Origin of the sequence: Archaeoglobus neptunius (assembly GCF_016757965.1) — an archaeon.
Taxonomy (GTDB): domain Archaea; phylum Halobacteriota; class Archaeoglobi; order Archaeoglobales; family Archaeoglobaceae; genus Archaeoglobus; species Archaeoglobus neptunius.
Genome location: NZ_JAEKIW010000003.1, coordinates 108550 through 162547 on the forward strand (window position 1 = coordinate 108550; position 53998 = coordinate 162547).

A 53998-nucleotide genomic window follows, 5' to 3' on the forward strand; every position below is an offset into this window, starting at 1 on the left:
CAGCCTTCGGAGTTTCATAACACCACTCCCGGTTATGTGAGCAAGGCCGTGGACACTGCAATACTTCACGATTTCAAGAACCTCCATGTAAATTCTGGTGGGGGTTAAAAGCTCTTCTCCGATAGTTTTCCCGTTAAATTTGTCTGTATAGCTTATTCCGCTCTGCTCGATAACCTTTCTTGCCAGTGTAAGTCCATTGCTGTGTATACCACTGCTCGGTATTGCCACAATAACATCTCCGGGCAAAATTTTTTGCCCTGTGATTATACTGTCTTTCTCCACGATACCAATCGCCGTTCCGGCCAAGTCAAACCCCCTCACTATTTCAGGCAGTGTGGCCGTTTCACCACCAAGCAGAGTTATATTCGCAATTCTGCACCCCTCTTCAAGCCCTTTGGCTATCTCCGCCATAATCCACTCATCTGGCTTTTCTATCGCTATGTAGTCCACCATGGCAAGGGGTTCAGCAGCTATGGCGAGCAAATCATTAACGTTCATTGCCACACAGTCAATTCCTATTGTGTCAAACTTCCTCATGGCCTCTGCAACGAGAATCTTGCTACCTACTCCGTCAGTTGTGATTGCAATGCCAAAATCTCCACAGTCAATAACCCCTGCATAATGAGACGTCAGTATGGGCTGCCCGAAACCCCTTCTCACGAATTTCACAACTCTTGCAAGAGATCTGATTGCTTTTTCCTCCTCCTTGACATCAACTCCTGCCTTCGCATAATCGAACTTTGGCATGAATCAACTCAGAAACTCTTTTTAAAATATTGCCTATCCTCTATGTGGATCTTGAAGAGGTTGTTGAACTTATGGAGAGGGAGGCAAAGAAAAGGGGGGCAGCAGTTTACACTCTTAAAAGTAATATTAAAACGCCTTTTCAGCATCTTGTCGCAGCCTTGCTGAGTTCAAGAACGAGAGACGAGGCTACGGTTCAGGCCGTCCAGAAGTTGTTTTCGAAAGTTAAGACGCCTGAAGATATCGCCAAAATGGATGAGGACGAGATTGCCGACCTAATAAAGAGTGTTGGATTTTACAGGGTTAAGGCAAAAAGACTGAAGGAGCTGGCAAAAAGGCTGATTGAAGATTACAACTCAGAGGTGCCACTCGAGTTCGATGAGCTTGTTAAGTTACCCGGAATTGGGAGAAAGTCTGCCAACGTCGTACTGGTGTACTCCGGGATTCCCACCATACCCGTCGATACACACGTTCACCGCATTTCAAACAGACTTGGACTTGTCAGGACAGCAAAGCCTGAAGAGACTGAGAAAGAGCTTAAGAAGATTTTTCCAGTTGAGATGTGGAGCAAGGTAAACAGAGCCTTTGTGGGATTTGGCCAGACCGTATGCAGACCCCAGAAGCCCTTATGCAATGAATGCCCTTTGTTGAACATCTGCCCAAGAAAGGGATTAGATGAACAGTGAAATTCTTGTCCTGCTGGTTCCACTGCTTTTCAGCATCCATCAGATCTTCGTCAGACTCGGTAGCGGTGAAACGGACACAATGAGTGGGGTCTACATCAGTCTTCTGGCCTCAACATTAATTTTTCTCCCATCTCTGCTAACTCCGACTTTTGATCCTCAATTCCTCCTCTTCATGATCCTCGCCGGGGTTCTCCATTTCTTCATCGCACGAATGTGCTTTTATCATGCCATTGCCAGAATTGGAGCCAACCTGTCCGCTCCACTATCCGCCACAAGAGTCTTTTTCGCAGCATTTTTGGGGACGTTCCTGGGAGAAACCTTAACCCCGAGAATAGCGCTGATGTCCTTTTTGATTTTTTCAGGAATAGTCCTTCTCTCAAGACCCAGAGGTAAAGCCGATTATGTCGGCATAGCTCTCGGGGTTTTGACAGGATTCTTCACCGCGCTGTCCTCATTTCTAGTTAAGTTTGGTTACAAAGTTGAGTACAACCCCCTGTTCGGTATTTTTGTCGGATTTGCCGTATCCACACTTCTGATGTCTTTGCTTGTGGGCAAAAATCTCTCAAAGCATGGTTTGAGGTGGTACATCGCAGCCGGGATTACTGTAGGATTCGGCCATCTGGTAAGATACACGGTCCTGGTTGATTTGCCTGTGACCGTGGTTGAACCCATAACAAGCGCCTATCCCCTCTTTACCGTTTTACTCACCTTCATTTTCCTCAGAGAAAAAGAGGTTTTCACAATTCCATCCATCGTCGGGACCCTCCTAATTTTGACCGGCATCTATTCCTACTACTTGGGATAAGTTTATATTTATATACCAACTCCCTAAAGCGATGGAGGCGAGAGAGGTACAGGTTTCCCTGAGCAGAGATCTCTCATTTTTCGATATCACTATGATAGGGATTGCAGGAATGATTGGTGCCGGAATCTTTGCCCTCACCGGCATAGCTGCCGGAATAGCCGGACCTGCAATACTTCTTGCCTTCTTCCTGAATGGTATAATCGCAACACTTACAGGTTTAGCTTATGCGGAACTCGGTTCGGCAATACCTCAGGCCGGTGGTGGTTACCTCTGGATTAAAGAGGCTATGGGTGATTATGCTGGTTTTATGGCCGGATGGATTGACTGGGCAGCCCACACGATAGCCTGCGCTCTTTATGCCGTAACTTTCGGTGCATTTTTCGCTGAAATGGTCGTTCACTTTATCGGCATCGCCGCTCCGGCACACCTCCTCTCCAAAATTTCCGCCCTCGCCATGGTTTCTTTTCTGGCTTATGTGAACTACAAAGGAGCCAAAGAGAGCGGCAAGCTTGGCGGAATGGTTACTTTACTGAAGGTGCTGATCCTTGTGGTCTTTGCTTTATTCGGCATATACCGCATGCTCACCTATCCCGACTGGATGGATTCGTACAGGCCCTTCATGCCCACCGGCATTTCAGGTATTCTGGCAGCCATGGGATTGACGTTCATAGCCTTTGAGGGTTTTGAGATAATAGTCCAGAGCGGTGAGGAGGTTAAAGATCCCGAAAGAAACATTCCGAAAGCAATAGTTGTCTCTCTCTGGGTTGCTGTTGGAATATACATCCTAGTTGCATTTTCACTTCTCGGAGCGGTCAAAGCCGATGTGCCGAGCTGGATGTATCTGGGCAGGCTGGCCGAACTGAGCCTGGTTAGGGTGGCCGATACCATAATGCCCCTCGGTGGATGGATGATCCTTGCTGGAGGACTGATCTCAACAGTGAGTGCGATGAATGCAACGATCTACTCCTCATCGAGAGTTGTTTTCGCCCTTAGCAGATCGGGATACCTCACCAGAGCACTGTCTAGAATAAACGAGAAAACACGAACACCCCACTATGCAATATTTTTCAGCTATGTCATAGTTGCGGTAGCCTCTCTTGCCCCTATTGAGACCGTGGCATCTGCAGCCAGCCTTATGTTCCTCTACCTGTTTCTTTCCGTAAATGTAGCCCTTGTGGTTCTGAGATTGAGGAGACCGGACATAAAAAGAACCTTCAGCCTTCCACTAGTTCCAGTTCTCCCTCTCATCGCCATTGTTTTCCAGATAATAATCGCCTACTTCCTGATTTCACAGATAGAACATGGACTGACAGTTTTCCTTATGACTGCAGTGTGGATGTTCTTCGGCTCTCTGGTTTACTATGCATACTCCGAGAAAGAGCTGGAGAAGAGAGAGGAAGAAGAGGTAATGACCGTTTTTAAGGAAATACCGATTGACAAGAAGAAGTTTGTTGTGCTTGTACCCATTGCCAATCCGGTGATAGCCAAGAAACTTGTAAGATTTGCGGAACTGATCGCAAGACAGAGGGATGGAGAGGTTGTTGTCATGAACACGGTTAAACTTCCCATACAAACGCCGATCTCAACTCCAGCGAAGGATGTTAAAAATGCAAAGGAGATGGTGGAAAAATTGATGAACCTCAGTGTTCCGGCAGGTGGTGTGGTTACTGTTAGCCACAATATTGCAGAGGCAATTCTCACTGCAGTCGATGAGTGGAAAGCGGATATGATAGTTATGGGGTGGAGGGGAAGAACATTTCGCAGGGATGTTGTCCTGGGAAGCACGATAGATCCAATTTTGATGAAGGCGAAGTGTGACGTGGTGGTTGTGAGATTCGAGCCCGGAGAGAAGATGCCCGACTTCAAAAGAATTCTCATTCCAACCGTGGGTGGTCCGCATGCAAAGCTCGCATGCGAGATAGCACGGGATATTGCAGCAGAGAGAAAGGCCAAGATCAAACTGCTTTATGTGGGAACCTCGGAAAAAGAGATGGAAAAGGCGGATTTGGTATTCAAAGAGGCTATTAAGGAACTTGAGGGATTGAACGTCGAGACTGAATTTGACGTGAGCAGATCTCCATCGGAAAGAATTGCAAGAGAGGCCGAAAATTTTGACCTCACCATCATAGGCGCTTCCGAAAAAACCTTCCTTCACAACTTCCTTCTTGGCCTATTCCCAGAGAAAGTTGCGAGAAAAACGTCCAGAACTGTTGCAATGACGAGGAAATGGGTGAGAATTATCTGATTTTTTACACCGTCAAAACGCAGTAAATTATAATAGCCATTGAGAGAGTGATTGCTATGCTCCCTGACGTTCAGCTTTTAAAACCTGAAGTGCCAATTGGACTGAGCAGAGTTGGAGCCACCGGTATAAAAAAGCTTGTTGAAGTTCAGAGAGAAGGAAAGAGGCCCATCATACTCATATCATCCTTTGACGTTTTTGTTGACCTTCCCGCTCACCTAAAAGGTGTTAACCTCAGCAGAAACTTCGAGGTTATTGACGAGGTTATAGAAACCCTCACCTCACAGCCAATTGAAAACATTGAGGATCTTGTGGTGGAGGTGGCAAAGAATCTGCTCGACAGACACGAGTACGCAACGAACGCAGAGGCTAAGATGACCGCTGAACTCATAATGCGAAAAAGAACTCCAAAAACGAGGCAGAGAACGCAGGAGGTTGTCAGGATCTTTGGTGAGGCAAAGATATCGAGAAATGGAAAAAAGCTTGTGTTTGTTGGTGTGGAGGTTACGGGGATCACTGCCTGTCCATGTGCCCAAGAACTGGTAAGGGCAAGATCCGCTGAAAGACTTGCAGAGATGGGCTTTGATGATGATGCAATCCAGAGAATACTTGACGCTGTTCCGGTTGCATCCCACAATCAGCGAGGAAGGGCGATGCTGAAAGTTCAGGTAACGGATAGCTTTAAGGTTCCGATTGCAAAGCTCATCGAGATAGCCAAAACGTCTATGAGCTACGAGACCTTCGAAATTCTCAAAAGAGAGGACGAGCTCGAGGTCGTTGAAATGGCACACCGCAATACGAGGTTTGTTGAAGACGGAGTTAGAATTATGGCATGCAATTTGCTCAAAGCTTTCCCTGAAGCTCCTGATAACGTGCTCGCTTTCCTCAGACAGGAGAATGAGGAGAGCATACATCAGCACAATGTTGTGGCCGAGAGATACGCAACTTTTGGAGAGCTAAGAAATGAAATTGGCTCTGCTGGTACTGCTGCTGACAGCCCAAATCCTTGAAGTCTGCCCCAACCCCTACGGGAGCGATGATGCAGAGTATGTGAAATTTTACTGCAACTCCTCCTGTGTTCTTACCGACGGTGAAGGTAAAGTTGAGGCCGGTAAAGGGCTCCATGTTGCCGCCAGGAATCCTGAAGAGTTCGAGAGACATTTTGGTGCGAAAGCCGACATCCAGCTCCCACGTAGCCTGGCCCTTTCGAATCGAGGGGAAGAGATATGTGTAAACGAGGACTGTTTTCGTTATGGACGTGATATCCGAGTTCTCGACGACGGAGTTGTGTATTACCGAACATCGGGTGGGTGGGACTTCAGATACGAGGACTGGACCAATTTCACATGCATAACAGAAAATGTTAAAGGAAGGCTGATAATAACTCCAGCGGACTTCAACCTGGGAGATGGATGGATCGTTGCCTCATACACCTTTTCATCCCCCATAAGACCTGCAAAACTCTATGTTGATGGAAATCCACCCTCCTTACCATGCAGAGAACTAAAAATTTCTCCAGCAGTGTTTCTATCCTCCAGCTCATACAGGCATTTCCATTATAAATTTGCTATAAGGGGTGACAGAGTCGTGATAACAACAGAAAACTGGCAGTTCACGAATAAGGGATACATAGTTGAGTTTGAAAGCAAAAACGTTTCGACAGCACTGCACAATCTACTGAAAAACGACGAAAGATATGCTGGAAAAAATCCTGAATACTGCTCCGAATGGAGATACAGGAAAGGTGAGGGTGGTAGGGCTTTAAATTTCAGGGCAAACTTAACACTTTTTATCCTTCCAGACTGCAATCCGGTACTTGATTTTATCTCCTCTGCAAAAAACCGTCTGTATATCATAGCACCATATATGAATCTGAAATGGTATTCCGATCACGGAATTCTGAATGCAATAAAAAAGGCAAAGGTCAATGGCTCCAGAGTAAGGATTTTTCTGGATGAAAGGTACGCAGATGATAAAACTTTGAAAATTCTGAAAGAGGAAGGGGTTGATATAACATTGCTGAAAAACCTGCACGGCAAGGCGGTGGTTTCAGATGACAGAGTTCTCATCACATCCGCAAACATGAATATGTTTGGACTGAAGCTAAACAGAGAAATTGGAATTATTATAAGCAGCAAAAAAGTTTCAGATTTCGTTGTAAATGACATTGAAAGTGGAAGCGGTACTGTGATACTTCCAGACCTTATCATTTCTCTTACAGCTTTCGTATCCTCTGCAGCTATCTTCATTCGATTCAGAATGAAGGATAAGCTTTAATTATCACCTATAACAAGATAAGGTGAGGTGTCAGGATGGGATTAATGATCGCTCTCAGAAAAAGGTTCGGATTCATACTGAGACTGTTCTTTAAAAAAGATAAAATGAGGATCGGTATTTACGGCCCTCCAAACGCCGGAAAAACAACTCTTGCCAACCGTATTTTAAGAGACTGGACCGGAGATATTATAGGCTCGCCGAGCGACGTTCCGCATGAGACGAGGAGGGCGAGGTTAAGGGAGGGTGTAAAAATCGAGGTTGATGGCAAGTCTCTAACGATAGATATTGTTGACACCCCGGGCCTGGCCACAAAGATAGATTTTCAGGAGTTCCTTAAGTACGGGCTTGAAGAGGAGGAAGCAAGAAGAAGAGCAAAGGAGGCTACGGAGGGCGTTATTGAGGCAATAAAATGGCTTGACGATCTCGATGGTGTGCTGCTGGTTATGGACGCTACCGAAGATCCGTTCACCCAGGTAAACGTGACCATCGTCGGAAACATGGAGGCAAGAAAGCTTCCTCTGCTGATCGTTGCAAATAAAATAGACCTGCCCACAGCCTCACCGGCAAGAATCAAATCTGCATTCCCGCAGCATCCTGTTGTGCCAATTTCAGCGTTGAAGGGCATTAATATAGATTCCCTTTACAAGGCGATGGCCGAGAGGTTTGGCTAAGGTGGTGACGATGGAAGGAGTTCAGATGAATTTAATATCTAAGGATATGCTCGAAAGAATGCCTTCAATGGAGAAACTCAGAATGATTCTTGACAGTGTTAAAGAGGGAAAAATCGTCGTTCTCGAAACAGGACTTACTCCCGAGGAGGAGGCAAAGCTCATCGAAATGACCATGCTGGAAATCGATCATGAAAAATTCATAGGAATCGAAGTAGAATCATATCCTGCGAGGGAGGAGTCATTTCTATCGAAGCTTTTCGGGAAAAGGAAAGGCAGATTGACCGTAATAGGACCGGCAAACAGACTGAAAACTCTTGAAAAACAGGAAGATGTTATTAAAGCTCTTGTTCAGATTTAGTGGTAACCATGCCCCACAGATGTACAAAGTGCGGCAAGCTGTACCCGAGCGGGGACATGAGGATACTCAACGGATGTGAATGCGGAAACAACAAGTTCCTGTACGTTCCTGAGAAGCGGGAGGTTGAACCGGTCGAGGTTGAGCAGGAGATTACGAGAGAACTGACAGAGATGGGGATAGAAACCGTGAGAATTATCTCTCCCGGAAGATATGAGATAAACATCGAGAGACTTCTACAGGGAGAGGGGATAGTTATAGCACTTCAGGAGGATGGCAGATATATCATACACCTGCCATCTTTATTAAAAAAGAGAGGACAGAAAAAGTTTAAATAACTAGATTTTCAGGTTGTTTGAAATGAGGTTATTCGATGCAGAATTTTGGAAGCTTGTATCTGATAAATCTCTTGCTGCCATTTACATAACAGATGAAAATGGAAAGGTTCTTTACGTGAACGACATCGTTGTGAGAGCTACCGGGTACACGAAAGAGGAGATCTACAGAATGGAGAGCATATTTGACCTTTCTCATCCCGAGGACAGGGAGGATCTGATCAGGAGATTTAGGGAAGTTTCAGGAGCCGAGCCTCTGTTCTACGAGTCCCGGTATATAACAAAGGATGGCAGAGAGAGGTGGGTGTGGGGATACACAGTAGCGGTTGAGTTTGCAGGGCAAAAATTCATAATAGGAAACTGGATTGACGTCACCAGAGCCAAGAAGCTTGAACAACGACTTAAGGAAAGTGAAGAATTCTACAAAACCCTCGTAGAAGACTCTCTAACTCCGATATACCTCATACAGGATGGGGTGATGGTTTACGTAAACAGGGCTTTTGAGGATGCAACGGGCTACAGAAGAGAGGAGATAATAGGAAAGAGCCCCTTTTTTATAATCCACCCCGAAGACAGAGAAATTGTACAAAAAAGGTATCTGGAAAGGGAAAAAGGGCTCAGAGAGACCGAAACATATAGCTGGAGAATTATAACCAAAAGCGGGGACGTTAGGTGGGTTACGGCAAGACCGGGTAAGGTAACCTACAGGGGTAAACCTGCAGTTGCTGCCACTGCAATCGATACAACGGAAATTTACCTGCTTACAGAAGAGTTAAAGAGAAGGGGTGAGTATCTGGCTTTCCTGAACAAGGTTATGCGGCACGATATAGCCAACGCAATAACTGCAATCAGAATCTCGATTGAGATGGTCATGGAGTCTCCGGAGCGTGCAAAAAAGATGCTGCCGCTTGCCATGAAAAAGGCAGACTACATCATAAAACTTATCAATGACTCGAGGGAGCTTGAAAAGGCTCTTGAAGAGTTGAAACCAGTTAATCTTGCCGACATCGTAAGAGAACTCCTTGAGGTCTACAGGGATAACGATATATCAGCAAAAATCGAAGATGTTGTGGTTATGGCCAATGAGGGGATCAGAACCGTGATAAACAACATCATTCACAACGCTCTTGTCCACGGCAGATCCGGAGTTAAAGTTGAGGTATGTTCAAATGAGAAAAACGGGATTGTGAGAGTGTCTGATCTCGGAGATGGTATTCCCGACGAATTGAAGGACAAAATCTTTGAGGAAGGGTTCACGACCGGAGAGGGGACGGGTCTGGGACTGTACATCGCCAGAAAAATAGTTGAAATATACGGGGGAAAAATCGAAGTAAAGGATAACGTACCAAAGGGATGCATCTTTGAAATAATAATACCTAAAAATTAAAATGGGAGAGTGAGTGCCTCGGTAGGACACACCTTTGTGCAGGCTCCGCAGTGCACGCACTTCTCAGCTTCAACAATAACTCTCTTCTCACCATTGAATTTCAGTGCCTCGGTAGGACAGATGCTGATGCATGCTCCGCAGTGCACGCACTTCTCATCGTCCTTCTGGACGGCTCCGACCAGCTCAATAACGTCTACTCCCTGGGTTTTCAAAATTTCTTCAACTTCCTTTGCCTTTTCGTCTTCAACCTCTATCAGAATCTCGCCCCTTCTCGCCCCCACAGATGCCCTCAGTATGTTTATGAGAGCACCTGTTTTGAGTGTTGTTCTGGAGAGCACAGGTTCCGTAACAGTTCTCGAATCAAAGTGAAGAACCATTCTCATTTCTATCACCTCGCAAGCAGTCTGCTCAGATCTTCACTTGTAACAATTCCGAGCACATTTCTCTTTGAGTCCACAACTGGAAGTGCCGAGATGCTGTTTTTCTCCATTTTCCTTGCTGCGATCTCAACAGGCTCCTCTGGAAACGTCACCACAACATTTTTTGTCATGACTTCTGAAACTGTGCCTGCCTTCTTCAGAGCGACGGCCTTTGCGACATCCCAGGATGTGACTATTCCTATAAGCTTGCCATCCTTCACGACCGGCAGGTGATTAACGCCCTTTTCAATGATAAGTTTTGCAGCATCCTCTATACCTGTATCAGGTGAGATTGTGAAGGCCTTAACCATCACACTCTTCACGACTCTGATCTCCCTCTGCCTCATAGGTTTGAAGACTTCTTCCCGCGGAATTCTGTCTACAGGACTCGTAAGCAGAAACTCACCTTTCTCTATCTGCCTTTTGAGCTCATTCATTATCCTTTCTGCCATGTAGAAACTCGACAACGGGGACGTTCTCACTTCCTCCCCGTTTATCTCAACCTTTCCGCTTATAAGCTCCTCATAGGTCACCTTTCTTACAACGGGCCTTCCCCTTCTTGCAACTCCGAAATCGAGTATTTTCGTTTCAATTTCACTGTTCCTAACTGCAGTAAACTTTGCCATTTCAGCATCCAGTATCGGAATTGGAATGCCTATACCCACAAATAGAGTGGCACCATATCCCGGGAAGTACGCACCTTTCATGTACTCCGGGTCCATTTCCCTGAGATTTCCTTTCACCATCAGTGTACCGTACGGTGGAGCGTGCTGAGTCCCTTCCCCGATAACGTATCCCTTGGCACCGCACAGGAATATCCTTGTTCCCACCCCAATTGTACGGTATTCCGGATCGTTATTCAGCGGAGAGATCTCTCCTGTTCCGGCAAACGTTACATTCCCGAAGTTCGGGAGAAGTGTTCCCATGTAAGTTCTCAGAATTCTGTTTGAGCTGTTTGTGGCTGCATTATACCTCTGATAGGCATTTCTCGGATTCAGCATTACTGCCTGATTCACGTCATCCAGAGAAATTTCAGTGACAATCTCTTTTCTGGGATAACAGTCCGTTCCGTATGCTGTAGCTCTCAGCTCAACCTCCTTGCCCTCAACAAGCGTCTCGATTACATGCCCTCCTCCGTAGCCCTCTTCAGTTTCGGAAAGCTGGGTTGCTCCGAGATAAGCATCAACGGCAGCGACACCTGTATATGCCTCAACATCGTTAAGCCAGACTCTTTGCATTTTTATCGGAGGATCGGAATGGCCAAAATTGAAAAACGCACCGCTCGAACACATTGCACCAAATGTTCCGGTTGTGACCACATCCACCTCCTTTGCTGCCTGCTCCGGACCAAGTTCAGCAACAATTTCCTTCATTTCCGCCGCTGTGACAACCCTTACATTTCCCTCTCTGATTTTCTGGTTTATCTCCTCTACCGACTTGACCATGCTACTCCTGATGACGTCCAAGTATATAAATGTTTGTAATCTGAAATCAGTGTTAAATTACAAATAGTAATAAAGAAAATGAAAAAATATAATTATTTTTTAATTCCATAGAAATCATACCACCCTCCTCTGCTCCCCGGCTTCAGCTTCTTGTCGCCGATATACCCAGAAAGCACCAGCTTTTTCAGCGTGTTTGGCGGAGCATAGTGCTTCTCTTTCGTCTCTTCGTAGAGATACTCGGCTATGTGCAGCGCTGTATCCAGGCCTATCAGGTCCATCAGCTCAAACGGTCCCATCGGGAAGCCAAAGGCAAGTCTGCACATTTCGTCAATTTCTCTAATTCCGCCAATTCCCATCTCAAAAAGTCTCACCGCTTCAACAAGCCACGAATTGATGAACCTAGTTGTGAAAAATCCCGGACCGTCTCCAGCTTCAATGGGTATCTTTCCAAATTTCCTCGACAGCTCAACGGTCAGGTCAAATGTTTCATCAGAAGTTAAAGCGCCCCTCACTACCTCAATCAGCTTCATCACCGGAGCGGGATTGAACCAGTGCATTCCTATAAACCTGTCCTTCCTATCAACGGCAGTTGCCAGATCGGATATCATTATTCCAGAAGTGTTGGAAGCAATTATCGCTTCCGGCTTGCAGATTTTGTCAAGCTGCGAGAATATTTTCTTTTTCAGATCTGCATTCTCCGTAACAGCCTCGATGATGAAATCTGCATCTTTAAGACTGTCAAGAGACGTTGAAGTCTTTATCCTTGCCATGCACGCCTTTGCATCTTCTTCACTCATTTTTCCTTTCTCAACAAGTCTTTTCAGCCCGAAGGGTCCGGACTCAATCAGTTCCAGTGCTTTTTTCAGAACCTCCTCGCTGATGTCGACCAGTACCACCTCATATCCCGCCTTTGCTGCAACCTGAGCAATTCCATGCCCCATCACTCCAGCACCAACAACTCCAATAACTTTAACGTCTTCCAGTTTCAAATCACCACCTCCTCTGAAATTTCAACTTATTAAAAAATACTTAAGGCTTCTTGTTTTTTTAAAAATTACATTCAGGTCAGGAAAGGATTAAGTATGCAAAACTGAAAATTAACCAATGGACTTCGGCCTACCACTGATTGCAGCTTTTGCAATTGCATTCGCAATAGGATCGAACGACACGAGCAATTCATTCGGAATCTGTGTTGGATGCGGATTGCTCACAATCAGAAGGGCGGTTTACATTCTCTTTATTCTCGTGCTGCTGGGATTTCTGTTTGGCGGGGGCAATGTGATGCAAACAGTTGGCGGAAAAATTGTCGAGCTGAACGGAGTGATCGTTTCCATCTCCCTCATGATATCTTCTGCAGCAATTGTGGTGGCAAATTACCTACGTACACCAGTTTCAAGTCATCAGGCCATAGTTATGAGTCTGATAGGCTCGGCCTTTGCACTGGGGAGGGAAATTGACCTATCAACCGTAACCAAGATAATTTTATCCTGGATAATATCCCCATTTGGTGCCCTTGCAATCTCCATTCTCATTTACTGGATTATGGAGCGCACCCTTTCTGGAAAACCTGCTCTGAAGGTTGAGAGAATTTTGAGGGTGTTTCTGCTGATTGGAGCCTCGGTAATCGGTTTCAATACAGGCGCTAATGAGCTCGCAACAGCCCTAGCTCCAGCAATATGGTTCGGAACTATGAGTGTTCTTGAAGGGGCCGTGGTTGGAGCCACAATGCTATTTTTGGGAGCGTGGTTTATCAGTGCGAGAGTTGCTGAGTCTGTTGGAAAGGGAATTACGGCTCTCGACCCATTTTCCGGTTTTGCTGCACAGTTCGCAGCGGGACTGACAGTTTTACTTTTCACGTACCTTGGTATGCCTGTGTCCACAACATACTGCACCGTGGGCTCGATTACGGGTGTAGGGCTGTACAAGGGATTCAAGGGGGTGAGATTCGCTTTTCTGAAAAGAATAATACTGAGCTGGATCTTCACCCCATTTACCGCATTTTTCATCAGCTTCGCAGTTACAATTGCCGTTTCTCAATTAACCGCCTGAACCTCATTGCATCGTCAAACATGTGGATGTTGTTGAACATCACATAGCCGTCCTTATCTACCATCTCCGCCAGCTTTTCAAGTTCCTCATCCGTATACTTGTGCTTGTAATTAAAACCATGGAGCCTGAAGTAAACAATCTCACCGTAAAGCTGACTGACAACAAACGGATCGACGACATGTACCAAATCCAGCTCCCTGCATGTTTTCTCGATGCTCTCTTCCCTCCATCCTCTCGGTTCAAAACCGAAGATGAAGTCCCTCTCGATGCAGTTAAAGAAGTCGCGCATGTTCTGCATGTTCTCCGCACTGTCCTTGAAGCTTTTTGGCGTCTGAAACAGTATGAATTTCGCTCTCAGAATTTTCGCAATGTTCCTTGTTACCTCCCAGGCTTCAAAAACCTCTCTGATTGGTTTGAAGAAGCCGCAATCTACCGCTTTAATCTTTGCTTTTCTGAAAGTTGGACTGGTTGGGGGATGCGTGATCACCTGCCACGCCTTCACCGTGAACTCGAAGTTTTCGGGGGCCATTTTTCTCCATTTTTCTGCAGTCCTTTCCGATGGGGGTTTGTAAAAGGTTTTTTGAACCTCCACCACTTCGAATGTCTGAAAATACCTGCTCATTCCAGTGGGAAATCCGCAACACCCAACCTTAATGACCATAATGCACATACACACCAATCTTAAAAACATTGTCAACTGATAACCAAAAGATATATATGCTTTGAAATTTATTTGCTCCCATGGATTTTCTCACGAATCCGGACAGATTCATGGAAAGGCAGAAAAGCGGAAGGTTTCTCTTACCGGTTTCCATTGTTGCCATCTCTGCCGTGATATCATCGGCAACATCTTACGTTTTAATCCCGACGGTGGTTGAGGTCCTCAAAAAACAGCTCCAGGGAGCGGGCATTACGGGACAGCAGTTGGAGGCAGCGATTCAGATCACACAGATCAGCATGATTATTTCTCCTTTCATCGTGACTTTCATTGGCTGGCTAGTTATCTCTGCAATTCTGTACGTCATATCCGGGATTCTTGGAGGAAACGGCAGTTTCTCGGACCTCACCAAGCTTGTGGCTTTTAGTTATATACCAGCTATAATCCTCAGCCCTGTGACATCCTATCTGGCAGTTGAGCAGACAAAGTACGCCCTTGCAGGAATTAAGGCCTATGCAATACCAACCGCCATTCTCACCATCTCTGTTGCTGCCTGGCAGGCTGTCTACTGGGCCTTTGCTGTCAAACATGCGAGAGATCTCGAACTCAGAAAGTCTGCAATGGCCAGCAGCATCGTTTTCATTGGCTACCTGTTACTGACTGCGTCCTCTCTGGTTTTCTCAGCTCTTTCAGGGACTCCCTAACCGACTTGTTGAAGGCTATTTCCCCTATTGACTTCATGTGTCTGCAGGCACTGAGTATTGTTTCCAGCGCCAGCCTGTAGTACACACTTCCCTTCATATTGCTCAGCAGTGTTTCTTCCAGCTCCTCAAGGTCTTCAATCGACTCCTCTGAGAGGGAAACATCCGAATTGAAGTAAGCGTTGGACAGCTTTTCGAAAGCCATTTTCAACTTTTCAAAGTACTTTTTCACCTCTTTAAGCTCATCAGACTTCATCTCTACTGCGTATGTGGAGAAATTGTACAGTGCATCTGATATCTCTTCAATCAGCTTTGCCACAGTTCTGATCCCGAGAATTAACCTTAATTCGTTCCATTTTGATGGACTGGAAAACTCCCTCACAAGTCTGTGTTCCTGTCTTACAGCCAGTAGATAAAGTCTGTCAGAATCTTTTTCTAGATTTTCAATATCTCTGAGGGCTTCTCGATCCCTCCTATCAATCCCATCAAGAATGGTCGCTATCATGCTCTGGATGATCTGCGTCATTCTCCGCACTACACCGTATACATCAAAGTCTGTGGACGTGAGGCACTTCAAAACAATCCTGCCTTCACTTGCATCTATAATCTCCATGCCGATTAAATCCTTGACGATTTCGCCCATTCTGCTTACAGCCCTTGCATTTATCTTCCTGTCGGTTATCACAATTTCATCAATTCCCTGAAGGTAAAGGGCATATATGAACCTCCTGACAAACTTCTCATCAAGACTAGGAAGCTTGTCAATCTGAACGCTGGTGATCCTCGCAAATTCTCTGAAACTTTTTGGGTAGAGTGTGATTACGCTGTCCTCAACCTGAAGATAGATATCATCACCCTGCTTCAGTTCGTTCAGCTTCACCCAGTTCTTGGGCAGACTGACCATGTAACTTGAACCGCCTATCAACTGAAGTTTCCTAACCTCCATTGATACATATGCATTTTAAAGGGTTAAAATACGTTTTCCTTTTCAAGTGTCATACTCTTAGTTAAATATAAATGCAGACCAAAACATATAGTATTATATGTATAGGTATTATGAGCTGAAGGAGCTGGAGTCGAGGGCTCCGAAACTTTTTGGAATTCCAACCGGGACGAAGCTTGATGATATGTTTTTCAAGATTGAGAAAGAAGGTGACAGGTACGTTAAAAAACCTCTCGGAGGAATACCGCATCTCGCTGTTATAAACCTCACAGGGGTTCCGGATACGGGTAAGAGTTTGCTGGCAGAGCAGTTCGCAATAACACAGGCAAATGCTGGGTACAAAGTGCTTTACGTTACGGTCGAAAGTCCCGCAAACTTTCTCTATACAGCGATGAAGCAGAGAAGCGAAGCAATGGGAGTTGATTTCAGCAAAGTAGAGAGTAACATAGTCGTCATAGATGCAAGCGAGAGCGATGAACTCAGGGAAAATCCCAAAGCACTCATGGAAACCATGGCATACGCAATCAAGGAGAAAAAAGTTACGAACACCGTCATTGACAGCATTACTGGACTTTACGAGCATAAGGAAGTGATGGCAAGGCAGATCGTAAGGCAGTTTTACAACTTCATGAAAAGGTACCGACAAACCGGTGTTTTTGTATCCCAGAAGAGGTCTGCGCAGGCAAGCGAGACTGCAGAGGCTGCAGGTGGTTTGGCGGTTGCACACATAGTTGACGGAACCATAGTTCTCGACAAAAAGCTGATAGAGTCAAGATGGGACGTGAAACTGTACGGCCTGCCAATTGGCAGCGTTTTGAGGACGATAAGAATAGACGGATGCAGGATAGCCCCTCACGACCCAAGAACCTGGGTTTTTGAAATTAGCGAGATAGGTACGATTGAGATCACAGTCCCGCTTGATGAGTTCATCAGAAAATCCGCTGAAGAGCAGTAGGGGGTGATGGAAATGGGATTTGAAGTTATCGCCAGGCCAAAAGGCGGAAATGTTGACAAAATGGCAGAAAAAGTTTTTTATGAAAGTATAAAACTACTTGGTGGTTTGAGGAGGCTGATCGAGTTCAGAAACCTGACGTGGCTGCCAAGCCTAGCAGAGGCAGCCTATGTTGTCGTCCTCAAAAATGAGACTTTGAAGACCTACGGAGAAATAGCAAGAGAGCTAGGAATAACGGAACAGACGGCAAAGAACATAGTAACTGCAGATGAGGAGGAGGTCATAAAATATCTGGAGGGTGAGCTTGAAGAGAGGCCGAAAGACCACATTGCAGGAGGAATTGCAAAAATGGCCTACAGAAGACTGAAAGAGGAAGGCAAGCTTGATACAGAAGAAATTGAAATCAGGCAGGAAGAGATGAATGTTCTGGACATAGACTGGGCGGTGCATGTTCTGGCGAAAGTCAGGGGGCTCGATTTCCCGGCTAGCAGAGAAGAGCTGGTGGAAAGGCTTGGCGGAATGATCATCAAAGGCAGAAAGATTGAGGACATCCTCGAGATGATTGAGTATCCAGTAAAATCGCCTGCTGAACTCCTGCACAAGATTAAGCTTCAGCTCTGACCAAATATTTTTTTACAGTATCCCCAACAGAGTTTTCGTGGAGATTGTTACATACTCCAAAAATGTTTTTATTCCCCTCACACCAAACTGCCGTAATCGCTGTGCTTACTGCGGATATCGGAGTGATGAGCCAAAACTGATGAGTGAGGGCGAGGTCAGATCTCTGCTTTCAAAAGCTTCCGGGGCAAAAGAGGCTTTGTTCACTTTTGGCGAGAGACCCGATGAGGCGTATCCAGAAATAAGAAGAATGCTAAAGGAGATGGGGTATTCGGATTTTGTTGACTATATTGCTCACATGAACAAAATCGCTGTGAGGACTGGTTTTCTACCTCACACAAACGCTGGAATACTTTCAAAGAATGAGCTGGCAAGATTGAAGGATTTGAATGCCAGCATGGGACTTATGCTTGAGCAGGCGGTGGAGCTGGAGTGTCACAGAGATAGCCCAGGAAAAAAGCCAGAAGTAAGAATAAAGATGATCAGAAACGCTGGAAGACTGGAGATACCATTCACCACCGGAATTCTCGTTGGAATTGGAGAAAGAAAATACGACAGACAGTATTCGCTTGAGGTAATTGCGGACTTACACAGCAATTACGGGCATGTTCAGGAGGTGATAATACAGAATTTCAAACCCAAGAAGGGGACGAGAATGGAGAACAGTTCCCCACCAACAACTGAGGAAATGCTCGAAACTGTAAAGATCGCAAGAGAGATTCTGCCTGAAGACGTGGTGGTACAAATACCACCAAACCTAGTAGACGATATCTATCCCTTTGTAAAGGCCGGAGCCAGAGACGTCGGAGGCATATCAAATGTCACCCATGATTTCATAAACCCTGAATCACCATGGCCAGAAATTGAGAGAATACAGAGCATGCTGAGGGGGGAGTTCGCACTGAAGGAGAGGTTATCACTCTATCCAAAATTCGTAAAGCTTAAATGGTATAGTACCATTCTTGAGCCGCTGATCGAGAAATATGCGGACGCTGATGGTTATGCTCGCCCTTGATGACCTGCTCAAAAATCCCTTCGAAACTTTCAGAATTGCAGATGAGCTTAGAAAGGAGCTAGTGGGCGATACTGTAACCTACGTGGTCAACAGGAACATAAATTTCACCGACATCTGCATAAACAACTGCAAGTTCTGCTCATTCAGAAATAGAAAGAAATACCTCCTCACCCTTGAAGAGATAAAAAAGAAGGTGGAGGAGGCAGTGAAGTTCGGATGTACCGAACTGTGTATTCAGGGTGGTCTGCTTCCACACGCAGATGTTGAATTTTACGTCTCCATTCTTCAGGCTGTTAGGGATGTGGATAAAAAAATACACATCCACGCTTTTTCCCCGATGGAAGTTGTCCATGCTGCAAGAAACAGCGGCATGGACATTGAAGACGTGCTGAAAATCTTCAGGCAGGAAGGTTTGGGTTCCATGCCGGGAACAGCGGCAGAAATTCTTGATGACAAAATCAGAAGCCACATATGTCCTAAAAAGCTGAAAACAGCGGAATGGGTTAGAGTTATAAAAACAGCCCACAGAACCGGAATCCCGACAACGGCCACCATCATGTACGGACATATGGAAAGCTGGAACGAAAGAATCAACCATATTCTGCTGATCAAGAAGATACAACAGGAAACTGGAGGAATTACGGAAATGATACCTCTGCCTTTTATGCATAAAAACAACGAGCTGGGCAGGCAGTACAAAGGTAGCTCCGGATTTGAGGATCTTTTAATGATAGCCATTTCCAGAATACTTCTCTACCCGGATATCAAGAACATTCAGGCCTCTTGGGTTAAGATGGGACCAAAGCTCGCCCAGGCTGCCCTGCATGTTGGTGCTAACGACTTAGGAGGCACGCTCATGGAGGAAAACATCTCAAAATCTGCTGGAGCTACAAGCGGAGAGTTCATGCCTCCTGACGAGCTGAGAGAGCTGATAAAAATCACAGGACGGGTTCCCAAGCAGAGGGATACCCTGTACAACATACTGGATTAGCCTCAGACTCTCCCTTTCATCATGACTCAGCTCGCCCATCAGTCATCATCGGCAATAAAATTATGTGTTTCGGATTTTTAACTTCTTTTCCAGTTAGCCGATCGATATCAAAGACAGGATCTGATAACCTCCGAAGATCGCCGTTGGGATCGCCGCACAGATGAGGGACCTTCTCCCGTCCAGTTCTCTCGCGTTTTTGATGGCAAAGTTCCAAATCAGCAGGCTCCAGATCGTAACGGCGATGTTTAACACGAGGGCAGAGTGCAAGTACCCGGTAGGAATCTGTTTTAGAATTGTCTTTGCGAGAATTCCCGGATCTGCTGTGAGATCTTCAGCACTTACCTTCGGCATGACGACTTTTTCCATGTAATTCAGACTTATCGGAATTGAAATGGCAGAGCCGAACAGAGAGGGTAGAAATCCGTAACCTGTGAACTCGAATGTTCTTTTAAATTCTCCCCTACCGTCGAAGAATGCCGATAATCCGTGCATGATTGCCGCTGTAACAAACCAAACGGCGAAGATGCCAATAACCGAGCTGACGGCGTTAATGTATGCCCCAGCTTCAAAGAACCTTGCAAGATCATCGGGAAGAGCTGTGGATAGTTTCATCACCAGTCTGAACTGGTAGTATGCAGCGAATGCTGCAAGCAGGACAACAATCGTGGCCGGTTTCTTCAGATTCGGCTCCCCCTCTTTCAGCTCCCCAAAGAACCTGTCCGGGTTCGTGATCAGACTCAACATGTCGGTTGATTGTACGTTCCATACTTAACAGTTTCTATGTTTAATTTAACCATAATTTTTTGATAGAGATTGTATATCGTAAGACTTAAATAGACATAGCATACAGGTGGTTGTGAGTAGTAGGCAGGTAAGAGGATGTACGAGGTAAAGGACTGGAATGAGGAAGTTATGAAGTGGCTTGCTGTTGGGCTCTGCCTGGCTATGGTGGGGTTAATGATGACATCAAATGTGGAAATTGCAAACATAGCAGGAGTTGTAGCAGGAGCCTACGCTGGGTATCACGCCGACAGTCAGATAGGGGCGATTGTAGATGGGGCGTATTATGGTCTACTGGCTAGCTCAATACCTATCGCTGCATATGGCGTCATAGTTGCAGCTGGTGTGGCGACAGGTGGTGCAGCGATAGTTGCAGGTGTAGCAATAGCTGCGTGATGAGCATGCCCAGAGGGGAAAAAATTCTCCTAAGTTTTTTACTTTTTCCTGAATATAAAGTATATTCTTTGGCATTGAGAACAAAAAACAAATACGAGAAAGATGGGTTAGTTATCTTAGCCTCGGCATGGATTGTTTTCAAGACATCGTTACTTTTAGGACTAGTACTGCAGTTTTTTGTGTATGTACATCTGAAGGCTATCATCTTTCAAATATTTGCAACACTTGGTATGCTGTCAGCAGTAACAATTACATTTTATTTAAAAATTTACAGAAATTTATGTACAGAAAATTAATTTTATTTACGACCTTTGTGTTTAGCGTAGGCTTTATTTTTGGTTTGTATAGCAATTGGGTACAATCGTCGTATTATATATGTGCTCAAAAATATGATTACGCAAACTTGTCCATTTATAGTATATTACGTAATAATATAAAAGTTATAATTTTTATTGTTGGGGGATGTGCTACCTTTGGTACGACTACGACTATAAATTTACTGCTGAATGGACACGCACTTGGTACAGTAGTCTCCACTTTCTACTCGTGTTTGGGAGCTGGAAGGTTGTCGGCCTTAATCCTCCCCCACGGCATCTTCGAAATCCCAGCCATCATAATAGCCGGGGCTGCTGGCTTTAAAATCCCCTACGAAATCATCCGCTATCTGCTTGGCAAAAAAGAGCGAATTCTAACAAAAGAAGACATCAAAGAATGCCTAACCCTCGCATTAATCTCCATCATCTTAATCGTAATAGCAGCTTGGGTCGAAGCTAACGTCACGCTGAGGATTGCCAAAACGCTGACAAAAGGTATTTGAAGATTTGAGGTGATTTAAAAAACATGGGGAAAGTCATCGAAGCAATATACGAGAAGGGAGTTTTCAGACCCCTCGAAAAGGTAGACCTGCGGGAAGGAGAAAGAGTTAAAATAAGAGTCGAGAGAACGAAGTCGGGAGATCTGCCGGAGTTTATAGATAAGTTGTCGGAAAAATTTAAAGACGTAGAAATCGATCCTCTGGAAGTTTTACTTGAAATGAGGAAGAGACCATGGGACTGACGATAGATTCGTCGGTTTACGTAGATTCAATAGTTCCCAAATATGGGGAGAGGCAAAGGCAAAAGAAATAGCAAGGCTGGCTTCTGGAGTCGAGGTATTCGAACCGAGGGTGCTCGTCGTGGAGCTGGTGGGTGTTTTGAGTAGATTCAAACCGAAAAATGAGGTTAAAGATGTGCTGGACATTACCCGGTTCGTCAATATTATGCCAGAAGACGAAATACTTGAAACTGCTGTCAACATCGCTCTTGACACGCACTGCAGAGCCATAGATGCCTACTTCATAGCAACGGCTAAAGTCACGGACTCGATCTTAATAACGAACGACAGGGTGATGGCGGGCAATGCTAAAAAAGCTGGAATCGAAGCGTACTATTTGATTGAGGAGTTTGACGAGGCGATTGAGAGATTGAAAAAACTGTAGGGCGAGTTTTTCAGGTTCGAGATTTTCGCAGTTAAAACAGTTCGATTGGGTTTAGCATTGTGTTCCATACTCAACAGTTTCCTTATTTAACTTATCCATAATTTTTTGATAGAGAGTGTATATCGTAAGACTTAAATAAGCATAGCACGCAGATTGTGATGAGCAGAAATGAGGTGGGTTAGAGATGCACGAGGTTAAGGACTGGAACGAGGAAGTGATGAAGTGGCTGGCTGTTGGGCTCTGTCTGGCTATGGTTGGATTGGCTGTGGTGCCGGGAGTGGGTGTTGGAGATGCGGCGTACATCATAGACCAGTGGATCCAGAATCATCCGAATAGCGATAAAGTGCCGTACGAGCTGAGGTGGTTGGCCTCAGGAACAGGAGCGTTTGTAGCAGGCAACCTCGCAAACATAGCGATTAGACTTGCCGTAACTGGTGCCGTAGCTGGTCCAGCAGGAGCGATAGCCTCCCTGGTTGTAGGTCTTGCATAATCTGTCATTTTTATTTTTTAGGAGGGCGCAAAGATGAGGGCGAGACGAATAATCCAAGAGGAGCTGTTCAGATTGACTAAGGGAATTATCGTGGTCGCGGTTTCAGGAGCTGCCATTGTGCTCATAGTGAAAAGTATTGGAGTTAAAAAGTTCGGGTTTATCGAAAGTGCTCTCGGTATGAGTATCTGGGGTTTTGTTGGTATGCTGGCCTTTCTAATTGCGTGGGCCGTGGTATATAGAGAAGATATCAAAAAAATACCCAAATTGCTATCAGATAAAGGGAAAAAAGAATGAAGTTAGCTAAACTTCCATTCTGCTTTTCAACCGTAGCGTACATCTTTGGAGTGTTTTTGTCTACAATATACCTTAACAAAAATAAAATCTCTCTCCTGACATTTGGGGAAGATATCCACCTGAATACAGGTATTTTCATTCCAGTAGTTCTTAATAATCTGTACACTGTTTCCTTAACAATTCTCGGCGGGTTTGTGATGGCGACTCTCACAACTCTTGAGCTTGTGTACAATGGAGCGATCATTGGCGGGCTACTTGTGATTCTCCCCGGTAATGTTTTCGTAACCTTCATTTTACCTCATGCAATCTTCGAAATCCCAGCCATAATAATAGCCGGGGCTGCTGGATTCAAGATTCCCTGCGAGGTCATCCGATACCTGATGGGCAGGAAGGAGCAGGTTCTGACCAGACATGATATCAGAGAGTACTTCACCATGGCCCTGATTTCCGTCGTGCTGATGGTGATAGCAGCCTGGATAGAGGCGAACGTGACGCTGAGAATTGCCAGAGAGATGTTGAATTCAACGAGTTAAACGAAATGCCAAAACAGGTTACTTAGTATTGCCATCCGGCATCATTTACAACTCTATCTCAAATCTCTCCTCAGTTATCTCCCTTTCCAGCTTGAAAAGCGTAACTCCGAGTTTGTCGCCAACGTCAACAAGCATGAAGCTCGGAACTCCTGGTCCTCTCCCTCCACCCCACACACCCGTTGCAGACCCGGGATTGAGCAGCACGACCTCACCCCGGTAAACATCCGGGGTGTGGGTGTGACCGGAAATGAGCACTTTAACCTTCATCTTCTTTGCAATATCCAGCAACTGCTCTCTGTTCCCCCTCGGGTAAACCTGATATCCATGGATAACCCCCACCATTCCTCTCACTACCTGATATTCCGGTAGAGGCAGGGAGTCCATGTTCCCCCTAACAACGTAGTACTCATCCGACAGGCTTCTTATGTACTCAAGCACCTTGCCCGAAGTCAGATCGCCCGTGCATATCACTGCGTCATAATCCAAAGTTTTGAAAAGGTGATCAAACTCAGAGGGAATTTTTGATGCTCTCTCGGGAATGTGCGAATCTCCAAAAATGAGTAGTTTCATAGAAGCCACTCAGGAATCTTCTGCTTTGCGATCAAATCCCCGTAACTCTCCCTCTCCCTGATGACCCACCACCTGTCCCCGCTTACAAGAACTTCAGCACATCTCGGTCTGCCGTTGTACTGACTGCTCATCACAAATCCGTAAGCTCCGGTATCGAATATGGCAATCAGGTCACCCATCTCAACCTTTGGAAGCTTTCTGTCTCTCGCCAGAACATCTCCACTCTCACAGATCGGCCCAACAATCGTGTAAGTCTCCTCCGCTCTGTTTTCCATCTTGTTCGCCACGGCAACCCTGTGGAAAGCATTGTACATTGCAGGCCTTATGAGGAGGTTGAAGCCGGCATCAACAGCTACAAAGTGCTTGAAGCCCTTCTTAACGGCATTAACTCTCGTTATCAGGACGGTGGTGTTTCCGACAATGCTTCTTCCCGGCTCAAGCCAGAGCTGAGGATCGGATTTCAACTCCGCCCTTCTCTTCTCGAACTCCGGAAGAATTGCTTCTGCAAAATCACTGGGTGTCGGAGCTCCTTTACCTTCATAGTCTATGCCCAGTCCTCCGCCCAAATCCACGAATTCCAGTTCGACACCTTCCTTCTCTATTTCAACTGCTATATCCATAACCTTGTTTAACGCATGTACGAAAGGAGAAAGGCTCAGGATTTGGCTGCCAATATGACAGTGAATGCCTGCCGGAACGACTCCATCGAGCTTCAGAGCTAGCTTGTAGGCGTCGGCTGCCAGTCCATGAGGTATTCCAAACTTTGATTCTCTCAATCCCGTAGCTATTTTCGGGTGTGTTTTGGGATCGACGTCAGGATTGACTCTAAACGCGATTTCCACCTCTTCTCCGCTCTCCACTGCAGCTTCTGAAATCAACCGCAGCTCATCTATGCTATCAACGCTGAACTTGACCCCCGTCTCAATTCCCATTTCAATTTCTCTTATGCTTTTCGAGTTTCCATTGTACAGTATCTTATCCCTCCTGAATCCGGCTAACAGGGCCAGATACAGCTCACCATCACTAAAAACGTCAGCCCCAAATCCCTGAGCAGATATTATCTTCATCAATGCAATATTGTTGTTCGCTTTGACTGCATACAAAATTCCGGCATTGGGAAATGCTTCTCTATACGCCCTGATATTGCTTTCAAGCTGAGCCTTGGAAGTTATATATACTGGAGTTCCTACCTCACTGACTATTTCAGTAACAGGAACGTTTTCTACAGTAAGAATGCCCTCTTTCTGAGAGAACATGAATAAATTGGGTTCCATGAGTTAAAAAATATTATCTCGAAATTTCAATCTTGAGTCTCTCCGGATTGTATTTCCAGTCTGCTGGCAGCACGCCCTTCTCCTTGTAGTAATTCGAAAGTCTCCAGATTTTTGCTTCTATGAGCTGCAAACCTCTTCTGTTGTGCTTGTCCTTTCTGTGCACCTCAAGATGCTTTCTGAGTTTAAGCGCCTTTTTGATGAGCGATTTCAGATCTTCGGGATATTTTATTTCAACTCCTTTCTCCCTCAGGATTTTCTGGATCTTCTTTCCTGTAATCTGCTTCACTGATGGAATGCCGTACTGGTCCCTCAGTATCATTCCTATCTGACTGGGCTCGTACCCCTCTATGAAGAGCTCCACTACCTTTTTTTCTACCTCGGCAGGCGACATATCCACCCATTCTGGAGGAGAGTCCCTATAAACCCTTTTTGATCCTGATTTGCCCCTTCTTCTCGCATGAATTCTTGCCATGAGCGTCACCTCCTTGCCCTCTCCTCCCGATTGAATATATAACTTGCGTTGCTGATAATTGATTCATTCTGCAATAAAAATGATTGGATTATGAGAACGACTGCTGTATTTCCGAAAATCGAACAAAAAGAGTTATATTTTTGAAAAACAAGTATTTGATTGTAAGGAGGGTGAGAAGTGAGAGATTGCAGGTACAGGAAGTCTTCAGGTGTTGAACTGAGCAGCATAGCTGAAAGGCATCTGGTTTGCTCGCACAATCAATTCATCCAGGAAAATATGAGGCCGAATACGTCAAAAAGGCCAGAACAGGCAGTACAGATGGTTGTTTTACCAAGGGAAAGTTTAAATAAACTATTAATAATTTTTTAAATGGTGGTATCATGGCATCTATCAGTGAGAAGATGGTTGAGGCGTTGAACAGGCAGATAAACGCAGAAATTTACTCTGCCTACCTTTATCTCTCCATGGCAGCATATTTCGAATCGGTGGGTCTGAAAGGTTTTGCCAACTGGATGAGGGTTCAGTGGCAGGAGGAGCTGGCTCATGCAATGAAAATCTACGATTATGTTGCCGAAAGAGGCGGAAGAGTTAGACTTTATGCAATCGAAGAACCCCCATCCGAATGGAATTCGCCCCTTGATGCATTTGAACATGTCTATCAGCACGAAGTCAAGGTTACAGGTATGATAAACGAGCTGGCAGAGCTGGCTATTTCAGAAAAAGATTACGCAACCTACAACATGCTGCAATGGTTTATCGCAGAGCAGGTTGAAGAGGAGGCTTCAGCAAGCGAAATAGTAGAAAAGCTCAGGCTTATAGGCAGTGATGGCAGAGGATTGCTGATGATGGACAGTGAACTTGGACAGAGGCAGTTCACTCCGCCACAGGAGGAAACAAAATGAAATACGCCATCTTTCTTTTCAACGATGATGAGATGTGCATGGTTCATGCATTTCTCTACGTCAGAGAGTTGAATGAGAACGGTGTTGAGGCCAGACTGATTCTCGAGGGTAGGGCCACGAAAGTTCCAAAGATGTACAGAGAGAGTGGATTGATAGGAAGATACTATGAGGAGGCAAAGGAAAAGAGCTGGATAGATTGCGTTTGCAGGGCATGTTCTGTAGCTACGGACTCTCTAAGCTATGCAGAAAAAGAAGGTTTGAGAATATGTGGGGATTTAAACGGACACGTTAGTATTTTGAGCTATATAAACAGGGGGTATGGCGTTCTGGTAATGGGTTGAGGTGATTGGATGACGGAAATTCTGCAGGTGTATAAATGCATGGTTTGTGGAAATATTGTGGAGGTCGTGCATGCCGGTAGAGGGCAGCTTGTCTGTTGCGGACAGCCTATGAAGCTGATGGAAATAAAAAAGACCGATGAGGGGAAGGAGAAGCATTTACCGGTAATAGAAAGGTCGGATGGCAAGGTTGTCGTAAAGGTCGGGAGTGTTCCACACCCCATGGAAGACGTCCATTTCATCGAGTGGATCGAGCTTCTGGTGGATGGATTTGTCTACAGAAAGCAGCTAAAACCGGGGGATAGGCCTGAGGCAGAGTTCAGTGTTGAAGGTGAAAAGCTGTCCGCTAGGGCATACTGTAACGTTCACGGACTCTGGCAGCAATGAGGTGGATGGATGGATACTCCCAAGAATTTAATAAAGGGGTATATCGGAGAGAGTCTGGCGATAAGCAGGTATCAGATATATTCTAGTATAGCTGAGAATGAGAAATACATCTACGTTTCGAAATTTTTCAGAGAGGTTATTGAGAACGAGAAGAAACATGCAGAAATTTTTGCAAACTTCATAAAAAAGCTGGATGTTGAGGCCTCCGAAGTTGAGATCAGGGCCCCCATAAAATTCGGTACCACAGCCGAAAACTTACAGTATGCTGTTGAGGGGGAAAGATGGGAAGCTGAGGAATTTTACCCGCTGACTGCGGAGACAGCGGAAAGGGAGGGATTCAGAGAGATAGCAGAAAGGGTTAAGACTCTCGCCAGTGTTGAGGAGCAGCACCGGAAAAAGTTCGCAAAACTTCTTGAACTTGTTGAAACGGGAAAGATGTTCAAAAGAGATGAGGAGGTTGAGTGGATGTGTCTTGTATGCGGTTACACGGAGAGGGGGCAGGAGCCGCCAAAAGTTTGCCCCAACTGCGGGGCCATGTACTACCATTTCGTTTCGAAAGATATTCTTGCTTTGTGAGGTGATGAAATATGGGAACGCTCGAAAATTTGGTTAAGGCCTTTATGGGAGAAAGCATGGCGAGAAATCGCTACACCTTCTATGCGAAGGTGGCGAAGAATGAAGGATACGTTTTCATTCAGCGGGTATTTCTGGAAACGGCCGAGAACGAGAAAGAGCATGCCGAAAATCTGCTTAAATTCATTCAACAGTTGAGAGGAGATAAGGAAGAGATTGTAGTGGACCGGGCCGGAGCTCCTGTAGTGTGGGGAACGACGGTAGACAACCTGAAGGCTGCTATTGCCGGAGAACACTACGAAAACACCGAGATGTACCCGAACTTTGCCGATGAGGCGGAAAAAGAGGGGTACAAGGATATAGCAGCTAAGCTGAGAGCAATTGGGGTGGCTGAGAAGCATCACGAAGAAAGATACCGCAGACTGCTTGATGAAATTGAAAAAGGTACATTCTTCAAGAGAGATACGGAGACGGCGTGGGTCTGTCTTGAGTGCGGGTATGTCCACTACGGCACGGAGCCGCCTGAGGAGTGTCCTAGCTGCGGACATCCGAGGGCCTACTACGTTGCCCAGGACTTGCTTTCTCTTTAATTTTTTGGGTAGATAAAATGGACATCCGGGCTTTTTACAAGATGAGCTACGGTGTATACATTGTAACATCAGCAAAGGATGGAAACTTTGCGGGACAGATAGCCAACACCGTGTTTCAGGTTACCAGCAACCCGGTAAAAATTGCAGCATGTCTGAACAAGGAGAACGTAACCCACAGGTTTGTTGATGGAAGCAAAACCTTCGGCGTAACAGTTCTTGAGCTGGAAACGCCACTAGAGTTCATAGGAAGATTCGGCTTCAGGAAAAGTGATGATTTCAACAAATTTGAGGGAATAAACTATAAAATTGGAAAGACTGGAGTTCCGCTGGTTACAGACCATGCCATCGCCGTAATAGAGGTCAGAGTTATTGATAGCTGCGATGTTGGAACCCATACCCTGTTCATAGGAGAGGTTGTCGACGCGGAACTGGTGAAGGATGCTGAGGTTCTCACGTATGCAGACTACCAGTTGATAAAGAAGGGCAAAACACCGAGAACGGCAACAGTGTATTTCGAAAAATGAGCATTGAAGAGCTGCTGAAAAGTGGGGAATTCAATAGAATAAGGAAAATATCCCGTCTGGTATCTTTTTTATACCATCCAGATGAGCTGCTGAGGTTCAGAGCTGCTGAGGCCCTTGGCGTTATGTGTAAGGGCAGCAAGGCAAGAAACTACATTCTGAGACTTTTCTGGCACCTCAGCGACGAAAGTGGAGCCTACTGCGTTGGCGCACCTCTCGGTATAGCGGAGATCGGAAGGAACAATCCGGAGATTTTTGAGGGATTCAAAAACAAGTACGTTTCCCTGCTCGATGACTGGGAGGTTGAAAGAAAATATGTGGCTTATGGAATCGGCAGAACGGCCAGGATCATCAGAAATGCTTTTCCAAATCCGGCAGAAAAGCTGAAAGAGAAGATTGAAGAGATCGAGAGCGCCGAATTCAGAGCTTATGCAATATGGGCACTCAAAAAGCTCGGTGAGAGTATCCCGCATGTAGTATCTCTCCCTGAGGATGCCGTCAGATTTTACGATGGAAAGAATGTGGTTGAAATGAGCTGGAAAAAATTTGTGGAAACCTTCATTCTTCAGGAATCTCCGGAAGATACCTCTTAAACAGAGCATAGAACATCGCTGTCAGAAAAACTGCAATGCTGACAAACAGAAAAGCCACTATCACCGTCACTGCAACCATCGGCATTACGATATAGAAGTTGAAAAAGTCCGAAGCAAGCAAGCCCTTTTCTCCAGTAACAACCATGTACGGGTACCTTGCACCACTGTTCATAAGCTCTCCCAGAAAGACGGCAGTGAGTGAGAGGATTGCGGTGTATTTTGCGTAATTTAAAGCTTCCTGATCAGATTTTATGAAACACATTAAGCTCAGAACCAGCAGGGCAAGAACCACCGTAACTTTGGCGGTCAGCACCGGTATGAAGTGCCCGAAGGTTACTGTGCTGAAGATATACGGTGAGCTGTCCGCCAGAGACGCCCAGTAAATAATCCCTATCGGTATCTGAACAGCGAGAAAAACCAATCCGTAACGGTAGCCAATTCTTGAACCTCTTTTATCTTTCTCCATGGCCATCAGGTATGCAACCACGAACCCACCAACTGACAGGGCTGCGAAAATCGTATGGAGGTAAAGTATCCAGAAAGTCGGATTCAGGTAAGCGTTCCATGCTACGACCTTAACTCCGGCGAGATAGTCAGCTACGGCAGTTGGATGATTTATTTCAGCAAATATCGTTCTGAATCCAAAAGGAATGGCAAAGCCGGAAACAGCCATTATCATCCCAATGGCGCTGTGATATCTGGGGCTCACTTTCCCCCAGGTGTACCAGAAAATCCCTATGCTTGGAATTCTGATCATTATGCCGATTAAAGCAATGAGTATTGGTGTAAAAAGAACATTCGTTGCGAGGGCCGTGAGTGATGGAAAGAAGCCAGCAAGAAATACCGTTATTATCGTCCCCCACACGCCTGAGAACAATTCGAATATAACAAGAATCTTGAAAACCCTTCTTGCAAAGAACTCAAGGTACGCATCATCTTCCCTGTATGCCATTAGCCTTGCGAAAGCCGATATCCAGCCGGTTCCAAGCGTGATTGAAACAAGAATGATATGAATCAGCACCGCCAGTCCGAGAACAGAAAAACCGGTGATCACTGCATTCATTCCCTTCCACCTCCCGAGCCTTTTTTGAGAAGTTCTACAAATCTGTAACCTCTCGTTGCAACGGTGTACATGGCGAAAAGTCCACTTACACCGATAGCTGCAATCACAAGACCCATGAATGCCGCAAATTCCGGTGTCACAGCACTACCGACGACTGTTACGAGATCATCGGGATAAAGCAAACCATATACAGTCCAGGGTTTTCTGCCGACCTCCCTGACGAACCAGCCGAGTGTGGATGGAATAACGGATCCGAGTAGAATCAGGAAGGAAAGGACAACAACAGATCTCTCTCCCAGAATTTTCAGGACAAGCATTGAGATAGGGTTAATTCGGTACAGGTGGGCAAAAAGAGCCACTGCTGAAATGAATCCCAGTATGCCGAAGGCTATCTTTGTGTAGTAAGCTGTATGAACCACCTGCATTCTGCTCAAACTTCTGTCAAGGTCGGTGTAGCATATCCGCTTCAGTCCGGTATTTAAAGCTGAATCGATATTCTTTTCCGAGATCTGGACACCAAGTTCTGAAGATAGAGCTAAAAGATAGTCTCTACTGAGACCAACCGATTTTACCAGATCTCCGAGCTTTGAGCTGCCAAGTTCATCGCAGCTTCTCCTGAACTCATCAAAACCCGGAATCGGTTTAGAAGGGTTGCCATATGCGATGAGAGCAACAACCGGATTGTAAAACGTCTCCTCTGCCCCCTCGATAAGTGCAAACTTCGTGGGATTGTACTCAACAACCCCCTCCCCCATAAAGTGCCCGAATATGGTTGGCTGGACGAGGAAAAAAACCAGAACGACAAAAGCTGCAACCTTCACTACTTTGAGATACTTCTTATCGCCAGTTTTATGGTACCTGTATCCGTATGATGCCAGAGCTATGGATGATCCCACCAGAAAAGCTGCAAACAGCGCATGTAAAACCGAATAAAGGGCAAACGGATTGTAGAATGCCACGAACGGATCTGTTAAAATAACACCAACCTCCCTTGCAACGTTTGGATTCTGAATTATTGCCTGAATAGGCAAGCCAGAAGCAAGAGTAAGCACCTTTAAAGCAACCAGCTTCTTCACATCCACGACAAGAGGTCCATACTCTGGAAGGAAAGGATACAAGGTCGCCGGAACACTGCCCGTTCCCCATGGAACTACAAGCCAGGAGTTAACACTTGTTATGAGAATACCCGAACCCGCAGCGAAAGCCCAGTAAACAGCGAGGATTGCAATGCTCCGAGAGGTCCTGATTTTCCCGAGTGTAACTATGAACAGGACAAGTGTTGCAATCTCGTTAGCAAACATTATGAGCTCAAATGCAAGTGGTGTTAAGGCGAAGCTTGCAATAACGAGAATCGTTCCGGGCCATGCCTGTACCAGACCGAATTCAACCAGAGTTCCTGTTATGGCGCCGAGCGCAAAGTTTACGGCAAGAACAGACGTCATCAGCCTTGCAGCTCTGAAATAATCCTCATCATTTGATTTCATGTATTTCCAGAGCAGTCCGATTATTACCGGAGGAAATCCGAGTGTAATGCTGAGGAAAAGGGCATGGAAGTATATTCCAAATGCAGAAAGGGCTAGCATTGGCTGAACATCTGAAATGCTACCACCTCCTTAAACAATATTTCAGATATTTTTCCACAATATAAATTTTTTGTTCGATTTTCGAATATTAAAGTACTATGTACGGGCATTATGCATTTCAACGCCAAAACTTTAAAACTTCTCGAAAATCCATTTTGATGTTCAGGGTTATTCCGGCAGTTGACCTGAAGGACGGCAAGGTTGTAAGACTCAGGCAGGGGAGAGAAAAAGAGATTACTTTTGAAGCGGAAAATCCTGTTGAAATTGCTAAACACTGGGTGGAGATGGGAGCAAAGGTGCTTCACGTAATCGACCTGAGCGGGGCATTTCAGGGAAGGTTGAAGCATGAGGACGTCATTGCAGAGATTGCATCCTTCGTTGAGGTTCAAGCTGGCGGGGGTATTAGAGACCTTGAGATTGCCGAGAGACTTTTCGATGCTGGTGTTGACCGTGTTATTTTCGGAACCATAGCCGTTGAAAAGCCAAACGAAGTTAGAGAATTTGCCGAAAGCTGGGAGAGAAGGGTTATGATCGCAATCGACTCAAAGAAAGGAAAGGTTGCTGTTAAGGGATGGAAGGACACAGTTGAGCTAACACCCATTGAACTCGCTGAGTTTTACGATGACCTCCGGGTTTCTTTCCTATACACAAACATAGACGTTGAAGGGCTGGTTTCAGGTATTGAAAAGCAAAAAATCGATGAGGTTGTGAAAAAGCTAAAAAACCCTGTCTATATTGCCGGCGGAATTGCAAGTGTTGATGACATCAGATTCGTAAAGAGGTGTGGAGGAGCAGGTGTCATCATAGGCTCCGCTCTCTACACTAAAAAGCTTAAATTTGAAGACGCAATAAAGGTTGAACATGAAAAAGTTTAGCAGAAAAACCGATGAGACTGAGGTCTCGGCCATTTTTGGATCGGAAAAAACTGAGGTGAGGACGGGAGTACCCTTCCTTGACCACATGCTTAGGACGTTTGCCAGACATTCCGGATTCGGAATTACCGTCATTGCCGATGGAGATAACGTGCATCACATAGTCGAAGATGTTGCAATAGCTCTGGGCAGGGCCGTGGGTGAGATGGACAAGAAGGGAATTGAAAGATTTGGCGACGCGATAGTGCCGATGGATGATGCTGTTGCTATTTGCGGTCTGGATTTCAGTGGAAGAGGCGTTTTTGTTTTTGACGGCGAGATCAGAGACTCAGATATGAGGGGTGAGGACTTCCTGCACTTTCTCGACACCTTCTGCAGAAACGCTGGAGTTAACGTGTATCTGAAGGTCAGGGGCACCAATTCTCACCACATGATGGAGGCCGCCTTCAAGGCGATCGCCATATCTCTGAAAAAGGCCCTAAAAAAAAGTGGTAAAGACTATAGAAGTGCCAAGGGTGTGCTGGACTGATGCTGATAGAGGCTGAGAAGCTGAGCAAGAAGTTCGGAAAAAGATATGCAATTAGAGATATCAGTTTTGGGATTGAAGGTGGGAAGGTTGCCATCATGGGATACAACGGTGCGGGAAAATCCACACTGGTGAAACTTATTTGCGGAATTTTAAGGCCCACGTCCGGAAAGATATCAGTTCTGGGCAGGAACCCGGCAGCATCACCTGAGGTGAGAAGAGAGATAGGCGTTGCCTCGCACAATCCCATGCTGTACAGAGAGCTGACGGTAAAAGAAAACCTGGAGTTTTTCTCAAAACTCTATGGAACAGAATTCGAATCAGATCTGGCAGAAATGCTGGGATTTAGGGAGTATCTTAACAGAAGGGTTTTTGAGCTTTCAAGGGGATATTTGCAGAGAGTGTCCTTTGCCAGAGCACTGATAAACTCTCCGAAACTGCTTGTGCTTGACGAGGTCACATCGGGGCTTGACCAGGCAGTCAGAGAGAACATTCTTGAGATCCTTGAAGGTTACAGAGGATGCGTTCTCTTCACGACACATGTTCTTGACGAGGCTGAGTTCTGCGACTCCTTCATTGTTCTGAAGAACGGAAAAATTGCATATTTCGGAAAGAACTATGAAGAAGCTGTGGGGATACTGAATGAAGGCAATCGAGATTACTAAAAAGGATTTGAGGATAGAGTTTAGAACAAAGTCCAGTCTCAGCCTCATGCTCCTGTTCAGCCTCACTGCTGCGTTTCTTTTCAGCGCTGCAATACCTGATCCTGAAAAACTCTTTTCGCCTCTTCTCCTCATAATCTTTTTTCTAACGGGTATACTTGGCTATTCCACCTCACTCCTAAAGGAAGTCGATACCGAAACCATTGAGGGGCTTAAAGCTTCTCCCATAACCCCACAGCAAATTATGATCGGAAAAATGGTATTTAATCTGATAATTATGTTCATTGTTCAGATTTTCATATTTCCCATCTGTTATGCTCTTTTTGATGTTTCTGGCAATTTCCTGTTGGCCTTTCTCGTTTTTGTGATATGCAACTCTGCACTGGCGATAACGATAACTGCCCTTTCCCCACTGCTCTCTCATTCAAGATCCAGGGAGATTCTTCTTCCTGTGCTGGTCTTTCCGGTAATCTTCCCCATTATCAGTCTTACGGTTTCTCTTACAGATCTCGCCCTGTCCGGTGAAATCGACATTTACCGGCTTCTGTTCATGGTATCTTTCACCGGCTTAATTTTTAGTCTGTCCATGCTTACGGTGGATAGAGTTCTGTAGATAACTGCGAATCCAGAAACCAAGCACGGGACGTTAAATATTACCGACACATTAATAAAAATCAGAAAAGCATGTTTAAACCTTCAATAAACGCCTCAACCGACGCCATTATAATATCGGTCCTCGCACCTCTGGCTGTTACCACCTTGTTGTCCTTCTTCAGTTGCACCACCACGTCGACAAGAGCGTCGGTACCACCAGTTATGGCGTCAACGTGGTAGCTTACGAGCTTGACGTCTGCAAAATCCTTTATGGCCTTTCTTATTGCATTTATGGCCGCATCAACAGGACCAAGACCAACGGCTGCCTCAATTTTTTCGGTGCCGTTGATCTTCAGTTTCACACTTGCCATCGGCATAACGTTCTTTCCGCTGAATATTGCCAGATCCTCAAGCTTTACCTTCTTCTCACGCTTTATTTGCAGAACCGTTTCGATTATGGTTCTGACGTCCGCATCGGTAACCCTCTTGCCCTTATCTCCAATCTCCTTTATCCTCATGAGAATTTCCTTCATCTGCTCAGGTGTTGCCTTGTACCCAAGTTCGTTCATTATCGCCTCCACGCTTGCCCTTCCAGCGTGCTTTCCGAGAACTATTACCCTTTTCCTCCCCACAACTTCAGGCGAGATCGGCTCATAGGCAGTTGCATCCCTGAAGAGTGCAGAGGTATGGATTCCACTCTCGTGTGTGAAGGCATTCTCCCCCACCACTGCCTTGTTTGGTGGAACGACGACCCTTGAAAGTCTTTCCACTAGCTTTGAGGTGTTGTATATTTTCTCTTTTTTAATGTTCGTCTTAATTCCGTAAATGTATTCGAGAGCTATCACTATCTCTTCAATCGCCGCATTTCCCGCTCTCTCCCCCAGTCCGTTTATCGTTCCGTGAAACTCGTCTGCACCAGCTTTAACACCAAAAATTGTGTTCGCAGTGGCGAGACCGAAATCATCATGACAGTGAATCGCAAGAGGCAGTCTGACTTCAGACTTAATTCTTTTAACTATCTCCTCCATTTTTTCTGGCGATAACACTCCAACCGTGTCGGTGAATGTTACCCTGTCTGCCTTCACTTCCTCAGCTTTCCGGAAGAGGTCTATTACAAAATCAAGGTCGGCTCTCGAGGCATCCTCTGCTCCGAATTCCACTATCAGCCCTCTGTCTCTCGCATACTCGATAGCTTCGGCACTCAGCTCAATGATATATTCACGACTTTTTCCCGGGAATTTTGCATTTATGTGTATGTCAGATGACGGGGCTACCATGAAAATGGAATCAGCATTTGCATCTGCAGCGGCGTCAATATCTTCTTTTTTAATCCTTGCGAAGCTGCATATCTCTGCTTTCAAACCTCTCTGGGAGATCTCCTTGATGGCCTGGAAGTCTCCCTCTGAAGCGATGGCCGTTCCTGCTTCGATTATGTCCACACCGAGGTTGTCCAGAGCTTCAGCTATCATTATCTTCTGCTCTACACTGAGCGATACTCCGGGAGTCTGCTCCCCGTCTCTGAGCGTGGTGTCAAGAATTTTGACCTGCACGTTTGCTAAAAGAACAGATGGGTAATAAAAACTTTGGGCTGAAGACGGGCTTTGGAACAAAATTCTCCTAATCCCTGACAACGACTACATGTACTATCCACCCAAATAAATCTTGAGAACGTCAACTTTAGCTGATTCCCAAAAGAGCTAATCTCCTCCTCGAACACAACTTCAAAGTTGCCTTTCCTCACCTCTGTCGTTCCTAGATTTTTTGGGATCAAAGTTAGATACAAGACAATAGAAAGGCTTTAAATTCAGAATGAAAAAGTACAACCTCTTGAGCCCCAGCATTAAATATTCCCCGACCGTAAGCTAACGTGAAGACACTAAATTTCTTCAAGCTGTTCCACAATCTTTTCAACCTTTTCGCCAACATTTTCAATTCTGCTTTCCATTCTGCTGATGCTCGTTTTCATATCGCTTACACTCCTCATAAGCATGTAGAATCCGATAAGCATTATCGCAGCCATTATGCCGAATCCAACAAGCAGTCCCAGCCAGAAATCGGATTGAGTGTATCCCATTCCCCAGGGCATTCATCACACCTCCAAATTCCTTATGATTTCGTTGCTGATTGAAAAGTTAAAATGCTTCGCTTTATAGTATTTTTTGGCTCTACTCCCCTCCAGCCTCAGATCGCTCTCCACAAGTCCAGCTTTCTCCAGTTTCTTTAAATGTAAGTATAAAAGCTGTCTGGATATTCCAAGCTCCTTTGCAAGCTCGTAAACGCTAAGCTCCCTGTCCATGAGCATCTTGAGGACTTTAATCCTCAGAGGATGTGAAAGAGCATCGCCGAGGTTGACTATGTCCTGAAGGCTTGGCATTGCTGTGAGTAACATTTATGTTACATATGTGTTTCTAATACCAAAAATTGGAAGTTACTGAAGCCCTTTTTCCATCGGACTGCTGATTATCTGTTCATACTCTTCTTTACTCAGATACTGTGGGTTGTAAGATTCTCCGTATTTCTCCAACATCGATGTAAAGGCTCTCAGATGATTTCGTGATCCCTTCATGAGATTCTCGTACACGATCTTTATATCCTCCTTGCTCGTTTCCGACAGGTATTTTTGGAGATCCACAATGTCGATTTCTTCGATAAGGGCACCAACTTTCAGGGCATCGACAGTCGATTTGCTTCCTTCAGCAACGAGCTTGTTGTAAAGCTCTGTAAAAGCTGGATTTGTAAACTCTCCTACTCCTTTGCCCTCTGCCGGGTCTTCGAGTCCATACTTGTCAATAAGCAGCTTTACCGCATCCATGTGCGTCTGCTCACTCTTTGCTATGTTGCTGAAGATCTGCAGACCCCACTTGTCGTACAGAGTCTGATAGACGTCTCTTGCCAGCTTTTCCTCCTCTCGCATGTGCAAAATTCCGTCTTTTTCAGCCTCGCTTAGTTCACCAGCCGGAACTTGGTAGATGAGCTGTTTCATGTTTTCAACGCTCATACCTCCACCACCATTACCGTGTCCTGCTGGTGCTGGAGTGTTCGGAGTCTGCTCATTCTGAACACATCCTGCAACCAATGCAACAATGAACGTAGCCAAGAGCAGCATTCCAACTTTCTTCACCATCCCAACCACCCCCATAAGTAGGCTACTGCACCTCCAAGTACGATTAATATAACTATAGTCAACTTAAGTATATCTGATATGTTTAAAGTTTTTAGCAGTGATTTTAGTGGTCTCCAGTTTAATGACAGGTGTATAAGTGCAATGGCTATCATTGTAAAACCGAAATACGCATGAACGTCTCCAAGTGTATGCTTGTCCAAGCCCAACCACGTCCAGTCTGTAGCCCTTGCAACTCTGCCTGAAGGAGCGAAATACAGCCCTACACCGGTTACAGTCATTACCGCTAAGCCTATGATCAGTAGCACATCAGAAATCGTTTTTAGCATTCTTCTGTTCGGTTTTATCTCGTAGCACTTTGACTTTTCCACTTCTCTGTTTGAAAAAATAGTGGGTTGCATTTTTACTCACCCACGTAACTGTACCTGTGTCCATGTCCATTTCCCTGTCCATTTCCACAACAGATGCACTGATCGTGCTGAGGTGTGTTTTGAATTCTTGCATGTCCATGCCCCGGCATTCCGTCAATAAACAACTGCCCCACAACTTCTCCATTCTGGGTCAATATGGCTTTGGCACCCCATTTGGTTTGTATAACTCTGTCAATCGAAACATCATCTTTTGCGCCTTTCCAGATCACTCCCACGACTTTACCGTCTTTGAGCAGAAAGTGGCGAGTCGTGTCAAAGCGGTAGCTGTGAACCTCTTTAACTTCAGCACTCTTCAACAATTCCTCTGCTTTCTGCTGCAAATCACCCGTTTCTGCGTAGCCGTAACTGTACGCATATGCTGTTGAAATCAATACACCAACTCCAACCAGCAACATCACCCATATTTTTCTCATGTTTATCACCTCCTTCATATGCAATATTTTTGTTACACATGTTAATAAATGTTTCGATGTTTGTAACTGCCATACTAAAACTGGAATATGGTAGTTGTAGTCAAAAATAATTCAGGTTATTTTTTAAAATACCCTAAATTCTTAGGGATAAAGGAAATATTGCCGAATGGGCAAAAAAATGTCTATGGAGAATGTTGTAGTTTTTGGAATGGTTAAAGGCCTGCATGACCTCGCCACAGCGATATGGGTTGGTGGATTGATACATATGTCGGCAACGATCCTCCCAAGTTTTAAGGATACTGGAGATGAAGTCGTTAAAAGACAGATTTTGATGACATTGCAAAGCAGATTATCATTACTTGTTTATGCAAGCATCGCTGTCCTTGTCATCACTGGCGTTCTGGAATCCTGGCATTCCAAGTCGTTCCTTGGATTTTTCAGCTTTGAGAACACTTATTCATCACTGCTATCTTTGAAGCATGTGCTGGTGGTAGCGATGATCCTTATCGCTGCTGTAAGACAGATACTGCTTAGAAAAATGAAAAAGGCAGGCAAGAAAATTCAGATGGATGAAAAACAGCTTAAGAAGATCAAAGCAAAAGAAGGAGTTCTGTTTTCCCTCGTACTCATAAATGCGACAATGGGCGTTATCGCCATATTTCTGAGCGGTTATATTGCTGCTTTTTCCTAAAATTTTTATTGCAAGCTGAAGATGATTGAATAAGGTAGCTCAACTATGGTCAGAAGATAAATCGTTGAAATCTTACTCAAAAGAATGCCGGAAATTCGTTAGCATATAAGGTTGATTTATCTGTATACCCATGAGTTCCTTTCGTCATCAAAGGGAAACAACGCTTGGATTGACACTATTTCCGAGATCATATCGTATATCTCGCTGATTTTTTCTATTTCAATCTCCGTCAGTCTCGGTATAAGATCAAACATGGTTTCGTAGTATTTTTCTACATCTCCTCCCACCAGATCTCGAAGAACAGATTCATGGTTGATGGCTATGCATTCAGGCATCATTTTAACCATGAGAATGACCATAACATCTGTGAAATCTATTGCCATGGCCACTGTGTAGTTTTCGTGATCCTTGTCAAGTTCATCCATCAAATACTGACACGACTCCAGTTTTGCTGTTAATGCCTCATTTAAAAGGTGCATATCGCCAATTTCTCTCAACAACAGTGCGCTCAGGAGTGAGCTGGCAAATCTTAAACCCGTAATATTATCTCTGTAGTGCTTAAAAAGCTGGATAGCTGACGATGCTGTAAGGAGTTCCCAGCAGAAGTAAGAGAGATGCCTGGAGTACGGATTCTCCATTAGATCTGCCAGAGCTTTGCTGTCACTCTCCACATATACTCTGCTGCCGTCTGACTCCAGCGTCACAAGATAACTGAACGGAATTCCGTTGCTGTTTTCAGAGATCTCAATCTCAAAGTTGACTGGATCGAGTTTGAAAAAATTTGATAACTCCTTCAGAAATTCTGCAGCATTCTCAGTCAGGCTGTTTTCCAGTTCTTTTATATCCTCGGAGTTGAGAAAAGATTTTAGGAATTTAAAAAAATAACTCCTCATCTTTCCACCTTCCAATCCCTTGACCCGTAGTTTTTAACTCTTTCGGAGCTTTATTAAATATCTGTTGCAGATTTTTCAGCTCGCCGAGGAAATGCCTATTCTTCCTTTTTTGACAGTTTTTCAATAGCTTTTTCGGCTATCTGCACGCCAGTTTTTATCGCATCAACCACAGGATCTCCAGTACCCCCCTTCATGTGTCTCACAACTCTGGCCAATGTATCTGTGTTGCCCACATTACTTTTTTCCGAGATTTCATGTGTCAGTCGCTTCACCTCTTTGGCTTCTCTCAACGCTCTTTTTATCTCCCTCACCGCCCATTTACCCGACCCATCCTTTCTCTTCATGTTGTACACTATCACCTGAAAGTACAAAACCAAACTGATTATTCTGATTCCATTATTGGGATCAGAACTACCGCAAATTAGATCTTTGGTGGATACTCCTTCATCGGACTTTCGCTTTTGGAATTACTGCCAAAATTCCTTTTCACAAAGTCAACACATGCTTTGTATGAGTGGACGTCCTCTTTGAGCAACCTTTCCTTCGATTTTGGTATTGCAACGAGCAGATCTCTAAGATTGAGACATCCGGCAACATCTTCAGTGAGAACGATAAACACCCTCTCGTGATAGGACAGTTCTCTGTGCCTTATACCCATTATATCACTGATATTTCGACAACCACCGGTTATAACTTCCGAAACGAACGTGTAGCCCCTACTGGGATCGAACTCGGTAAAGGTTGCGTGATCACCCTCAACAGGAGATATCCTGTATACTTTTCCGAGCATGTTCATACAGTTATGCCGCTGTGGAGATTGTTGATAAAAGAACTCCACGTCATTTCTTTCCGGCAGGTATACCTCTACGCCGGAGGTTAAGTGTGGTGAATCCAGTAGTGGTGAGCAAACATCCCAAGGTATAATGACGACATCCATTCCTTTCAATTCATCGAGATGCTCTGCTATTGTTGAAACGGGGCACATGGGAAATATGTGAACCTCTCCCCTGGCCATGCCCTCCAGTACCTCATCGGTCCCGGAGTAAAATTTTGTTGAAATTCTAAACCTTCTAATTTCCATCTGCAACGCATTACTGGCAGCCCCGAGGTGTACGCCTATGTTGGCAACAGACAATTTTGTCATTGTGCCTGCACGGTTTTTGAGCGCTTCGATCCCCTCTTTAACAGACCGGTCAATGAAACTGCACACTCTTGCATCGAGATCCTCAGTTGCAACAACTTTTCCTGTCACCCGGTCAACAAGAACGCCTTTATTCACCTTCAGCTCGGGAACCAGCCCCAGAAATTTCCTGGTTTCCCTCACACCTCTCTCGACCGCTCGACCAAGTGGAGCTAGGCGATAAACCTTTCTTCTGCCTACACGTTGAGGCAGTAAAAGCCGTTCTTCCACAAATCCCAAACTTTCCAGGCGATTTAACGCCTCTGAAACCTGCGTAATATTTTTGCGTAATATTTTAGCAATTTCTCGTGGAGTTAACGCTCTATTTCGAAGGGCATGCAATATTTTAACCTCCAAACCCGGCTGAGGCCGGGGGTATTCCCTCAAACTCTGCCCTCCCATAAATTCTCACTCACATAAATTTTAGACTGCAATCTCCTTAAAAGTTTGGGTAATTCTGACTGAAACCCATCAGCGGTATTCAATTCACACCACACAAGCCACTCACAACATCGGATATTTCCAAACACTGAACGCCAAAAATTTAAATGAAACCCCAACAAAGGATGAACATGGATGAAGATGAGAAGGAAAAGCTGCTTGAAAAGCTTGCATCTCAGCAGTTGAGGGCAGATTACAGAAAGGCCCTTGGAAGTGAGTACAAAAGAAGATACATGGATGCTGAACTCGAAAAAATATTCAAAAAGGGGAAAAAGAATGAACGTTGAAGAGTTCATTCAGGCCTTTGACTCGGCAAGAGACCTTTCCGAGCTTGAGAAACTTGCTGAAATCGGCAGAGAAATGGTCGACACCCTGGAGGGTCATGAAAAAGGGAGAGTGCTTGGAACGCTTGGCAACATTTACTACGCTCTACAGAACTTTGAAGAGGCGGAGAAGGCATATCTTGATGTTCTGAATCTTTACATCAAGCTTGCGGAAGACGACAAAAAGTTTCTGCCATACGTCGTTGGCTGTCTTTACAATCTCGGAAATCTTTATCAGGTTGTGAGAAAATACGAAGATGCAGAGAAAGCGTATACTGATGCTCTGAAGCTTGTACAGGATGACGACCAGAAGCTCACAATTTTGACGGCTTTGGGTACGATGTATGCTAAGCTTGATGTACGGGGAGCGGCAGAGAAGTGTCTTATTGAAGCATTCAATATGGCCAAATCCAAGGGGGATCCAAGACTGACAGGAATGCTCCTGAACAACCTTGCAGTTGTGTATCAGAGAGAGGGACGGAAAAGAGAAGCCAGTATGCTTTTAAAAATGGCTCTGGACGTTCTGGACGAGTATGGGGAGGAGGTTAGCATTGCGGCAGTTCTGCAAAATTTCCTGCCACTTCTCGAAGAGAGCGAAGTAGAGGAGATTCTGGAAAGGCTTGAAAAGGTTGAAAATCTACCAATGGACCTGAAAGCAAAGATCTTGTACTTTAAAGCCAAAAAAGCAGAGAAAGAGGGGAAAGCCGATGAGGCCGCAAAGCTCTACATGGATGCGGGTTGTCTGGCTTTTCTGGCCTACAGAAACTTTGGATTTCAGTCCATCAACTTTATGCACTGCTTTGACAAGGTAATAGAGAGTGAAGGAGATCTCAGCAAGGATGCCGAAACTCTCAAGAAACTGATTCTGCGATACTACTACGGAAGTCAAAAGGTCGAACCCACCTTTGAGGGTCGGGCGGGGCGACTGATAAAGGCAATCCTTCAGGGGGAGAGACTCGAGGATAAGGGTATTCTGGAGGATACCCTGAAGGTTATTGCTGACGATCTGATGAGGGCGGGCAACCAACCTTAACAAAAACTTTATTACGATGCTGGAGATTTAGCAGCATGGAGTTTAGAGTTGGTGAGGCCCTTATAGGTGAGGGATTTGAAGTAGCTCATGTTGATCTTATCATAGGTACCAAAGACAGCCCAGCAGGAATTGCTTTCTCCAACGCCCTTGCAACGCTCTCTGCGGGACATACGCCGCTTCTTGCGGTACTCAGACCAAACCTGATCACAAAACCACCTGCTGTGATAGTTCCGAAGGTGACCGTTAGGGACATGGATCAGGCAGAGCTGATTTTCGGTCCAGCTCAGGCCGCCGTTGCGAAAGCCGTAGCCGATGCGGTTGAAGAGGGAGTAATACCCAAGGAGAAAGCAGATGAGTACGTTATTGTTGCTAGCATCTTCATACATCCCTCTGCAAGGGACAAACACAAAATTTACTACTACAACTACGGAGCAACAAAACTGGCAATAAAAAGGGCCATGGAGAACTTTCCTGATGTGGATACGGTTATGTACGAAAAGGATCGTAGCTTCCATCCTTTTGTTGGAAGGAAATTGACGAAGCTCTGGGATCCGCCGTATCTCCAAATTGCAATTGACATTCCCGATCTGGGTGAGGTTCTGAAGGTCATGGAGCAGATTCCGGACAGTGATCATATAGTGTTCGAGGTGGGAACCCCTCTTGCAAAGAGGTATGGCAGCGAGGTTATCCTCAAGCTGAGAGAGGTTAAGCCCGATGCTTTCTACATCCTCGATCTCAAAACCCTGGATGTTGGAAATCTTGAGGCGAGAATGGCTGCGGATGCAACGGCTAACGCTGTGGTCATTTCAGGACTTGCGCCCATATCAACAATTGTCAAGGGCATAAAGGAGGCCGAGAAGACCGGAATACTCAGCTACGTTGACATGATGAATGTAGATGATCCGATCAAAAGGCTGGAAGAAATAGAAAAGACCGGAGTTTTGCCGGATGTTGTTGAACTCCACAGAGCGATAGACAGTGAGAGATCTGAGCCTCCATGGAAACTGGCATCAGAGATCAAGGAAAAGTTCAACGTTCTGGTTGCGGTTGCCGGTGGGATAAGGCCCGAAAATGTCGAGGAAGTGATAGAGGCAGGAGCTGATATAATAGTGGTCGGCAGGGCAGTAACAAAGGCCAGAGACGTTGAGGGAGCGGTGAGAAAATTCATGCAGTTGATGAAGCCGGACACCGATCAGTTCAGGATAATGACAGATTTCTGAGGGGATGGTATGGGAGTGGTTATTGTAAATTTCAAGGCCTATAGGGAAGGTTTCGGGAAGAGGGCTGTTGAGCTGGCAAAAATTGCCGACAACGTTGCATCCCGATGTGATGAGTACATAGGAATTGCCGTCTCTTTTCTGGACCTGCCAGTTATCGTTAAAGAGGTCGGTATCGATGTTTATGCCCAGCACATCGATGCGGTGGACTTTGGAAGCCATACGGGAAGAATAAATGCGGAAATGATAAAGGAATACGGCGCAAAGGGTAGCCTTGTCAACCATTCAGAGAGGAGATTGAAGCTTGCAGATATTGAATACAATGTTTCAAAGCTGAAAAATGCTGGATTGACCTCTGTTGTGTGCACGAACAATATTCCCACCACTGCTGCTGCCGCAGCCTTAAATCCCGATTTTGTCGCTGTGGAACCTCCAGAACTGATAGGGAGTGGCATACCTGTTAGCAAAGCAGAACCGGAAATTGTTGAAAACTCCGTCAAAGCTGCAAAAGCTGTAAATTCCAGCGTCAGGGTTTTGTGCGGTGCCGGTATAACAACCCACGAGGACTACATCAAGGCACTGGAACTCGGTGCAGAAGGCGTTCTACTTGCAAGCGGAGTGGTTAAAGCTGAAGATCAGAAGAGGGCACTTGAGGAGCTTGTGGGTCTTATCTAAAAATCCCTGTAAAGATCTTTTTTCGCTTTTTTAAATTCTCTTTTGCCACTCCTCTTCTTTCTGGGAGGCTCATTAAGAAGCTCCTCAAGTTCCTCATCCGTCACAGGCTTTATGTCCTCGAAATAGTCTTTGAAGTTTTTCGCCCGCTTCATACTCAAATCTAATTTTCGTTGTTTTAAGAGGTATATAATCCTTTCTCGTTGTTAAAAAAATAATGTTACTGAACAGGCCTGAAATACTCAATATCCGTAATCTTCCCCTCCCTCTTCTCCCTCCACACAGCTTTAACTCTCGTTCCCGGCTTGAACGTCTCGTGAACCTTCCGCCAGTCTGAAAGGTCTATACCGCCGAGGAAACACAGCATGCCCGTATCAGCCCCATCCAGCTTCACAACCCCCACAGCGTAGGGAGGGTCTGGAAGACCTGTGAACTTCATGTAGGTAACGGTTAAGGTTTCAATCACACCCTCATCACTCACCTCAACCCATTCCGAAGTCTCAGCATGACACCTTTCGCAGAAGGCTCGTGGAGGGACAAGAACCCTCCCGCACCTCTCACACCTGACTCCAAGAATTTTCCCATCCTTCAACCCCTCAAAGAACTTCGTTGCATGCAAACCGGCGGAATGCTTAAAGGGAATCTTCCACCACACCTCAAACTCCTTAACCTCCATAACATCACCCCAGCTTTTTCTTTGATGACAGCACGGCAAGGGTGTGGAACTGCAGCGTTCCACCCCACGCATGACTCAACGCCACTTCAGCACCATCAACCTGATTTTTCGCCTCACCCATCACCTGCATTGCCGCTTCACCAAATCTCACCAGTCCGGTAGCACCTATCGGATTTGTGCACAGCACACCTCCCGAGGGATTGGTTGGTATATCTCCATCCATAAAGGTTACACCCTCTCTTGCAAACTCCTTACCCTCCCCTTTTTCGGCAAATCCGAGAGCCTCCAGCTCTAAGATCTCCTGAATCGTGAAAGGGGAGTATAGCTCCGCCACATCGATGTCCTTTTCCGGTCTCTCTATACCCGCATCTCTGAAAAGCCTCCTTCCGGCAATGGCCAAGGAATCCCACTCCGCAAAGCTCAACCTGTCGCCAAGGTAATAGCTGTCGCTGATTGTGGTTTCTGCAACCACCCATGCGGGGTTGTCCCTGATTTTTTTCGCAATCTCTTCTGAAGCGAAAATCACAGCAGCGGCTCCATCACTTCTCGGACAGCACTCCAGAAGCTTCAATGGAGAGCATACAACTCTGCTGTTGAGAACATCGTCAACACTGACATCCATTTTGATGTGTGCGTACGGGTTCTTCAGCGCATTTTTGTGGTCCTTAACGCTAACCCACGCCAGATCCTCTTCTGTGGCGTTGTATTTTGCCATGTAGGCGGTAGCCTGGAAGGATGCCACGTGTATAGCTCCTAAACCGGAATATCTCTCATATATTGGGTCAACAGCGGTATTCAGAACCGGTTGAGCGTCCACACATTCTCCAACCCTCTGAACGCACACTGCCATGGTCAGATCGAATAAACCACTGGCTACATGCTCGTAAGCTGCCAGAGCTGTTGTCATTCCAGTCGTTCCACCTGTAGAAATTTTCATTATCGGCTTCTCCAGACCGCATGCAGTGGCATCCCATCTTTCGGGGCAGTAGATACCATCGAAGGGATCCATAGATCCATAAGCCACCGCTTCTATATCCTTAAACTCCAATCCCGCATGCTCCAGTGCTGCATTAATGGCCTCAAAGGCAAGCTCGGGATGGGTTTTATCCTTCCTCTTCGTCCTGAATGCGGTTTGACCGAAACCGACAACCGCAACCCTCATATTACCCCTCCAGAATTGCAACGCAGGACTTCTGGGCATATCCGCTCATTGACTGGGTAAGTCCGCAGTCTATCTCTCCCTTCCTGATTCTCATGGCAAGATTTGCGAGCAGGAAGGCTCCTGTAGAACCATAGGCGTTGGTACATAGAGCCCCTCCAGAGCTGTTCACGTCTCCATCGTAGTCCCAGCCCTTCCCCTCCTCAACAAAGCCAAGAGCTTCAAGAATCATGCAGTGATAATCAGCAGTGAGATCACAGATTTCAAGAGCCCCCACATCACTCCTCTCCTTTTTCGCCATTCTGAAAGCCATCTCACCACTTTTGTTTACAGAGGGAAGTCTGTGAAATTCTCGATCAAAGTAGTAATTCTCCACACTCCATCCCACTCCGTCAACCCACACGATTTCATCTGTAATCCTCTTTGCCATAGTCTCCTCAGCAAGAATGAAGGCAACACATCCATCACACCATTCCGCCATCTCCAGCTTTCTTAAAGGATAGGAGACAATTTCCGAATTCAGCACATCCTCAACCTTTACCTTACTCCTCAGGAACGCCAAGGAGCTCTTTGACCCGTTCTCCCTCATTCTGACAACGACTTCCGCGAGCTTTTCCTCATCAACACCGTATCTGTTCCTGTAGGCGTAGCTCTGCATGGCGAAGAAGGCCGGCAGAGTGAGGTTCAGGGGACGGTGAAAGAAGGGATCAAGACTCTGCAGTTCAACAAGCTCAATCGGTGTTTCGGAGCTGTGGCCGAAAGCGAGGAGCATCGTTACATCCGATCTGTGCCTCAGCCTCATATAGGCTAAAGGCAGGGCAAACAGAGCGTCATCACTCACCCTGATTTCGTGCCTCAGATAGGCTCCAGCAGCAGGGGCTGTGTACATGTTGGAGATCGTCCTCCCAACTCCGAGATTGTCGTAACCGCCGAGGATGAAGCTGTCCACCTCCCCCCTCTCAATTCCTGCATCTTCCAGAGCCTTTCTTGCAGCTTCGAATGCAACATTGTAGAAAGGTTCCCTGTGAATTCCAAATTCTGTAAAACCTATCCCAACAATTCCGATTCTCAAAAAATCACCTCCCGTACATTTCTTCAATAAATTTTTCATATCGTTTCAAAATTACATGTCTTCGCTTTTTCATCGTCGGAGTGACTTCGCCCTTATCTATTGTGAATGCCTCAGACAGCAGTTTGAACCTCTTAATTCTCTCATGAGATGCGAGCTTGTCGTTAACGCCCTCAACGATTCTACCGTAAATTTCCAGAATCTCCGGGTTTTCCACAAGCCTTTCATCAACCGCCACAATCTCATCCTCTCCAGAAATACCTCTCACAGTCCTCGTCTTTGTTCTGTCGTAGTCTATCTGGCCTTCTTCAGCAACACCAATCAGCATCTCAAAATTCGGAACTATCAGAGCTGTAACGTATGGTCTTCTGTCTCCGATAATGACGGCATCTGAGACAAGCGGATTTTTCAGGAGTTCCTCCTCTATGGGAATTGGAGAAACGTTCTTTCCCGTGTCAAGCACCATTATGTGCTTCTTCCTTCCGAGAAAAATCAGGTATCCATCTTCATCAAACTCGCCCAGATCGCCCGTTTTCAACCACCCGTCGGGGGTGAAGACTTTTCTTGTTTCATCATCTTTTTTCCAGTAACCCTTCATCACGTTGTCTCCTCTGATGAGAATCTCCCCATCATCCGCAATCGCCTCCTCCACTCCGGGAATTGGGGGGCCTACAGTTCCGGGCTTGAATCTGCCAACGGGATTGAGATTGGACGGTGCTGCAACCTCCGTCATTCCATAGCCCTCTATCACAGGAATGCCCATTCCGTTGAACATGTAGGCAAGCTCCTTCTGAAGTTCGGCGGCAGAAGAGCACACGAACCTGACTCGCCGGAGACCAAGATTTTCTCTTATCTTGCTGTAAACAAGCTTATCGGCTAAAAACCTCTTAAAACTGAGCCATACTCCGTATTTCTCGCCTCTGCTCATTTTCTTCCCGCACTCCACTGCAACACTTCTCGACCAGTAGAACAGTTTTTTGGTAAGTCTGGACGATTTCTCCACCCTCTCAAGAATGCCCGCATTAACCCTCTCAAGTATCCTCGGCACAACCACCAGACCGACTGGATTCACAGCCCTTGAAGTTTCAAGAAACTGTTGAGGAGTGCAGAAAACTGCTGTTGCACCCCTCGAAACTCCGGCAAAGAAAACAAGCCTCTGATAGACGTGACTGAGGGGAAGATAGCAGATGTGCGGTTCGCCGGGATAGAAGGGGGTGATGGACATCACAGACAGGGCGTTGAACCTCCAGTTCCAGTGGGTGAGCATTGCACCTTTCGGCTCCCCTGTAGTACCGGATGTGTAAACTATGCTCGCCACATCATCAGGCATTACACTCATCCACCTTTCCCCGTATTCCTCATCCGTCGCTCCACTCAGTTGGCCGATCTCTTCAAGAAAAAACACCTCAACATCTTCTGGAAGGTTGTCAGCATACTTTTTCTCGGTGAAAACCAACCTGCTCTCCGAGTCGTTCAAGATATACCTAACCTGCTGCCTGTTCAGCACACTGTGTATTGTTACAACAATCCCACCGGCAGTCAGAACCGCAAAGTCTGCTATCTCCCACTCGTATCTGGTATCCGCGTAAATCGCAACCCTGTCACCCTTTTCAAGTCCAGAGGAAATCAGAACCTTCGCCAGCTCCTTAACCCTGTCCCCAAACTCCCTGTAACTGATATACTTCAGCTCTCCATCACTCCAGTACCCAATTGCTGGTATATCTGAATGCTTGGCTACTACACTCCAGAACATCTCGCTGAGCGTCTCTTTTCGCTCAATTTTGAGTTCTTCGCCCTTAACGATTTTTCTAAGCCCTGTCATGCTAAATTCTGTAACTCCTCGGCATTCCGAGGATATGCTCCGCTATGTAGTTCAGAGCCATTTGCTGCGTTACTGGAGCGAGCCTCAGCAGATTTACCTCTCTCCACCACCTCTCAACATCATATTCCTTCGCATAACCGTAACCACCAAAGGTCTGCATTGCCCAGTAAACCGCCTTGAGGGAATTTTCAACCGCAACAGCCTTCGCCATATTGGCAGCATCCCCCACTTCTCTGAAAACCGCTGCCATCTCCACCCTCTTTTTTGGATCCCTGACGTCTTCACTCCTGAATTTTGTATCGTAGAGCCACGCAGCTTTGTACATCATCAGTCTGGCACATTCCAGCGCCGCGTAAGCCTCCGCCAGGGGAAACTGCAAGCCCTGATAGCTGCCGATTGGATCAGCAAAAACTTTCCGTTGCTTCGAATACTCCACAGCCTTGCTTATCGCAAGTCTTGCTCCACCTATGGCTCCAGCAGCGGCACTCATTCTTTCCGGATTGAGAACGTCAAGCAAAAGATACCATCCCAAGTCCTTTTCACCCAGAATTGCATCCTCCCCGACACGGAGATTGTTTATACTAATTTCACATGTTTTCGAGAAGTTTATTGCGTGCTTGGGAATTGGGTTCCACTTTACAGCCTCACTGGGCAGATCCACCAGAAACAGGGTTATCCCAAGAGTTCTTTTTGGAGCTTTTTCCGGTGGTGTTGTCCTTGCAACGAGGAGCATCCCCTTTGCCCTGTCAGCACCGCTGATGAAGATCTTGTTTCCGTTTATCACCCACTCATCTCCATCCTTAACCGCTGTGGTTCTTATTGCCAGAGTGTTCGTTCCTGCATCCGGCTCGGTTAAAGCCATACAGAACTCCATCTCACCCCTTGCAATTTTGGGCAGATACTTTTCCTTCTGCTCCTCCGTTCCGTATCTCACTATTGGCAGAGCGCCAAAAACTTCGGTTAAGACAAAATACCACACCCCACCAGCCCCGCATCCATTCGCTGCCAGCTCTTCCATCGCTATTAGCAGTTCTGTCATTCCGTAGCCGCTTCCCCCATACTCCTCCGGAATCACTATACCCATGAAGCCCGCATCCGCAATTGCTCTGAAGAACTCCTCAGCAAACTCTCCGTTCTCCTCCTTCTCCCTCCAGTACTCGGGCGGGAAGTCCTTTGCTATGTCTCTCGCAGCGTTGGCAATCATCCTCTGCTCATCGGTAAATTCGAAGTTCATCTTATCACCCCTCTTATCCCTTTTTCTTCACAGCCACCCTCAGAATGCAGTTCATCACCACGTCCCCGGTCTGTTTCTCCACACTTGCCTCGATCTTCACAACTCCAAACTGTCCCCTGTCCTGCTTCTCCACAACTTTCGCCCTTGCCTTTATCGTATCGCCAATGAAAACGGGATTTGTGAAGCGAAGTCTGTCAATACCGTAAAAGGCCACTACAGTTTCCTCCAAAAATCCGAGCCTCATCAACAATCCGCTCATCACGGAGAGTGTCAGCAGTCCATGAGCGATTCTCTGCCCGAATATCGTGTTTTTAGCATATTCCGCATCAACATGTATGGGATTCCAGTCTCCGGTAAGAGATGCGAACATAACTATGTCTGCTTCGGTTATGGTTCTGCCAGCAGACACAAGCTCCATTCCCTCCTGAAAATCCTCAAAATACATACTTTCCATTTTCAATCCCCCTCCATCTTCTCTAAATAGGGCTTTGCAGCCTCAACCACCCTGAAAACAGCATCGGGATTCATGATGCTGTCAAGGTTAACAGCCTTCTCCACTTCCCACCCCAGCAGAATCTTCTTTATCGGCACCTCCAGCTTCTTATAGTTGAGCGTCATCGGGACATCAGGAACCTGAATTATGTAGTCGGCAACAAAGTAGGCACCGAGATTTTCCCTCAAAGCCCTGTTGATCTTCTCCTTAAGCTCCTCAGTAAGCTCCAATCCATGTGCAAGAACAACGAACAGGAATATTTTGCCCTTAACCTCAACCACAAGGCTGTTTATCACCTCATCAAGCCCCTCGACAACCTTGTAGAAGTCAAGGGTACCCATCCTCACACCCTTCCTTTTTATCGTCGAATCCGATCTTCCGAAGATAATGGCCGTCCCTCTGTCCGTGACCATCAACCAGTCACCGTGCCACCACACGTTTGGAAACATGCTGAAGTAGCTCTCCCTGTACCAGCTGTAGTCCTCATCATTCCAGAAGTAGAGTGGCATTGAAGGCATCGGCAATTCTACAACCAGCTCACCAACTTCGTTTATTACCGGTTTGCCCTCGATGTTGTAAGCCTCAACCTTCGTTCCAAGCCATCTGCACTGCAACTCTCCGCTCCAGACAGGCAGTATCGGACAGCCCCCAACAAAGCCGGTCATCACATCGGTCCCACCGCTTGCAGAGTTCAGCCACACATCCTCCTTGACTTTCCTGTAAACCCACTCGAATCCCTCAGGCGAAAGCGGTGCTGCAGTTGAACCTATCATCCTGACACTGCTCAGATCGTACTGCGAACCGGGCTCAAGTCCGAATTTCATGCATCCGTGCAGGAAAGGAGCACTTGTTCCAAAAATGTTCAGTTTCTCCTTCTCACATATCTGCCAGAGAGGCTGTAAGAAGTTGTAGAGGGGGCTGCCATCGTAAAACACAATTGTTGTTCCAGCCAGCAGGCCGCTCACGACAGTATTCCACATCATCCAGGATGGAGGAGAGTACCAGAGAAACCTGTCTCCCTCCTTGAAATCCATATGGAATGAGCCTTTGAAAATCTCAACCGTAATTCCCCCATGCCCGTGCACTATCGGTTTTGGGATTCCCGTAGTGCCTGAAGTGTAGAGAACCCATAGCGGATGGTCGAAGGGTACGGGCTCAAAGGTCAGCTTCTCTCTACTTTCCACAGTCTCAGGCCATAAATGAACCGGAATGTCCAGTTCAAGCTCATGGCTCTCGTACAGGTTGGGCACCAGAACAACTCTTTCAAGACTTGGAATGCCCTTAACCACCGTCTTAATGTCCTCGAGCTTGTTGAACTCTCTTCCGTTGTAGAAGTAGCCGTCAACAGCTATGAGAACCTTCGGGTCGAGCTGCTTGAATCTGTCAATTACAGCCCTTGGTGCAACCTCACCACCAACAGCCGCCCATATCGCACCGATACTTGCAGTGGCAAGCAGGGCAATAACCGCTTCGGGAACCTGACTGCAATAGGCCACAACCCTGTCTCCCTTCCTGACTCCCATCTCCTTCAGCCATGCTGCAAAGCTTGCGGTCTGCTTTTCCAGCTCAGACCAGCTTAAAGCCCTCCTGACCTCATCTTCCCGCACGTAAACAACAGCCTCTCCTTCACCAGCCTTCAGAAAAGCATGCTCCGCATAGTTCAGCGTCGCCCCCTCAAACCATTTCGCTCCCGGCATCTTTCTCTCATCCAGCACAGCCCTGTAATCGCTGTAACTCTTGATGTCAAAAAACTCCCAAACACTCTCCCAGAAATCCTCCAGCCTATCGCAGGACCAGTTCCAGATTCTCCTGTAATTCTCCACATTTTCCTTTGCACTTTCCGAAACCTCAAAATCCAATCCTCTGTTTGCGGAAAGCCACTCAACGAACTCCGCCAGATTCGAATTCCTTATAAAATCCGAGTCCGGCTCCCACAAAATTTTTGGTTCCATAATCTCCCTCCAATTTATAACATTTAATGAGCATATTTAAATTCATTATCATCTTAAAAAATTAGGTTATGAGCATGTTTGAGTATCAGGGCAGTATGAGGTCTTTGTACCTGTCTCTCAACACCCTCTTGTTTATCTTACCCACTGTTGTTTTGGGAATTTCATCCACAACAAAAACCCTATCGGGAAGCCACCACTTTGGAATTTTTCCTGTCTCTACAAAATTCTTCATCAGGAAATCAATTATTTCTTGCTCCGTTACACCTTTTCCGGGTTTTGGAACGACAACCGCTATCGGTCTCTCACTCCATTTCTCACTCCTTACACCAATCACAGCAGCTTCGCTGACTGCCGGATGCTCTAAAATTAAACCTTCAAGCCTTATTGAGCTTATC

68 protein-coding genes and 1 pseudogene (2 of these 69 running past the window's edge) are annotated in these 53998 nt (G+C 45.9%); 38 read left to right on the top strand and 31 right to left on the bottom strand.

The window, feature by feature from the left end:
• Positions 1-747, bottom strand: partial view of a phosphoribosylformylglycinamidine cyclo-ligase gene (gene purM, locus JFQ59_RS02940; protein ID WP_202318919.1) — the 5' portion only. Its footprint begins 246 nt before the window's first position; only the first 747 of its 993 coding nucleotides appear in the window; its start codon is at positions 745-747; its stop codon lies beyond the left edge, outside the window.
• 44 nt (positions 748-791) lie between these two features.
• On the opposite strand from purM, the gene JFQ59_RS02945 reads away from it, so the two are divergent.
• Genes JFQ59_RS02945 through JFQ59_RS02985 form a run of 9 tightly spaced genes read left to right on the top strand, consistent with a single transcriptional unit; the run spans position 792 to position 9502 of the window.
• Complete coding sequence (locus JFQ59_RS02945; RefSeq protein WP_202318920.1) at positions 792-1430, top strand: endonuclease III domain-containing protein; 639 nt, start codon at positions 792-794, stop codon at positions 1428-1430.
• Complete coding sequence (locus tag JFQ59_RS02950; RefSeq protein WP_202318921.1) at positions 1420-2235, top strand: DMT family transporter; 816 nt, start codon at positions 1420-1422, stop codon at positions 2233-2235. Before JFQ59_RS02945 ends, JFQ59_RS02950 begins: the two co-directional genes overlap by 11 nt.
• Positions 2236-2266: 31 nt before the next feature.
• On the top strand, positions 2267-4480 hold the full coding sequence (locus tag JFQ59_RS02955) for an amino acid permease (RefSeq protein ID WP_202318922.1): 2214 nt from the start codon (positions 2267-2269) through the stop codon (positions 4478-4480).
• Positions 4481-4518: 38 nt separating this feature from the next.
• Positions 4519-5487, top strand: coding sequence for a GTP cyclohydrolase MptA (gene mptA / locus JFQ59_RS02960; protein ID WP_407928329.1), 969 nt, complete (start codon positions 4519-4521; stop codon positions 5485-5487).
• Complete coding sequence (locus JFQ59_RS02965) at positions 5441-6754, top strand: phospholipase D-like domain-containing protein (RefSeq protein WP_202318924.1); 1314 nt, start codon at positions 5441-5443, stop codon at positions 6752-6754. Before mptA ends, JFQ59_RS02965 begins: the two co-directional genes overlap by 47 nt.
• 35 nt (positions 6755-6789) lie before the next feature.
• Positions 6790-7425 (top strand): Era-like GTP-binding protein, encoded by a 636-nt coding sequence (locus tag JFQ59_RS02970; protein WP_202318925.1) that lies wholly within the window; start codon positions 6790-6792, stop codon positions 7423-7425.
• Between the two features lie 10 nt (positions 7426-7435).
• Complete coding sequence (locus JFQ59_RS02975) at positions 7436-7783, top strand: DUF2073 domain-containing protein (RefSeq protein WP_202318926.1); 348 nt, start codon at positions 7436-7438, stop codon at positions 7781-7783.
• A gap of 8 nt (positions 7784-7791) precedes the next feature.
• Positions 7792-8118, top strand: a complete 327-nt coding sequence (locus JFQ59_RS02980) for a Zn-ribbon domain-containing protein (RefSeq protein ID WP_202318927.1) — start codon at positions 7792-7794, stop codon at positions 8116-8118.
• Between the two features lie 22 nt (positions 8119-8140).
• On the top strand, positions 8141-9502 hold the full coding sequence (locus JFQ59_RS02985; protein WP_202318928.1) for a PAS domain S-box protein: 1362 nt from the start codon (positions 8141-8143) through the stop codon (positions 9500-9502).
• Here JFQ59_RS02985 and JFQ59_RS02990 read toward each other — a convergent pair.
• The 3 genes from JFQ59_RS02990 to JFQ59_RS03000 form a co-directional block, all read right to left on the bottom strand.
• The gene (locus JFQ59_RS02990) at positions 9499-9885 is read right to left on the bottom strand and encodes a 4Fe-4S binding protein (RefSeq protein ID WP_202318929.1); all 387 of its coding nucleotides are present in this window, start codon (positions 9883-9885) and stop codon (positions 9499-9501) included. The genes JFQ59_RS02985 and JFQ59_RS02990 overlap by 4 nt on opposite strands.
• Positions 9886-9890: 5 nt before the next feature.
• Positions 9891-11366 carry a homocysteine biosynthesis protein gene (locus tag JFQ59_RS02995; RefSeq protein WP_202318930.1) on the bottom strand — a complete coding sequence of 492 codons (1476 nt, stop codon included), beginning with the start codon at positions 11364-11366 and terminating at the stop codon, positions 9891-9893.
• Between the two features lie 92 nt (positions 11367-11458).
• Complete coding sequence (locus JFQ59_RS03000) at positions 11459-12355, bottom strand: 3-hydroxyacyl-CoA dehydrogenase NAD-binding domain-containing protein (protein ID WP_202318931.1); 897 nt, start codon at positions 12353-12355, stop codon at positions 11459-11461.
• 115 nt (positions 12356-12470) lie between these two features.
• Between JFQ59_RS03000 and JFQ59_RS03005 the strand changes: the two genes are divergently transcribed.
• Complete coding sequence (locus tag JFQ59_RS03005; protein WP_202318932.1) at positions 12471-13415, top strand: inorganic phosphate transporter; 945 nt, start codon at positions 12471-12473, stop codon at positions 13413-13415.
• Here JFQ59_RS03005 and JFQ59_RS03010 read toward each other — a convergent pair.
• The gene (locus JFQ59_RS03010; protein ID WP_202318933.1) at positions 13384-14076 is read right to left on the bottom strand and encodes a DUF72 domain-containing protein; all 693 of its coding nucleotides are present in this window, start codon (positions 14074-14076) and stop codon (positions 13384-13386) included. The genes JFQ59_RS03005 and JFQ59_RS03010 overlap by 32 nt on opposite strands.
• 80 nt (positions 14077-14156) lie before the next feature.
• Here JFQ59_RS03010 and JFQ59_RS03015 point away from each other — a divergent pair, with 80 nt between their 5' ends.
• Positions 14157-14777: a Yip1 family protein gene (locus JFQ59_RS03015; protein WP_202318934.1), complete on the top strand. Its 621-nt coding sequence runs from the start codon at positions 14157-14159 to the stop codon at positions 14775-14777.
• Here JFQ59_RS03015 and JFQ59_RS03020 read toward each other — a convergent pair.
• Positions 14713-15720 carry a phosphate signaling complex PhoU family protein gene (locus JFQ59_RS03020; RefSeq protein ID WP_202318935.1) on the bottom strand — a complete coding sequence of 336 codons (1008 nt, stop codon included), beginning with the start codon at positions 15718-15720 and terminating at the stop codon, positions 14713-14715. The genes JFQ59_RS03015 and JFQ59_RS03020 overlap by 65 nt on opposite strands.
• Positions 15721-15817: 97 nt before the next feature.
• Between JFQ59_RS03020 and JFQ59_RS03025 the strand changes: the two genes are divergently transcribed.
• From JFQ59_RS03025 to cofH, 4 genes are read left to right on the top strand one after another with little or no spacing between them, the layout of a single operon-like run.
• Complete coding sequence (locus JFQ59_RS03025) at positions 15818-16672, top strand: KaiC domain-containing protein (protein ID WP_202318936.1); 855 nt, start codon at positions 15818-15820, stop codon at positions 16670-16672.
• Positions 16673-16684: 12 nt separating this feature from the next.
• Complete coding sequence (locus tag JFQ59_RS03030) at positions 16685-17290, top strand: KaiC associated regulatory domain-containing protein (RefSeq protein WP_202318937.1); 606 nt, start codon at positions 16685-16687, stop codon at positions 17288-17290.
• Positions 17291-17327: 37 nt separating this feature from the next.
• Positions 17328-18302, top strand: a complete 975-nt coding sequence (cofG, locus tag JFQ59_RS03035) for a 7,8-didemethyl-8-hydroxy-5-deazariboflavin synthase subunit CofG (protein ID WP_202318938.1) — start codon at positions 17328-17330, stop codon at positions 18300-18302.
• Positions 18289-19293: a 5-amino-6-(D-ribitylamino)uracil--L-tyrosine 4-hydroxyphenyl transferase CofH gene (gene cofH, locus JFQ59_RS03040; protein WP_230972242.1), complete on the top strand. Its 1005-nt coding sequence runs from the start codon at positions 18289-18291 to the stop codon at positions 19291-19293. Before cofG ends, cofH begins: the two co-directional genes overlap by 14 nt.
• A gap of 93 nt (positions 19294-19386) precedes the next feature.
• On the opposite strand, the gene JFQ59_RS03045 is transcribed toward cofH, so the two are convergent.
• On the bottom strand, positions 19387-20037 hold the full coding sequence (locus JFQ59_RS03045; protein WP_202318940.1) for a Yip1 family protein: 651 nt from the start codon (positions 20035-20037) through the stop codon (positions 19387-19389).
• A gap of 213 nt (positions 20038-20250) precedes the next feature.
• Between JFQ59_RS03045 and JFQ59_RS03050 the strand changes: the two genes are divergently transcribed.
• From JFQ59_RS03050 to JFQ59_RS03080, 7 genes are all read left to right on the top strand, one after another.
• Positions 20251-20469 carry a hypothetical protein gene (locus JFQ59_RS03050; protein WP_202318941.1) on the top strand — a complete coding sequence of 73 codons (219 nt, stop codon included), beginning with the start codon at positions 20251-20253 and terminating at the stop codon, positions 20467-20469.
• Between the two features lie 280 nt (positions 20470-20749).
• On the top strand, positions 20750-21286 hold the full coding sequence (locus JFQ59_RS03055) for a stage II sporulation protein M (RefSeq protein WP_202318942.1): 537 nt from the start codon (positions 20750-20752) through the stop codon (positions 21284-21286).
• 23 nt (positions 21287-21309) lie between these two features.
• The gene (locus JFQ59_RS03060; protein WP_202318943.1) at positions 21310-21525 is read left to right on the top strand and encodes an antitoxin family protein; all 216 of its coding nucleotides are present in this window, start codon (positions 21310-21312) and stop codon (positions 21523-21525) included.
• Between the two features lie 67 nt (positions 21526-21592).
• On the top strand, positions 21593-21946 hold the full coding sequence (locus JFQ59_RS03065; RefSeq protein ID WP_330999834.1) for a PIN domain-containing protein: 354 nt from the start codon (positions 21593-21595) through the stop codon (positions 21944-21946).
• A 184-nt stretch (positions 21947-22130) separates the two neighbouring features.
• A complete protein-coding gene (locus tag JFQ59_RS03070) occupies positions 22131-22436 on the top strand; it encodes a hypothetical protein (RefSeq protein ID WP_202318944.1) in 306 nt (101 codons plus the stop codon).
• A gap of 33 nt (positions 22437-22469) precedes the next feature.
• Positions 22470-22730 (top strand): hypothetical protein, encoded by a 261-nt coding sequence (locus tag JFQ59_RS03075; RefSeq protein WP_230972243.1) that lies wholly within the window; start codon positions 22470-22472, stop codon positions 22728-22730.
• A complete protein-coding gene (locus JFQ59_RS03080; protein ID WP_202318946.1) occupies positions 22727-23263 on the top strand; it encodes a stage II sporulation protein M in 537 nt (178 codons plus the stop codon). Before JFQ59_RS03075 ends, JFQ59_RS03080 begins: the two co-directional genes overlap by 4 nt.
• A 45-nt stretch (positions 23264-23308) precedes the next feature.
• Here JFQ59_RS03080 and JFQ59_RS03085 read toward each other — a convergent pair whose 3' ends face one another.
• Genes JFQ59_RS03085 through JFQ59_RS03095 form a run of 3 tightly spaced genes read right to left on the bottom strand, consistent with a single transcriptional unit; the run spans position 23309 to position 25579 of the window.
• Positions 23309-23833: a YfcE family phosphodiesterase gene (locus tag JFQ59_RS03085; RefSeq protein WP_202318947.1), complete on the bottom strand. Its 525-nt coding sequence runs from the start codon at positions 23831-23833 to the stop codon at positions 23309-23311.
• A complete protein-coding gene (lysA, locus tag JFQ59_RS03090) occupies positions 23830-25089 on the bottom strand; it encodes a diaminopimelate decarboxylase (RefSeq protein WP_202318948.1) in 1260 nt (419 codons plus the stop codon). The genes JFQ59_RS03085 and lysA overlap by 4 nt, the downstream gene beginning before the upstream one ends.
• A 31-nt stretch (positions 25090-25120) precedes the next feature.
• Positions 25121-25579 carry a 30S ribosomal protein S15 gene (locus tag JFQ59_RS03095; protein ID WP_202318949.1) on the bottom strand — a complete coding sequence of 153 codons (459 nt, stop codon included), beginning with the start codon at positions 25577-25579 and terminating at the stop codon, positions 25121-25123.
• A gap of 380 nt (positions 25580-25959) precedes the next feature.
• Between JFQ59_RS03095 and JFQ59_RS03100 the strand changes: the two genes are divergently transcribed.
• Genes JFQ59_RS03100 through JFQ59_RS03130 form a run of 7 tightly spaced genes read left to right on the top strand, consistent with a single transcriptional unit; the run spans position 25960 to position 29483 of the window.
• Entirely contained in the window at positions 25960-26481 is a 522-nt protein-coding gene (locus JFQ59_RS03100; RefSeq protein ID WP_202318950.1) for a ferritin, read from the top strand.
• A complete protein-coding gene (locus tag JFQ59_RS03105; RefSeq protein ID WP_202318951.1) occupies positions 26478-26822 on the top strand; it encodes a hypothetical protein in 345 nt (114 codons plus the stop codon). The genes JFQ59_RS03100 and JFQ59_RS03105 overlap by 4 nt, the downstream gene beginning before the upstream one ends.
• 9 nt (positions 26823-26831) lie before the next feature.
• On the top strand, positions 26832-27206 hold the full coding sequence (locus JFQ59_RS03110) for a desulfoferrodoxin (RefSeq protein WP_202318952.1): 375 nt from the start codon (positions 26832-26834) through the stop codon (positions 27204-27206).
• A 9-nt stretch (positions 27207-27215) separates the two neighbouring features.
• Positions 27216-27782, top strand: a complete 567-nt coding sequence (locus JFQ59_RS03115) for a rubrerythrin family protein (RefSeq protein ID WP_202318953.1) — start codon at positions 27216-27218, stop codon at positions 27780-27782.
• An 11-nt stretch (positions 27783-27793) separates the two neighbouring features.
• Positions 27794-28369: a rubrerythrin gene (gene rbr, locus JFQ59_RS03120; RefSeq protein ID WP_202318954.1), complete on the top strand. Its 576-nt coding sequence runs from the start codon at positions 27794-27796 to the stop codon at positions 28367-28369.
• 41 nt (positions 28370-28410) lie between these two features.
• Positions 28411-28893, top strand: a complete 483-nt coding sequence (locus tag JFQ59_RS03125; RefSeq protein ID WP_330999832.1) for a flavin reductase family protein — start codon at positions 28411-28413, stop codon at positions 28891-28893.
• Entirely contained in the window at positions 28890-29483 is a 594-nt protein-coding gene (locus JFQ59_RS03130; RefSeq protein ID WP_202318956.1) for a DVU0298 family protein, read from the top strand. Before JFQ59_RS03125 ends, JFQ59_RS03130 begins: the two co-directional genes overlap by 4 nt.
• Here JFQ59_RS03130 and JFQ59_RS03135 read toward each other — a convergent pair.
• Positions 29449-30546: a cytochrome ubiquinol oxidase subunit I gene (locus JFQ59_RS03135; protein ID WP_202318957.1), complete on the bottom strand. Its 1098-nt coding sequence runs from the start codon at positions 30544-30546 to the stop codon at positions 29449-29451. The two genes, JFQ59_RS03130 and JFQ59_RS03135, sit on opposite strands and share 35 nt — an antisense overlap.
• Positions 30543-32129 (bottom strand): cytochrome ubiquinol oxidase subunit I, encoded by a 1587-nt coding sequence (locus tag JFQ59_RS03140; protein ID WP_202318958.1) that lies wholly within the window; start codon positions 32127-32129, stop codon positions 30543-30545. The genes JFQ59_RS03135 and JFQ59_RS03140 overlap by 4 nt, the downstream gene beginning before the upstream one ends.
• Positions 32130-32287: 158 nt before the next feature.
• Between JFQ59_RS03140 and hisA the strand changes: the two genes are divergently transcribed.
• The 4 genes from hisA to JFQ59_RS03160 are packed head-to-tail and all read left to right on the top strand — an operon-like array spanning position 32288 to position 34802.
• A complete protein-coding gene (gene hisA, locus JFQ59_RS03145) occupies positions 32288-33004 on the top strand; it encodes a 1-(5-phosphoribosyl)-5-[(5-phosphoribosylamino)methylideneamino]imidazole-4-carboxamide isomerase (protein WP_202318959.1) in 717 nt (238 codons plus the stop codon).
• Positions 32991-33530, top strand: a complete 540-nt coding sequence (locus JFQ59_RS03150; protein ID WP_202318960.1) for an imidazoleglycerol-phosphate dehydratase — start codon at positions 32991-32993, stop codon at positions 33528-33530. The genes hisA and JFQ59_RS03150 overlap by 14 nt, the downstream gene beginning before the upstream one ends.
• Entirely contained in the window at positions 33530-34192 is a 663-nt protein-coding gene (locus tag JFQ59_RS03155) for an ABC transporter ATP-binding protein (RefSeq protein ID WP_202318961.1), read from the top strand. Before JFQ59_RS03150 ends, JFQ59_RS03155 begins: the two co-directional genes overlap by 1 nt.
• The gene (locus tag JFQ59_RS03160) at positions 34170-34802 is read left to right on the top strand and encodes a heme exporter protein CcmB (protein ID WP_202318962.1); all 633 of its coding nucleotides are present in this window, start codon (positions 34170-34172) and stop codon (positions 34800-34802) included. The genes JFQ59_RS03155 and JFQ59_RS03160 overlap by 23 nt, the downstream gene beginning before the upstream one ends.
• A 61-nt stretch (positions 34803-34863) precedes the next feature.
• Here the strand turns inward: JFQ59_RS03160 and JFQ59_RS03165 are convergent, their stop codons facing one another.
• The 6 genes from JFQ59_RS03165 to JFQ59_RS03190 all read right to left on the bottom strand — a co-directional run bounded on the left by JFQ59_RS03165 (position 34864) and on the right by JFQ59_RS03190 (position 38766).
• Positions 34864-36333, bottom strand: coding sequence for a 2-isopropylmalate synthase (locus JFQ59_RS03165; protein WP_202318963.1), 1470 nt, complete (start codon positions 36331-36333; stop codon positions 34864-34866).
• A gap of 326 nt (positions 36334-36659) precedes the next feature.
• Entirely contained in the window at positions 36660-36869 is a 210-nt protein-coding gene (locus JFQ59_RS03170; protein ID WP_202318964.1) for a hypothetical protein, read from the bottom strand.
• A 3-nt stretch (positions 36870-36872) separates the two neighbouring features.
• Complete coding sequence (locus tag JFQ59_RS03175; RefSeq protein WP_230972244.1) at positions 36873-37157, bottom strand: ArsR/SmtB family transcription factor; 285 nt, start codon at positions 37155-37157, stop codon at positions 36873-36875.
• 54 nt (positions 37158-37211) lie between these two features.
• Complete coding sequence (locus JFQ59_RS03180; protein WP_202318966.1) at positions 37212-37907, bottom strand: DUF2202 domain-containing protein; 696 nt, start codon at positions 37905-37907, stop codon at positions 37212-37214.
• Complete coding sequence (locus JFQ59_RS03185) at positions 37901-38305, bottom strand: DUF4405 domain-containing protein (protein WP_202318967.1); 405 nt, start codon at positions 38303-38305, stop codon at positions 37901-37903. The genes JFQ59_RS03180 and JFQ59_RS03185 overlap by 7 nt, the downstream gene beginning before the upstream one ends.
• A gap of 2 nt (positions 38306-38307) precedes the next feature.
• Positions 38308-38766 (bottom strand): hypothetical protein, encoded by a 459-nt coding sequence (locus tag JFQ59_RS03190; protein ID WP_202318968.1) that lies wholly within the window; start codon positions 38764-38766, stop codon positions 38308-38310.
• Positions 38767-38932: 166 nt separating this feature from the next.
• Here JFQ59_RS03190 and JFQ59_RS03195 point away from each other — a divergent pair, with 166 nt between their 5' ends.
• Positions 38933-39439 carry a CopD family protein gene (locus JFQ59_RS03195; protein ID WP_202318969.1) on the top strand — a complete coding sequence of 169 codons (507 nt, stop codon included), beginning with the start codon at positions 38933-38935 and terminating at the stop codon, positions 39437-39439.
• 116 nt (positions 39440-39555) lie between these two features.
• Here the strand turns inward: JFQ59_RS03195 and JFQ59_RS03200 are convergent, their stop codons facing one another.
• The 4 genes and pseudogenes from JFQ59_RS03200 to JFQ59_RS12755 form a co-directional block, all read right to left on the bottom strand.
• On the bottom strand, positions 39556-40332 hold the full coding sequence (locus JFQ59_RS03200) for a hypothetical protein (protein WP_202318970.1): 777 nt from the start codon (positions 40330-40332) through the stop codon (positions 39556-39558).
• A gap of 95 nt (positions 40333-40427) precedes the next feature.
• The gene (locus JFQ59_RS03205) at positions 40428-40676 is read right to left on the bottom strand and encodes a hypothetical protein (RefSeq protein WP_202318971.1); all 249 of its coding nucleotides are present in this window, start codon (positions 40674-40676) and stop codon (positions 40428-40430) included.
• A gap of 77 nt (positions 40677-40753) precedes the next feature.
• The gene (locus tag JFQ59_RS03210) at positions 40754-41656 is read right to left on the bottom strand and encodes a hypothetical protein (RefSeq protein WP_230972245.1); all 903 of its coding nucleotides are present in this window, start codon (positions 41654-41656) and stop codon (positions 40754-40756) included.
• Positions 41657-41749: 93 nt separating this feature from the next.
• A pseudogene (locus tag JFQ59_RS12755) lies at positions 41750-41914 on the bottom strand (ArsR family transcriptional regulator); the annotation flags it as partial.
• A 170-nt stretch (positions 41915-42084) separates the two neighbouring features.
• Here JFQ59_RS12755 and JFQ59_RS03215 point away from each other — a divergent pair.
• The 4 genes from JFQ59_RS03215 to tpiA are packed head-to-tail and all read left to right on the top strand — an operon-like array spanning position 42085 to position 45201.
• Positions 42085-42240 (top strand): hypothetical protein, encoded by a 156-nt coding sequence (locus JFQ59_RS03215; protein ID WP_230972246.1) that lies wholly within the window; start codon positions 42085-42087, stop codon positions 42238-42240.
• The gene (locus JFQ59_RS03220; protein ID WP_202318974.1) at positions 42230-43309 is read left to right on the top strand and encodes a tetratricopeptide repeat protein; all 1080 of its coding nucleotides are present in this window, start codon (positions 42230-42232) and stop codon (positions 43307-43309) included. The genes JFQ59_RS03215 and JFQ59_RS03220 overlap by 11 nt, the downstream gene beginning before the upstream one ends.
• Before the next feature lie 35 nt (positions 43310-43344).
• A complete protein-coding gene (locus JFQ59_RS03225; RefSeq protein ID WP_202318975.1) occupies positions 43345-44529 on the top strand; it encodes a bifunctional 5,6,7,8-tetrahydromethanopterin hydro-lyase/3-hexulose-6-phosphate synthase in 1185 nt (394 codons plus the stop codon).
• A gap of 9 nt (positions 44530-44538) precedes the next feature.
• Positions 44539-45201 carry a triose-phosphate isomerase gene (gene tpiA, locus JFQ59_RS03230; protein WP_202318976.1) on the top strand — a complete coding sequence of 221 codons (663 nt, stop codon included), beginning with the start codon at positions 44539-44541 and terminating at the stop codon, positions 45199-45201.
• On the opposite strand, the gene JFQ59_RS03235 is transcribed toward tpiA, so the two are convergent.
• The 9 genes from JFQ59_RS03235 to JFQ59_RS03275 form a co-directional block, all read right to left on the bottom strand.
• Positions 45198-45353, bottom strand: coding sequence for a hypothetical protein (locus JFQ59_RS03235; RefSeq protein WP_202318977.1), 156 nt, complete (start codon positions 45351-45353; stop codon positions 45198-45200). The genes tpiA and JFQ59_RS03235 overlap by 4 nt on opposite strands.
• 65 nt (positions 45354-45418) lie before the next feature.
• Positions 45419-45874, bottom strand: a complete 456-nt coding sequence (locus JFQ59_RS03240) for a Zn-ribbon domain-containing OB-fold protein (RefSeq protein ID WP_202318978.1) — start codon at positions 45872-45874, stop codon at positions 45419-45421.
• A 4-nt stretch (positions 45875-45878) separates the two neighbouring features.
• Positions 45879-47036 (bottom strand): thiolase family protein, encoded by a 1158-nt coding sequence (locus JFQ59_RS03245; protein WP_202318979.1) that lies wholly within the window; start codon positions 47034-47036, stop codon positions 45879-45881.
• 1 nt (position 47037) lies between these two features.
• Positions 47038-48105, bottom strand: coding sequence for a thiolase family protein (locus JFQ59_RS03250; RefSeq protein ID WP_202318980.1), 1068 nt, complete (start codon positions 48103-48105; stop codon positions 47038-47040).
• A gap of 4 nt (positions 48106-48109) precedes the next feature.
• The gene (locus tag JFQ59_RS03255; protein ID WP_202318981.1) at positions 48110-49924 is read right to left on the bottom strand and encodes an AMP-dependent synthetase/ligase; all 1815 of its coding nucleotides are present in this window, start codon (positions 49922-49924) and stop codon (positions 48110-48112) included.
• 1 nt (position 49925) lies between these two features.
• Complete coding sequence (locus JFQ59_RS03260; RefSeq protein WP_202318982.1) at positions 49926-51158, bottom strand: acyl-CoA dehydrogenase family protein; 1233 nt, start codon at positions 51156-51158, stop codon at positions 49926-49928.
• A gap of 13 nt (positions 51159-51171) precedes the next feature.
• On the bottom strand, positions 51172-51612 hold the full coding sequence (locus JFQ59_RS03265; RefSeq protein WP_202318983.1) for a MaoC family dehydratase: 441 nt from the start codon (positions 51610-51612) through the stop codon (positions 51172-51174).
• A 2-nt stretch (positions 51613-51614) separates the two neighbouring features.
• Positions 51615-53603 (bottom strand): acetoacetate--CoA ligase, encoded by a 1989-nt coding sequence (locus tag JFQ59_RS03270; protein WP_202318984.1) that lies wholly within the window; start codon positions 53601-53603, stop codon positions 51615-51617.
• An 85-nt stretch (positions 53604-53688) separates the two neighbouring features.
• A protein-coding gene (locus tag JFQ59_RS03275) for a long-chain-fatty-acid--CoA ligase (protein ID WP_202318985.1) crosses the window boundary here: on the bottom strand, positions 53689-53998 show its final stretch. 1319 nt of this gene lie beyond the right edge of the window; only the last 310 of its 1629 coding nucleotides appear in the window; its start codon lies beyond the right edge, outside the window; the stop codon is at positions 53689-53691.

Bases quoted from the DNA above. Each gene is read 5' to 3' on its own strand.
- JFQ59_RS03175 (WP_230972244.1), bottom strand. From the start codon at position 37,157: ATGCCAAGCCTTCAGGACATAGTCAACCTCGGCGATGCTCTTTCACAT.
- JFQ59_RS03240 (WP_202318978.1), bottom strand. From the start codon at position 45,874: ATGGAGGTTAAGGAGTTTGAGGTGTGGTGGAAGATTCCCTTTAAGCAT.
- JFQ59_RS03005 (WP_202318932.1), top strand. From the start codon at position 12,471: ATGGACTTCGGCCTACCACTGATTGCAGCTTTTGCAATTGCATTCGCA.
- JFQ59_RS03260 (WP_202318982.1), bottom strand. From the start codon at position 51,158: ATGAACTTCGAATTTACCGATGAGCAGAGGATGATTGCCAACGCTGCG.
- JFQ59_RS03075 (WP_230972243.1), top strand. From the start codon at position 22,470: ATGAGGGCGAGACGAATAATCCAAGAGGAGCTGTTCAGATTGACTAAG.
- JFQ59_RS03015 (WP_202318934.1), top strand. From the start codon at position 14,157: ATGGATTTTCTCACGAATCCGGACAGATTCATGGAAAGGCAGAAAAGC.
- JFQ59_RS03160 (WP_202318962.1), top strand. From the start codon at position 34,170: ATGAAGGCAATCGAGATTACTAAAAAGGATTTGAGGATAGAGTTTAGA.
- JFQ59_RS02980 (WP_202318927.1), top strand. From the start codon at position 7,792: ATGCCCCACAGATGTACAAAGTGCGGCAAGCTGTACCCGAGCGGGGAC.
- JFQ59_RS03270 (WP_202318984.1), bottom strand. From the start codon at position 53,603: ATGGAACCAAAAATTTTGTGGGAGCCGGACTCGGATTTTATAAGGAAT.
- JFQ59_RS03180 (WP_202318966.1), bottom strand. From the start codon at position 37,907: ATGGTGAAGAAAGTTGGAATGCTGCTCTTGGCTACGTTCATTGTTGCA.
- JFQ59_RS03050 (WP_202318941.1), top strand. From the start codon at position 20,251: ATGATGACATCAAATGTGGAAATTGCAAACATAGCAGGAGTTGTAGCA.
- JFQ59_RS03010 (WP_202318933.1), bottom strand. From the start codon at position 14,076: ATGGTCATTAAGGTTGGGTGTTGCGGATTTCCCACTGGAATGAGCAGG.
- JFQ59_RS03140 (WP_202318958.1), bottom strand. From the start codon at position 32,129: ATGCTAGCCCTTTCTGCATTTGGAATATACTTCCATGCCCTTTTCCTC.
- JFQ59_RS03045 (WP_202318940.1), bottom strand. From the start codon at position 20,037: ATGTTGAGTCTGATCACGAACCCGGACAGGTTCTTTGGGGAGCTGAAA.
- JFQ59_RS03095 (WP_202318949.1), bottom strand. From the start codon at position 25,579: ATGGCAAGAATTCATGCGAGAAGAAGGGGCAAATCAGGATCAAAAAGG.
- JFQ59_RS03205 (WP_202318971.1), bottom strand. From the start codon at position 40,676: ATGAAGAGAAAGGATGGGTCGGGTAAATGGGCGGTGAGGGAGATAAAA.
- JFQ59_RS02950 (WP_202318921.1), top strand. From the start codon at position 1,420: ATGAACAGTGAAATTCTTGTCCTGCTGGTTCCACTGCTTTTCAGCATC.
- JFQ59_RS03235 (WP_202318977.1), bottom strand. From the start codon at position 45,353: ATGAAGCGGGCGAAAAACTTCAAAGACTATTTCGAGGACATAAAGCCT.
- JFQ59_RS03070 (WP_202318944.1), top strand. From the start codon at position 22,131: ATGCACGAGGTTAAGGACTGGAACGAGGAAGTGATGAAGTGGCTGGCT.
- JFQ59_RS03110 (WP_202318952.1), top strand. From the start codon at position 26,832: ATGACGGAAATTCTGCAGGTGTATAAATGCATGGTTTGTGGAAATATT.
- JFQ59_RS03130 (WP_202318956.1), top strand. From the start codon at position 28,890: ATGAGCATTGAAGAGCTGCTGAAAAGTGGGGAATTCAATAGAATAAGG.
- JFQ59_RS03255 (WP_202318981.1), bottom strand. From the start codon at position 49,924: ATGACAGGGCTTAGAAAAATCGTTAAGGGCGAAGAACTCAAAATTGAG.
- JFQ59_RS03115 (WP_202318953.1), top strand. From the start codon at position 27,216: ATGGATACTCCCAAGAATTTAATAAAGGGGTATATCGGAGAGAGTCTG.
- tpiA (WP_202318976.1), top strand. From the start codon at position 44,539: ATGGGAGTGGTTATTGTAAATTTCAAGGCCTATAGGGAAGGTTTCGGG.
- JFQ59_RS03215 (WP_230972246.1), top strand. From the start codon at position 42,085: ATGGATGAAGATGAGAAGGAAAAGCTGCTTGAAAAGCTTGCATCTCAG.
- JFQ59_RS03220 (WP_202318974.1), top strand. From the start codon at position 42,230: ATGAACGTTGAAGAGTTCATTCAGGCCTTTGACTCGGCAAGAGACCTT.
- JFQ59_RS02965 (WP_202318924.1), top strand. From the start codon at position 5,441: ATGAAATTGGCTCTGCTGGTACTGCTGCTGACAGCCCAAATCCTTGAA.
- JFQ59_RS03200 (WP_202318970.1), bottom strand. From the start codon at position 40,332: ATGAGGAGTTATTTTTTTAAATTCCTAAAATCTTTTCTCAACTCCGAG.
- JFQ59_RS03195 (WP_202318969.1), top strand. From the start codon at position 38,933: ATGGAGAATGTTGTAGTTTTTGGAATGGTTAAAGGCCTGCATGACCTC.
- hisA (WP_202318959.1), top strand. From the start codon at position 32,288: ATGTTCAGGGTTATTCCGGCAGTTGACCTGAAGGACGGCAAGGTTGTA.
- JFQ59_RS03155 (WP_202318961.1), top strand. From the start codon at position 33,530: ATGCTGATAGAGGCTGAGAAGCTGAGCAAGAAGTTCGGAAAAAGATAT.
- JFQ59_RS02995 (WP_202318930.1), bottom strand. From the start codon at position 11,366: ATGGTCAAGTCGGTAGAGGAGATAAACCAGAAAATCAGAGAGGGAAAT.
- JFQ59_RS03185 (WP_202318967.1), bottom strand. From the start codon at position 38,305: ATGCAACCCACTATTTTTTCAAACAGAGAAGTGGAAAAGTCAAAGTGC.
- JFQ59_RS02970 (WP_202318925.1), top strand. From the start codon at position 6,790: ATGGGATTAATGATCGCTCTCAGAAAAAGGTTCGGATTCATACTGAGA.
- JFQ59_RS03025 (WP_202318936.1), top strand. From the start codon at position 15,818: ATGTATAGGTATTATGAGCTGAAGGAGCTGGAGTCGAGGGCTCCGAAA.
- JFQ59_RS03105 (WP_202318951.1), top strand. From the start codon at position 26,478: ATGAAATACGCCATCTTTCTTTTCAACGATGATGAGATGTGCATGGTT.
- JFQ59_RS03170 (WP_202318964.1), bottom strand. From the start codon at position 36,869: ATGCCCTGGGGAATGGGATACACTCAATCCGATTTCTGGCTGGGACTG.
- JFQ59_RS03265 (WP_202318983.1), bottom strand. From the start codon at position 51,612: ATGGAAAGTATGTATTTTGAGGATTTTCAGGAGGGAATGGAGCTTGTG.
- JFQ59_RS03100 (WP_202318950.1), top strand. From the start codon at position 25,960: ATGGCATCTATCAGTGAGAAGATGGTTGAGGCGTTGAACAGGCAGATA.
- JFQ59_RS02990 (WP_202318929.1), bottom strand. From the start codon at position 9,885: ATGAGAATGGTTCTTCACTTTGATTCGAGAACTGTTACGGAACCTGTG.
- JFQ59_RS03085 (WP_202318947.1), bottom strand. From the start codon at position 23,833: ATGAAACTACTCATTTTTGGAGATTCGCACATTCCCGAGAGAGCATCA.
- cofH (WP_230972242.1), top strand. From the start codon at position 18,289: ATGCTCGCCCTTGATGACCTGCTCAAAAATCCCTTCGAAACTTTCAGA.
- JFQ59_RS03080 (WP_202318946.1), top strand. From the start codon at position 22,727: ATGAAGTTAGCTAAACTTCCATTCTGCTTTTCAACCGTAGCGTACATC.
- JFQ59_RS02955 (WP_202318922.1), top strand. From the start codon at position 2,267: ATGGAGGCGAGAGAGGTACAGGTTTCCCTGAGCAGAGATCTCTCATTT.
- JFQ59_RS03225 (WP_202318975.1), top strand. From the start codon at position 43,345: ATGGAGTTTAGAGTTGGTGAGGCCCTTATAGGTGAGGGATTTGAAGTA.
- JFQ59_RS03125 (WP_330999832.1), top strand. From the start codon at position 28,411: ATGAGCTACGGTGTATACATTGTAACATCAGCAAAGGATGGAAACTTT.
- lysA (WP_202318948.1), bottom strand. From the start codon at position 25,089: ATGTTCTCTCAGAAAGAGGGCATTCTTACTGTAGAAAACGTTCCTGTT.
- JFQ59_RS02975 (WP_202318926.1), top strand. From the start codon at position 7,436: ATGGAAGGAGTTCAGATGAATTTAATATCTAAGGATATGCTCGAAAGA.
- JFQ59_RS03245 (WP_202318979.1), bottom strand. From the start codon at position 47,036: ATGAGGGTTGCGGTTGTCGGTTTCGGTCAAACCGCATTCAGGACGAAG.
- JFQ59_RS03150 (WP_202318960.1), top strand. From the start codon at position 32,991: ATGAAAAAGTTTAGCAGAAAAACCGATGAGACTGAGGTCTCGGCCATT.
- JFQ59_RS03190 (WP_202318968.1), bottom strand. From the start codon at position 38,766: ATGAAGGAGGTGATAAACATGAGAAAAATATGGGTGATGTTGCTGGTT.
- JFQ59_RS03020 (WP_202318935.1), bottom strand. From the start codon at position 15,720: ATGGAGGTTAGGAAACTTCAGTTGATAGGCGGTTCAAGTTACATGGTC.
- JFQ59_RS03135 (WP_202318957.1), bottom strand. From the start codon at position 30,546: ATGAATGCAGTGATCACCGGTTTTTCTGTTCTCGGACTGGCGGTGCTG.
- rbr (WP_202318954.1), top strand. From the start codon at position 27,794: ATGGGAACGCTCGAAAATTTGGTTAAGGCCTTTATGGGAGAAAGCATG.
- JFQ59_RS03055 (WP_202318942.1), top strand. From the start codon at position 20,750: ATGTACAGAAAATTAATTTTATTTACGACCTTTGTGTTTAGCGTAGGC.
- JFQ59_RS03030 (WP_202318937.1), top strand. From the start codon at position 16,685: ATGGGATTTGAAGTTATCGCCAGGCCAAAAGGCGGAAATGTTGACAAA.
- JFQ59_RS02985 (WP_202318928.1), top strand. From the start codon at position 8,141: ATGAGGTTATTCGATGCAGAATTTTGGAAGCTTGTATCTGATAAATCT.
- JFQ59_RS03060 (WP_202318943.1), top strand. From the start codon at position 21,310: ATGGGGAAAGTCATCGAAGCAATATACGAGAAGGGAGTTTTCAGACCC.